The sequence below is a fragment of the Streptomyces sp. NPDC006879 genome (assembly GCF_042869595.1).
In the GTDB taxonomy this organism is placed as follows: Bacteria; Actinomycetota; Actinomycetes; order Streptomycetales; family Streptomycetaceae; genus Streptomyces.
Genome location: NZ_JBIAGC010000027.1, coordinates 1 through 41,640, shown reverse-complemented (window position 1 = coordinate 41,640; position 41,640 = coordinate 1). Strand labels below are relative to the sequence as shown.

Genomic DNA, 41,640 nt, shown 5'->3' with positions numbered 1-41,640 from the left:
ACCAAAAACACACCTCCCCCCCCCCCCCCCCCCACCCCCCCGGCGGCGCCCCCCCCCCCCGGGGGGGGGGGGGGCGCCCGGCGCCCCCCCCCCCCCGCTCCCCCTTGTAGGGGGCTCTGGGGCGGTGCGGTCGCGGGGGACGCAGGGCGAGCAGTTGTCTATTCCTGTGGATCATCGCGGGGAGATGCAAGTGGCCCGTAGCCATTGATCGAGGACCGCGAAGTCCTGGGTGGTCAGACCGCGGGACGACGTGATGCGGTGGAGAAGGGCCGGGGCGGGGTGTTGGGTGGACACCCAGTCTCGATCGGTGTCGGTGATCTCGTCGTCGACCCAGACGAACGGGTGTCCGTCCGCCCATGACACCAGAGTTCGGGTCTTCCAGTGGAGCCCGAACCACTTGTCCTCGCGTTCCCGCGCGTCGGAGTTCTCCGGCCAGGCCACGACCGGCAGGGGTGGCAGCCGGAGCCGCGGTGCGATGTCGGTGTTCGCTGCCTCCTCCCAGGTGGTGGCCCAGAGCAGTTGGCACGGCAGTGCCGCGAGGCGAGGCCCGACGCGCGGATCGAGCCGCGCCGGGTGCGAATCTGTCGCGGTGCCTGACGGCTCATGCTGCGGACCGTCGCCGAACGGCAGGAGAGGTCCGTCGACGTCCAGGAACAGCAGCGGGTGTTCGTTGCCATCGTTCATGCCGCGGCGTCCTGCTCACACTCGACCGGGACGCCGCGTTCGAAGCGGGCGCCGTTGAGGACGAGGGCCACGAGGTGGGGCGGGGCGATCGCGCGCCAGCAGGCCTGGGTGGACTCGGCGAGCCTGAACACCTTCTCCAAGGCCGCGGTCGGGCTGCCGGCGCCGCGGGTGACCTTGGTCCGCAACGTCACCGTGCTGATGGTCGACGCGATCGGGTTCGTCGTGGACCGGTGGACCCAGTGCCCGGCCGGGAAGTCGTAGAACGCCGGGAGTTTATCGACGCCGTCGGCACCGGTCGTCCCGATGCCCCGTCGCACGGCGCGACAGCGTATGCCGGCGGCCATCGGCCTTGGCCGCGGTGCGGGCTGCTCTCCCACCCCGCACCGCCTGTTCGAATAGCCGCAGGACATGGGCTAGTTCTCCACAGATCTGGGGGCTACTTGCCGTCCACACCCTGGGGACTGTCAAGTTGTCCAGAACGAGTCCACAGGGTCGATGCTTGATACTCCATCAGTGCAGCTCAGGAGCCTGTGTATTTGTTGGAAAAAGTTCTCCACAGCCTGTGGACACAGATCTGTCCACAGGGCGCCCCCGGAAGTTGTCCACCGGCTACCCACAGGACAGCGGTGCTTGTCCCCAAGATGGGCGGCCTTCTCCACATCCTTGTCCACTGTTCGGCAATGATTCGCCTCCTGTCACTGCACCGAGTGAAAGCGGTCACATCAAGGTGGACGGTTGGCCTGTGGGGAAGCTGGGTAAAGCTGGGGACACACCTGTGGAGTAACGGGCCCTTCCTGGGGACGGCCTGTGCAGAAGTTTTCTTTCTCCACAGAGGGCCCCGGTTGTCCACCGGCTCTGCCCACAGGGGCAGTGGATAAAAAATGCTGCCTGACCTGCGAAAAGGCAGTTATCCACGGTTTCCACAGGCCCTACTACTACTCCCACATAGAGATAGCTCGGAAGCTCCTTTGAAGTGGGTCCTGTGCACAACTCGCTCCGGAGTCGTTCGACACCCGTTCGCTCGACTTGACCCCGAGCCGCACCGACTGTCGGTGCCGTACGTCAGACTGGTCTCCGGCATTGAGCCGACGACGAAGGCCAGCAACAGCAGGAGGCGGTTCCGGTGAAGATCCGGGTGGAGCGCGATGTACTCGCGGAGGCGGTGGCGTGGGCGGCCCGTAGCCTCCCGGCCCGGCCGCCGGTGCCCGTGCTTGCGGGACTGCTGCTCAAGTCCGAGGAGGGCTCGCTGAGCCTGTCCGGCTTCGACTACGAGGTGTCCGCCCGGGTCTCCGTCGACGCGGACGTCGAGGAGGACGGCACCGTCCTCGTCTCCGGTCGCCTGCTGGCCGACATCTGCCGTGCCCTTCCGAACCGGCCCGTGGAGATCTCCACCGACGGTGTGCGCGCCACCGTGGTCTGTGGCTCCTCGCGCTTCACCCTTCACACCCTGCCGGTGGAGGAGTACCCGTCGCTGCCCCAGATGCCGACCGCCACCGGCACCGTGCCCGGTGAGGTCTTCGCCTCCGCCGCCGCCCAGGTGGCCATTGCCGCGGGCCGTGACGACACCCTCCCGGTGCTGACGGGCGTGCGCATCGAGATCGAGGGCGACCGGGTCACGCTGGCTTCCACCGACCGGTACCGCTTCGCGGTCCGTGAGTTCCTGTGGAAGCCGGAGAACCCGGAGGCCTCCGCGGTCGCGTTGGTCCCCGCCAAGACATTGCTCGACACCGCCAAGTCGCTGACCAGCGGTGACACCGTGACGCTGGCACTGTCCGGCTCCGGTGCGGGCGAGGGCCTGATCGGTTTCGAGGGCGCCGGCCGTCGGACCACCACCCGACTGCTGGAGGGCGACCTCCCGAAGTACCGCACGCTCTTCCCGACCGAGTTCAACTCCGTCGCCGTGATCGAGACCGCCCCCTTCGTCGAGGCCGTCAAGCGGGTGGCGCTGGTGGCCGAGCGGAACACTCCGGTGCGGTTGAGTTTCGAGCAGGGCGTGCTCATCCTGGAGGCTGGCTCCAGCGACGACGCACAGGCTGTGGAAAGGGTGGACGCCAAGCTGGAGGGCGACGACATCTCGATCGCCTTCAACCCGACCTTCCTGCTGGACGGGCTCAGCGCCATCGATTCCCCGGTCGCCCAGCTGTCCTTCACGACCTCGACGAAGCCGGCGCTGCTCAGCGGCCGTCCGGCCGTAGATGCCGAGGCCGATGAGGCCTACAAGTACCTGATCATGCCGGTGCGGCTGTCCGGCTGATCATCGGCCGGGTGATCCGGCTCCTTCGTCGTTCGCACCGTTCAGGCCCGGTTCCGCCAGGTGGCGGCCCGGGCCTGCGGCTGCCTGTGGGGCCGCTCCCGCCGCCCCGGCGTAGGCTCGGAGCCGGGTAACTATCGCTTCAATCCTTAAGGAACCACTGATGGAGCTCGGTCTCGTCGGCCTCGGCAAGATGGGCGGCAACATGCGTGAGCGCATCCGCCGCGCAGGCCACACCGTCATCGGATACGACCGCAATCCCGACGTCGCCGATGTCCACAGCCTGGGGGAGATGGTGCGCCAGCTCCAGGGTCCGCGGGTGGTGTGGGTCATGGTTCCCGCCGGCGCCGCGACCCAGTCGACCATCGACGAACTCGGCGAGCTGCTGTCGGTCGGTGACATCGTCGTGGACGGCGGCAACTCCCGCTGGACGGATGACGAGAAGCACGCGGCGGAGCTTGCAGCCAAGGGCATTGGCTTCGTGGACTGCGGTGTCTCCGGCGGGGTGTGGGGCCTGGAGAACGGCTACGCGCTGATGTACGGCGGCGAGAAGGACCACGTCTCCCGGGTCCAGCCGATCTTCGACGCCCTGAAGCCCGAGGGTGATTTCGGCGCCGTGCACGCGGGCAAGGTGGGTGCCGGACACTTCGCGAAGATGGTTCACAACGGCATCGAGTACGCCATGATGCAGGCCTACGCGGAGGGCTGGGAGCTCCTGGAGAAGGTGGACTCGGTCACTGACGTCCGCGAGGTGTTCCGGTCCTGGCAGGAGGGGACGGTCATCCGCTCCTGGCTGCTGGACCTCGCGGTGAACGCCCTCGACGAGGACGAGCACCTGGAGAAGCTGCGCGGGTTCGCGGCCGACTCGGGGGAGGGCCGCTGGACGGTGGAGGCGGCGATCGACAACGCGGTGCCGCTGCCCGCGATCACGGCCTCGCTCTTCGCCCGGTTCGCTTCGCGGCAGGACGATTCCCCGCAGATGAAGATGATCGCCGCGCTGCGCAACCAGTTCGGCGGCCACGCGGTTGAGACCAAGAAGTAGATCCTAGGAGCCGGGGAGGTCGGCACTCGTGCACGTTTCGCATCTGTCGCTGGCCGACTTCCGCTCGTACGCCCGGGCCGAGGTCCCCCTCGACCCGGGCGTGACCGCCTTCGTCGGGCCGAACGGTCAGGGCAAGACCAATCTGGTGGAGGCGGTCGGCTACCTTGCGGCGCTGGGGAGCCACCGGGTTTCCTCGGACGCCCCGCTGGTGCGCATCGGCGCCGAGCGTGCGGTGATCCGTGCGGCGGTGACCCAGGGGGAGCGCCAACAGCTGGTGGAGCTCGAACTGAACCCGGGCCGCGCCAACCGGGCCCGGATCAACCGTTCGTCGCAGGTCAGGCCGCGGGACGTGCTGGGGATCGTGCGGACGGTGCTCTTCGCCCCGGAAGACCTGGCGCTGGTCAAGGGTGACCCCGGTGAGCGGCGGCGCTTCCTCGACGAGTTGATCACGGCCCGCTCGCCGCGGATGGCTGCGGTCCGCTCGGACTACGACCGGGTGCTCAAGCAGCGCAACACCCTGCTGAAGTCGGCGGCGATGGCCCGAAGGCACGGCGGGCGGTCGATGGATCTGTCCACCCTGGACGTCTGGGACCAGCACCTGGCCCGTGCGGGAGCGGAACTGCTCGCCCAGCGCCTTGACCTCATCGCGACGCTGCAACCGCTGGCCGACAAGTCGTACGAGCAACTGGCTCCCGGAGGTGGCCCGTTGTCCCTGGGGTACCGCAGTTCGGCGGGAGAGCGGGTGGACTCGGGGGAGGTGAGCGCCCGCGAGGAGCTGTACGGGGTGCTGATCGAAGCGTTGGTCGAAGTGCGTCGGCAGGAGATCGAGCGGGGGGTGACGTTGGTCGGACCGCACCGCGACGAGCTGGTGCTGCGCCTGGGCGAGCTGCCGGCCAAGGGGTACGCCAGTCACGGCGAGTCCTGGTCGTACGCGCTGGCCCTGCGGTTGGCTTCGTACGATCTGCTGCGTTCGGAGGGCAATGAGCCGGTGCTGGTGCTCGACGACGTGTTCGCGGAGCTGGATGCGCGGCGCCGCGAGCGGCTGGCGGAGCTGGTGGCTCCGGGCGAGCAAGTGTTGGTGACGGCTGCGGTGGACGAGGACGTCCCGGGTGTGCTGGCGGGGGCGCGTTTCGGGGTGTCGGGTGGTGAGGTGACCCGGCTGTGAGCGGTGAGGCGGAGCGGGCGCAGGGACCGGAGGTCTCCGGTGTGGACCTGGCGCGGCAGGCCCTGGCCGCCGCGCGGGAACAGGCACGGGCTCGGGGAGCGGCGGCGCAGCAACGCAAGGCTTCGCGGCGCGGCGGGCTGCGGTCGGGAGCGCGGGCGGACGGTCGTGATCCGCTGCCGCTGGGCGCCGCCCTGGACCGGTTGAAGACGGAGCGTGGCTGGGAGATGCCGATGGCCGTCGGTGGGGTGATGGGGCGTTGGGCGGAGATCGTGGGGGCGGATCTGGCCAAGCACTGCGTGCCGGTCCGCTACGACGAGGCTCCCGAGGAGCGGGTGCTGACGGTCCAGTGTGATTCGACGGTGTGGGCGACGCAGCTGCGGCTGCTCGCCCCCCAGTTGGTGGCTCGGCTGAACGCCGACCTGGGGCAGGGCACGGTCCGGCTGATCAAGGTGTTGGGTCCGGGGTCCCCCAAGCCGTGGTACGGGCCGCTGCGGGCGCCGGGGAGCACCGGCCCGAGGGACACGTTCGGCTGATGGGGCGGGGGTGTCCCTCTGGGTAGTCGGGGGTTGACAGGCGGAAGCGCTGGACGCCCTCGTGAGCCTCTTGGAGGCCCTTCCTGAATATGGGGAGTCGGAAGGCAGAGGTTCAGGGCGGCACATGCGGACTCAGGCGCCAGCAAACCCCCATTCATGTCAGTGCTACCGGTAGACTGGTCTGTAATCCCGCCTGTCGGCGTGAGCGCACCGCGAGACTCCGGCAGACGCGGACAGACACGACACACATCGACAGACACCCATAGACACTGACAACGCAGATTGACGCAGCCAGCTCCTGCTTGCCCGGAGTCCGGTTTGCGCTGTGCCAGAAAGGGCGCTTCGTGGCCGATTCGGGCAACCCCAACGAGAACATTCCGTCCAGTGCTGGTGGCTCCGGCTCGTCCGCCGAGGTCACCGCTTCGTACGACGCGAGCGCGATCACCGTCCTCGAGGGCCTGGACGCGGTCCGCAAGCGCCCGGGCATGTACATCGGCTCGACTGGTGAGCGTGGTCTTCATCACCTGGTCTACGAGGTGGTCGACAACTCGGTCGACGAGGCGCTGGCCGGGCACGCGGACACCATCGACGTGACGATCCTCGCCGACGGAGGCGTCCGCGTGGTCGACAACGGCCGCGGCATCCCGGTGGACATCCACCCGGTGGAGAAGAAGCCCGCGGTCGAGGTGGTGCTGACCGTGCTGCACGCGGGCGGCAAGTTCGGCGGCGGCGGTTACGCCGTCTCCGGCGGTCTGCACGGTGTGGGCGTCTCCGTGGTCAACGCGCTGTCCTCCCGGGTCTCCGTGGACATCAAGCGGGACGGCCACCGGTGGACCCAGGACTACAAGCTGGGCGTGCCGACGGCTCCGCTGGCGCAGCACGAGGAGGTCTCCACCTCGGGCACCACGGTGACCTTCTGGGCGGACCCGGACGTGTTCGAGACCACCGAGTACTCCTTCGAGACGCTGTCGCGGCGCTTCCAGGAGATGGCCTTCCTCAACAAGGGCCTGACGCTGACGTTGACCGACGAGCGCGAGTCGGCCAAGGCCACGGTGGGCGCTGACGACCCGGACGCGGACGCGGCCGAGCCCACGGCGCGCACGGTGACGTACTACTACGAGGGCGGCATCGTCGACTTCGTGAAGTACCTCAACTCGCGCAAGGGCGAGTTGATCCACCCCACCGTGATCGACATCGAGGCCGAGGACCGGGAGCGGATGCTCTCGGTCGAGATCGCGATGCAGTGGAACTCCCAGTACACCGAGGGCGTGTACTCCTTCGCCAACACCATCCACACGCATGAGGGCGGTACGCACGAGGAGGGCTTCCGGGCGGCGCTGACCACCCTGGTCAACAAGTACGCGCGGGACCGCAAGTTGCTGCGGGAGAAGGACGACAACCTCACCGGTGACGACATCCGTGAGGGCCTGACGGCGATCATCTCGGTGAAGTTGGGCGAGCCGCAGTTCGAGGGGCAGACCAAGACCAAGCTGGGCAACACGGAGGCCAAGACCTTCGTGCAGAAGGTCGCCCACGAGCACCTGAACGACTGGTTCGACCGCAATCCGAACGAGGCCGCGGACATCGTCCGCAAGTCGATTCAGGCGGCCACGGCCCGGGTGGCGGCCCGCAAGGCCCGTGACCTGACCCGGCGCAAGGGGCTGCTGGAGAGCGCCTCGCTGCCGGGCAAGCTGAGTGACTGCCAGTCGAACGACCCGACGAAGTGCGAGATCTTCATCGTCGAGGGTGACTCCGCCGGTGGTTCGGCGAAGTCCGGCCGCAACCCCATGTACCAGGCCATCCTGCCGATCCGCGGCAAGATCCTGAACGTGGAGAAGGCGCGGATCGACAAGATCCTCCAGAACACCGAGGTGCAGGCGCTGATCTCGGCGTTCGGCACCGGTGTCCACGAGGACTTCGACATCGAGAAGCTCAGGTACCACAAGATCATCTTGATGGCGGACGCCGACGTCGACGGTCAGCACATCAACACGCTCCTGCTGACCTTCCTGTTCCGGTTCATGCGCCCGCTGGTCGAGGCCGGCCACGTGTACCTGTCCCGCCCGCCGCTCTACAAGATCAAGTGGGGTCGGGACGACTTCGAGTACGCCTACTCCGACCGTGAGCGTGACGCCCTGGTGGAGCTCGGCAAGCAGCAGGGCAAGCGGATCAAGGAGGACTCCATCCAGCGCTTCAAGGGTCTGGGCGAGATGAACGCCGAGGAACTGCGCGTCACGACCATGGACGTGGACCACCGGGTCCTCGGGCAGGTCACCCTCGACGACGCGGCGCAGGCCGACGACCTGTTCTCGGTGCTGATGGGCGAGGACGTCGAGGCCCGGCGCTCCTTCATCCAGCGCAACGCCAAGGACGTCCGTTTCCTCGACATCTGAGTCGGCCCGACGCTGACTGCCTGAAAGGACCTGAAGACCAGCAATGGCCGACGAGAACACTCCGACCACCACGGAGACCCCGGAAGAAGAACCGCAGCTTCGTATCGAGCCCGTCGGGCTCGAAACGGAGATGCAGCGCTCCTACCTCGACTACGCGATGTCCGTCATCGTCTCCCGCGCGCTGCCCGACGTCCGGGACGGGCTCAAGCCCGTTCACCGGCGGGTGCTGTACGCGATGTACGACGGCGGGTACCGGCCCGAGAAGGGCTTCTACAAGTGCGCCCGCGTCGTCGGTGACGTGATGGGTACCTACCACCCGCACGGCGACTCCTCGATCTACGACGCCCTGGTGCGCCTGGCCCAGCCGTGGTCGATGCGACTGCCGCTGGTGGACTCCAACGGCAACTTCGGTTCCCCCGGCAACGACCCGGCAGCCGCGATGCGGTACACCGAGTGCAAGATGATGCCGCTGTCGATGGAGATGGTCCGGGACATCGACGAGGAGACCGTCGACTTCCAGGACAACTACGACGGTCGTAACCAGGAACCGACGGTCCTTCCGGCCCGCATTCCGAACCTGCTGGTCAACGGCTCCGCCGGGATCGCGGTCGGCATGGCCACCAACATTCCGCCGCACAACCTGCGTGAGGTCGCCGAGGGTGCGCAGTGGTACCTGGCCCACCCGGAGGCCTCCCACGAGGAACTGCTCGATGCGCTGATCGAGCGGATCAAGGGCCCGGACTTCCCGACGGGCGCGCTGGTCGTGGGGCGCAAGGGCATCGAGGAGGCGTACCGGACCGGCCGGGGTTCGATCACCATGCGCGCGGTGGTCGAGGTCGAGGAGATCCAGAACCGCCAGTGCCTGGTGGTCACCGAGCTGCCCTATCAGACCAACCCAGACAATCTCGCGCAGAAGATTGCTGATCTGGTCAAGGACGGCAAGATCGGCGGCATCGCGGACGTCCGCGACGAGACCTCCTCCCGTACCGGCCAGCGCCTGGTGATCGTCCTCAAGCGGGATGCCGTCGCCAAGGTGGTGCTCAACAACCTCTACAAGCACACCGACCTCCAGACGAACTTCGGCGCGAACATGCTGGCGCTCGTCGACGGCGTGCCCCGCACGCTCTCACTGGACGCGTTCATCCGACACTGGGTGCAGCACCAGATCGAGGTCATCGTCCGGCGGACCAAGTTCCGGCTGCGCAAGGCCGAGGAGCGCGCCCATATCCTGCGCGGTCTGCTCAAGGCACTGGACGCGATCGACGAGGTCATCGCCCTGATCCGGCGCAGCGACACGGTTGAGGTGGCGCGCGAGGGCCTGATGGGCCTGCTTCAGATCGACGAGATCCAGGCGAACGCCATCCTGGAGATGCAGCTGCGCCGGCTGGCCGCCCTGGAACGCCAGAAGATCGTCGCGGAGCACGACGAGCTCCAGGCGAAGATCAACGAGTACAACGCGATCCTGGCCTCGCCCGAGAAGCAGCGCGCGATCGTCAGCGAGGAGCTGGCGGCCATCGTCGACAAGTTCGCCGATGACCGCCGGTCGAAGCTGGTTCCCTTCGACGGTGACATGTCCATCGAGGACCTGATCGCGGAAGAGGACATCGTCGTCACCATCACCAACGGTGGTTACGTCAAGCGCACCAAGACCGAGGACTACCGCTCGCAAAAGCGCGGCGGCAAGGGCGTGCGGGGCACGAAGCTGAAGCAGGACGACATCGTCGACCACTTCTTCGTCTCCACCACACACCACTGGCTGCTGTTCTTCACCAACAAGGGCCGGGTCTACCGGGCCAAGGCCTACGAACTGCCGGATGCCGGCCGGGACGCCCGCGGGCAGCACGTGGCGAACCTGCTGGCCTTCCAGCCGGACGAGCAGATCGCCCAGATCCTCGCCATCCGCGACTACGAGGCGGCCCCCTACCTGGTGCTGGCCACCAAGGCCGGCCTGGTGAAGAAGACGGCGCTGAAGGACTACGACTCCCCGCGGTCCGGCGGCGTCATCGCGATCAACCTCCGCGAGGCGGCGGACGGCAGCGACGACGAGTTGATCGGCGCTGAGCTGGTGTCCTCGCAGGACGATCTCCTGCTGATCAGCAGGAAGGCGCAGTCGATCCGGTTCACCGCGACCGATGACGCGCTGCGGCCGATGGGCCGGGCCACGTCGGGGGTGAAGGGCATGAGCTTCCGCGAAGGTGACGAGCTCCTGTCGATGAATGTCGTGCGGCCCGGTACGTTCGTCTTCACCGCCACCGACGGCGGTTACGCGAAGCGGACGAACGTCGACGAATACCGTGTCCAGGGCCGTGGCGGTTTGGGTATCAAGGCTGCCAAGATCGTGGAGGACCGCGGTTCGCTCGTCGGGGCGCTGGTCGTCGAGGAGACGGACGAGATTCTCGCCATCACCCTCGGCGGCGGTGTGATTCGCACGCGCGTCAACGAAGTCCGCGAGACGGGCCGTGACACCATGGGCGTCCAATTGATCAACCTGGGCAAGCGGGATGCCGTGGTGGGCATCGCGCGCAATGCCGAGGCGGGTCAGGAAGCCGATGAGGTCGCCGAGGCCTACGCATCCGATGAGCAGGCCGAGGGGCAGTCGACCGAGGTCGCCGAGGTCGCCGGGGGCACGGAGCCTTCGGCCGGGGAGCACGAGGAGTAGAGCGTGAGTGGAGCCACTGGCGCCGGACCCGCCACGACTGGAGGCAGCGGTGCCCGTGGCTCCGCCACGGACTCCAAGGGGGGAACCGTGACGACCGATCCGCGGGGGCCGCAGCCCCAGGCAGAGCCGTACCAGCCGCCGCAGGCGTATCCCGCGCCGGCCGGTGGGCCGACTGCCGTTTCCGGCCAGGGGGCTACCCGGGCCGACCAGCAGGACGGTGTTCGTCGTCCGCGTACGGGTGCGCGGACGACGCCGCGCACCCGTAAGGCTCGACTGCGGGTGGCCAAGGCCGACCCGTGGTCAGTGATGAAAGTCAGCTTCCTGCTGTCGATCGCGCTCGGCATCTGCACGATCGTGGCGGCCGTGGTGCTGTGGATGGTCATGGACGCCATGGGCGTCTTCTCGACCGTCGGGGGCACCATCAGCGAGGCGACCGGATCCAACGAGAGCAACGGGTTCGACCTCCAGTCGTTCCTTTCGTTGCCCCGAGTGTTGATCTTCACCTCGGTGATCGCCGTCATCGACGTGGTGCTGATGACGGCTCTGGCCACGCTGGGCGCGTTCATCTACAACCTCTCCGCGGGCTTCGTGGGCGGCATCGAGCTCACCCTGGCCGAGGACGAGTGACCAGTGGGGGCGGTCCCGGTGGCCGCCCCCAACCGATTTTGGAGCTACCGCCTCCGTGCGCTAATCTTCAGAGGTCAGCGCGCAGCGCGGAGGGGCTATAGCTCAGTTGGTTAGAGCGCATCCCTGATAAGGATGAGGCCACAGGTTCAAATCCTGTTAGCCCCACATGACGAAGACCCCCAGTCGGAAACGGCTGGGGGTTTTTCTGTGGTCCAACGGGCAGGTGAAGCGCCCGAGTGTGCTGCGGTGACGGGAGGGCGGGGTGCGCGGGGAGTCCGGGTGCGGCGTTCTGCCCCGAACCGGGTGGGTTCCGGGGCCGTCCTGAGGTACGTGCGCCAAGGGGTTTCCCAGGTGATGGGCAGCTCGGCGGATATCCCGTGCCGGGCCGTTGCCCCTAGGTGAGTTGGGTCGTTGTTGGTTGCGCTCCCAGGTAACCGATCGGTATCGACCGGTGTGTATAGTCGGGCGCCAGAGGTCCCCTACGTCAATGAAGGACGAGGTAGCGCGGTGAAGAAGCTTCTCCTGGTCGCACTGGCCGCCATCGGCGGGCTCCTCGTGTACCGCCAGATCCAGGCGGATCGCGCCGAGCAGGATCTGTGGACGGAGGCGACCGACTCCGTGCCCGCAGGTTCGGGTGTGTGAGTCCGGCTTTCCAGTCACGAGCCCCGGCTGCCCTTCGGTAGCCGGGGCTCCGTGCTGTTCACCTGAGCAAATTTTCTAGTTGCGTTCGCAAAACCGTCTGGCGCGGTCGAGTGAGGGGTGGGGACGTGGAGAGCCGACGCGGTGGCAGGGGCGTGGGCGTGTGCACGGCGGCCATGGCGTTGTGCACGCTGAGCCTGGGCGCGATGGCACCCAACAAGGCACGCGCCGATGCGGAGGTCGACCCTCTGCCCACCTACGCCTTCGCCGAGAACGCCCAACCGATCGAGGGCGGAGCCACCTCGGCGGACGGCCCCCAACTGAAGAGGGGAACCACCTACCGGGACTCCCTCGGTCCGGGCCAGGAACTCTTCTACTGGGTGGACCTCGACGACGCCTCCAGCGCGTACGTCTTCGCCACCGCGGTGCCCGATCCGGCGAGCACCGTCTCCCACGGCGACGGCATCGACGCGGTGTTGATGGACCGCGCCGGCAAGGAGTGCCATCGAGCGCAGACCACCAAGTTCGGCTTCAGACAAGCACATCCGGTGGCCGACGTCGCCGTCCGTCGGTTCCAGGAGGACGGCGAGTGCCAGAGGGCCGGAACCTACTACGTGAAGATCAGGCGGGTCGAAACCACGGGAGAGGAAGCCCACGACCGGGCTCCCTGGCCGATAGAGCTCCGCTACCTGCGGGAGCCCGCACCCAGCGGAGCCGTGGTGGGCTCGCCACCACCCTCGGCCGCCTGGCCCTCGGCCTCCCCCGCGCCACCCAGTGACAGGCCCCAACCCCGCACCGGCGGAACCGGGTTCAACGATGCCCGAGCCGTGGACACCGGGGTGTGGACGGACCGGCTGTTGCCCGGGCAGACCCGCTTCTACCGGATACCGCTGGACTGGGGCCGCCAGGTGAGCATCGATGCCGAACTGGCCAAGTCCACCATGACCAAGGACTACGGATACGCGCCCTACGGGCTGGCCGTCGAACTGTACAACCCGGCCCGGATACCGGTGGTCCGCAAGCACACCCGCTATGACGGTGAACAGGCCCTCGCCGCCTTCGGACCCACCGCGCCGGCCGACTACCAGAACCGTTTCGCCTTCGAGGACCCCGTGCGTGCGATGTGCCTGTCCGGTTGGTACTACCTCGCCGTCACCCTCGACAGGGAAGTCGGTGACTTCACCTCCGGAAGCGTCCCTCTGACCCTGCGGACAAGACTGAGCGGCGAGCGGACCAGCGGCCCCGGCTACCGGGAGGACGCGACCTCCGCGGGTTTCGGTCTGAGCGCACGGGACCGAAGCGCCGCACGAGAAGGACTGACCCCCGAACAGGCCGCGGACAGCTCCTCGATGAAGGTTCTCGCCACGAGCAGTTTCAGCGTGGGAACCCTGCTGTTGCTGGGCCTGGGCGCGTGGACCTGGGCGGCCCGCAGGGCTCGCCTCAGATCTGGCTGAGCGCCCAGAACCCGACGGCGAAGCACAGCAACGCCAAGAGCAGTACCGCGCCGGTCACCCGCGCGGGCGGCCCCGCGGGGCCGGTGGTCGGCGCCAGGTCGGACCGTCCCGCCCGAGGGCCCCGCGCCGTGTACGGGCGGGTCCTGCTGCTGGCCGGAGTGGGCAGGGAAGGAGGTGCGGTGGGCGGCGGTCCGGGGGCCCGGCTCGGGGGCGCGGGGTGAGCGAAGGAGCCGGCGCCCGCAGCGGCCACCGGAACCGGTGAGGAAGCGGGCCGGCGCACCTCGCCATGGCTCTGAAGGGGCGGTACGGGAGCGGGACCGTCCGCCGACGGGTCGACGGAACCGGCCTTCGGACCTGGCGGGTCGGTGAGTGGCTGCGGGGGCCAGGGGCCTTCCGAGGAGGCTCCTTGGGACCCGATCGGACCTTCCGGGCCGAAACCCGCGGGCAACGGTCCGAGTTGGTCGAACACCTCCACCGGGTCCTCCTGCGGCTCCGCGGCCGGCAGCAGCTCCATGGCGGCGGTGAGCGCCTTGCGCGCGCCGGTGGCGGTGCGAAAGCGCGCCTGAGGATCGGGCTGGATAAGACCCGCGACCACCTGCCACAGGGGCTCGGGGATGCCCTCGGGGGCGCCCGGGGTGCCCTGCGTGAGGAAGTACTCGACCAGGGCGTGGGAGTCAGGTTTGTGGCCCTGGAGCAGGTACAGGGCCACCATGCCGGCGGCGAACAGGTCCGCGGTGAAATCCGGCTCCGCTCCGAGTAACTGCTCGGGGGCGAAGTAGCCGGGGGTGCCCACCACGTAGTGGGTCTCGGTCAGCCGGGGCTCGTCCTTGCGCATCGAGATCCCGAAATCGGACAGCCGCAGATGCGGCTGCCCGGTTCCCGTGGCCTCCAACAGGATGTTGGCGGGCTTGATGTCGCGGTGTACGACACCCTCCGCGTGTACGGCGGTCAGTCCGGCCAGTAGTTGGTCGAGCAAGACACAGACGAAACGCGGCGGCAGTGGTCCGTAGTCACCGATGACATGCGCGAGGGACCCGCCGGCCACCAACTCCATGGTGAACAGCACCTGGTCGTCGTCCGCGGCCCAGGAGGCCGGGGCCAACACATGGGGGTGGTCGATGCGCAGCGCCTGCTCGCGCACGAAACGCAGCAAGGTGTGGGCGTCGGACTGTTGGAGCACCTTGGCCGCCACATAGCGGCGACGACGCCGGTCCCAGGCCCGCCAGACCGCTCCGGATCCGCCGCGGCCGATCGGATCGACGAGTTCGTACCGCCCGGCGAAGACCTCACCCATCGTGCTGCGCCCGCCCCCTGATCTTGGATCAGCCTTGGTGCGCCTCGTAGTGGGCCACCGCGTCCGCGGTCCGCCCGGCGCCGTACACCCGGAGGAACTCTGCCAGTTCCGGGTGGCTCGGGGCGAGGGAGTCGGCTGCTTCGATGATGTCGCCGGCCGCGGCGACCGACCGCAACAGCGACTGGATCTCGCGCACCACCCGGCGGACCGTGGGGGCGCCCGAACTGGAACTGCTCTGGGTGGTGTTGCTCAACACCGAACCCCCCTGGGTCCGCTTGATCTCGTCCATCCGCCCGGTGGCCTCGGCGGCGCTGATGCTGCCGTCGGCAACCTGGCTGGCGAGCTCCTGAAGGGCCTGGACGCGCTGGACCACGGCAGGATTTCCGATCTTGGCGCGCTGGCCGCTCATCAACTGCGACAGCATGGGAGCGGACAGGCCGAGCACCGCTGCCAGACGGGCCTGATTGAGCCCGAGATCATCTATGAGTCGGCGGAAGAGCGCTCCCAACGGTTCCCCGTACCAGCTGCGCTGAAGCTCTCTTGCTCTTGCCGAAGCCTCTTGCTGTACTGCGTCCACTACTACTCCCCTGCCTTCGCTGGTGCGAACCTCGCGAGCATCCTACGGAGCGTGGTCGCCCGCCGGGAGTCCCTATCATTTTGCGATATCCGGGGGGTGACCCGGTACTCTGTTCTGCGGAAGGGGCCACGACCTGGTGAGACCGGTCGCGTCCGCTTTTTCGGGGCCTTAGCTCAGTTGGTAGAGCGCTGTCTTTGCATGGCAGATGTCAGGGGTTCGACTCCCCTAGGCTCCACACGTATACACCCCTCTGACCTGCGGAAACGCGGTCAGGGGGGTGTTTTCGTCCCGATCGGCGCCTGCTCGCCCCCGCGCGTGAGCGTCGACGCCGGTACGGACAAGGCCGGGCGGGCTTGGTCCGGGGCTGGCACCATGAGGGCATGGATGTGCTTGGCAACCGGGAGATCCTGAAGACGATCGACGCCGGGCTCGGGGAGTGGCGCAAGCTCGCCCAGCCCCTCATGGCTCGCTACCGGGTTGCCGACGGCGTCAGGGGGGCCGAGTTCGCCGCGGCGGTCGCCCGTGAGGCGGTCGCTTGTGGGTACGAGGTCCCCGAGATCCGGCTGGGGCCAGGTTTCGTCGATGTCACGCTCTACACCGTGGATGCTCACAGTGGGCGCCGGCGTGTGACGGACTCGGACATCGATCGGGCCCGTTGCGTCTCCCGGCTCGCTGCGGAGCACGGACTGAGCGCCCACCCCGGTGAGGTCACACAGATCGAGTTGGTGCTCGACACTCCTTCAGCCGTCGAGATGGGCCCGTTCTGGTCGGCCCTGCTCACCGGGGATCGTGACAGAGCGCTGGTGCGCGACACGGTCTTCGACTCGACGAACCGGGTGCCCAGCACGTGGTTCCAGGCCACCGGGCAGCATCCGACTCCGCGGCAACGCTGGCACATCGACCTCTGGCTCGCGCCGGAGACGGCTGACGAGCGCATCGCCCGCGCGTTGGCCGCCGGAGGCACGGTGGTCGACGACACCCACGCTCCGTCCTTCACCGTGCTCGCCGATCCCGACGGAAACCGGGTCTGCGTCTGTACCGCTCTCGATCGGGTCTGAAAAGAGCTGGCCGGTAATCCCTGGTGTACCGGCGGGCGCCGCATACCGGCCTCCCTCCAACGGTCCCCAGTTGAGGGGACAGGAATTGATAGCCGGGGCTTCATAGCATGACGGACGACAAGGAACGCTGCGGAGGCTCTCGCGGCTGTTGTCGCGAAGGCTTGAAGGGCTTACTGCGGCAAGGAGTTGGCGTGTGACCGGTGTTCGGCCACCGGTCGGTGCGACTGCACGTCAGCGGCGCTCTCGGCGGAACTCCTGTGAGTCTCCGCCTCGGTGAATGACCCGGTGAATGAATTCACTCGGCTCTCCGCGTTCGCGTCAGGTCAGCCGAGAGCGTCGCGACGTATTCGCGTGCCTCCCCCAGCAACAGACGGACGCCGCTCTATTGCCAGCCGGGGGGGAACCGATGAATACGCACCCGACACGCCCTATCGCCCGACTGGGGGAGGAAAGGCCGTACCGGAAGGGGTACCGGCTGGCCCCGGATCTGCGCGCGGAGATCGCCGCCGCGCACCGCACCCGGCCCCTTCTCACGATGAGTTGTGCGGCCCTCGATGTGGTGGTCGCGGTGTCGGTGTCGGTGGCGTGCGGTTGGCTGCTGGCCGCCGTGAGCGTCTGGGTGGCGTTGCCCCTCGTCGTGCTCGGTTGCCTCGTCGTCGCTCGCCAGTTGCGGGCGCTGGAGAACCTCACGCACGAGGCCTCGCACTACAACTGGGCTCGCCACCAGCGTCGTTGGAACGACGCGCTGGGGTGGCTGCTTGCGGGGCTGCCCACCGGTGGCCGGCTGTCCGACTACCGCGAGAGCCACCTGAGGCACCACGGCAGGTTCGGAACTTCGCAGGACCCCGACCGGCGGCGCTACGCGGAACTCGACCTCGAAGGGATGCGACGCTCCTCTGCCGGGGCGTTCGCGGCCTCGGTGCTCGGGCGGGCGGTGCGATACCAGATCGGCTGGCTGCGCGAAGTCAGGTCTGACCTGTCGGTGACCACCGCGGCACTGCTGTGGAGCGTGGTGGTCGTGGCTGTTCCCACGGGTTTGTTCGCGGGCCCCTTTGCCGCGGTCCTGGCCGAGGGGTTCTGGATCGTCTCGGCCTTCGTGGTGCTTCCGGTGCTGAGGCTCGTCGCCGAGGCCGACGAGCACATCTACTCCGACTGCGACACCGTCTTCGAAGCCACCATCTCCAACATCGGGCTGGTGCAGCGCCTGCTCGTCCATCCGCACGCCGACGGCTACCACACCGTCCACCACCTGTGGCCGGGCATCCCGCATCACGCGCTGCGCCGCACCCATCTGGTGCTCATGAGCCGCGACCCCGAGTACGCCCGGCGGATACGCATCCGCCGGGGCGTACTCGACACTCCCCGGGCCGCGGGAGCTACTCCAACTCGCTGAGCAGGGCCTCCACGGCGGCTGCGTCCGCCTGTTCGGCCTGCAGGCGGACGATCAACTGGGCCAGGCTCTCGACCGTCGGAGACTCGAAGACCTGCCGCAGCGCCACTTCGAGCCGGAAGGTCTCCCTGATCCGGGAGACCAGCTGGGTCGCGAGCAGCGAGAAGCCGTTCAGCTCGAAGAAGGTGTTGTGGACGCCCACGCCCTTGACGCCGAGGAGTTCCTCGAAGATCTCGACGAGTTGGTGTTCCACCGGGGTGCGGGGTGCCACGTACGGGTCCCGTGCGTCGTCCCCAGCGGGATCGGGTAGGGCGAGAACGTCGTAGTCGCCGTCCGGGGTGAGCGGGAGCCGGTCAAGGAGTATGAGTTGTTGGGGCATCAGGTATTCCGGCAGCCTGAGGGTGAGGTGCTGGCGCAGTTCGGAGGCGTTCACCGTGCCCTCCTCAGCGGCGATGAAGGCGACGAGGCTGACCAGGCCGTCCGAGCCGGGAACCTCGGTCACCAGCGCGTCCCGTACCGCGGGAAGGTCCCGAAGGGCCGCAGCGACCTCCACCGGGTCACTCCGGGTGCCTGCGGCGACAGCGAACTCCACTGTTCCGTCAGGAAGCCGGCGCCCCAGGTCGGTGGTCGGCCGCCCTGCGAAACGGATCTCCGCGATCTCGCCCGGTGCCACCGGCTGGCCTCCCCGGTTCAGCAGTTCCAGGCGGGAGCCTCCCGCTTCGGTGCCGACGGGGACCCGGAGCGGAGCGGTCTGGGCTCGCCAGCCCTCCGGTAGGTCGAAGGCCGCCAGTGGACGGCCGGTCGTGCTCAGCCCGTAGAGGGCGACGACCCCGTTGGGCCTCGCCAGACTGTGTACGAGCTCCACGTCCTGGGACGTCAGCCGGCCGTCGTTCTCGAGGAAGACGTACCGCAGCGAGGGCAGTGGCCCCCCGTGCGCCGCCAGGCCCCGAAGCTGCGGGGCGGTCAGGTGGAGCACGGTCACCGAGGTGCGCCGCAGCCAGTCGTACAGGGCTCGGGGGTCCCCGGTGGTCGAGCGGTCGGGTACCACAAGGGTCGCGCCGGCCGCGCGAGAGGCGTTGAACGCCGACAGCACCGGTCCGGAGCCGCCGGAGAGTACGGCGAACCGGTCTTCGGGGCCGAGGTCGTACCGGCCGAGCGTCCAGTCGGCCTCCTCGGGCATCGGGCGGTCGGCCGCTCCGCCGTCGACCTGCGCGAGCAGGGCTCGGACGTCGACCGCGCTCTCGGGGGTGTCCTCGGACGGGTCCGGGTCGAGGACGGCACTGATGAACGGATGGTTGGCCAGGCCCCTCTCGGCTTCGGTGGCCGAGAAGGGGATGCCCGCCCGAGCACAGCCGAGCACCGCGAGGGCGAAGCCAGCCGTGTGCCGTTTGATCACGGCCACGTCCCCGTCGCCGTGATCGGCCACGGCCCGGGCCACCTCGTCGGCCGCCTCGTACAGCTGCGCGTACGTCCAGGAGTTGGCGCCGTCGGTCAGCGCGATCCTGTCCGGCGCGGGGCGCACAGGGTGCGGTGCCGCCGCCGGGGCGTCGTGGGGCGCGGCGGTTTCCGCGAGAGCGTGCAGGGGGTAGTCGAGGATGCCGAGTGCCGGGTCGGCCGCGGCGCCGACCAACAGGGCACGCACCTGTTCGAGCAGGGCGTCCATCATCGCGGAGTCGTACCGGTCCCGGTGGAAGACGAGTTCGAACTTTACGGCCGCCTCAGAGGTGTGGGCGGTCAACGCGAGGTCGAACTTGCTGGGTAGGGCGGGCGGGTCCACGTTCCGCACGGAGACGCCGCCGAGCTCCCAGTCCTGCGAGGTGCTCTCCACCATGTTCAAGATGACCTGGAAGAGCGGGGTTCGGGTGGGGTCGCGAGGAACCTGCAGTTCGCTCACGAGCACATCGAACGGGGTGTCTTCGTTGTGCGTGTACCCGTCGAGGGCGACCTTGCGGACCCGGCCGAGCAGTGTGTCGAAGGCCGGATCGCCGGAGAGGTCGATGCGGAGCGGGAGGGTGTTGACGAAGAACCCGATCAGGTCGTTGGTCGCGGCGTCGTTCCGGGTGGTGACGGGGGCCCCGATGACCAGGTCGTCCTGTCCGGACCAGCGGTGCAGCACCGTCGCCAGCAGGGTCAGCAGCAGCATGAAGGGGGTGACGCCGTGGGCACGGCACAGCTCGTGCAGGGTCCTCGTCTCCTCGGCGGAGAGCTCTGCCCACACTCGGCCGCCCTCGGTGCCCTGGGCCGGGGTGCGCCGCTGCGCGACCGGCAGGTCGAGGGCGGGCGGTGCGCCGTCGAGTTGTTGGCGCCAGTAGCCGACCTGTGCCTCCAACTTCTGTGGAGTCAGCCACTCCCGCTGCCAGGCCGCGTAGTCGCGGTACTGGACGGCGAGTGGTGCGAGGCCCGCCGCGTCGGGGTCACCGTTCGCTTCGTACAGCCGTGAGAGTTCCGTGAGGAAGAGCCGGATCGACCAGGCGTCCGAGACGATGTGGTGGATCGTGATGCTCAGCAGGTGTTCGCCGTCGGCGAGTTTGATCAGGAGGCACTGGAAGAGGGGGCCGTTCGCCAGGTCGAAGGCGGTGGTGGCCTGCTCGTCCGCGAGTTTCAGCGCGGCGCCCTCGCGGTCGCCGGCGAAGCCGCTCAGGTCCTCGGTGGCGAGGGTCCAGGTGTCGTCGGCGTCCGCCACCGACTGGATCGTGTGGCCATCGACCACGGGGAAGGTGGTGCGCAGCGTCTCGTGCCGGGCGATGATCGCCCGGATGCTGCGCTCCAGCGCCGCCACATCGAGTTCGCCGAGGAGCCGCTGCCTTCCGTGCACGTTGTAGGCGACGGAGGAACGTAGCTGGTCCTCCAGCCAGAGCCGCTGCTGGTCGTACGAGAGGACGGCTTCGGCGTCCGCTGCGCGTGGCTCGATCCCGGGACGACCCGGTGCCAGGGCGGCTGCGATGCGCTCGACCGTTCCGAGCTCGAAGACCTGTCGGACGGACACCTCGACGCCGAGCTCCTCGCGCAGCTTGCCGACCACCTTCGAGGCCTGGAGCGACTGCCCGCCCAGGTCGAAGAAGTTGTCCTGCCGACCGACCGTGGCGACCCCGAGCACCTCGCTGATGACGTCGGCGATGGCCTGCTCGGTGGGGGTGCGGGGCGGGGCGGAGGGGGCCGGCGCGTACCAGTCCGGTGGGGGCAGCTCGGTGCGGCTGATCTTCGCGGTTCGGGTGTAGGGCAGGCTCGCCATCGGAACGAGCACCCTGGGCACCATGTAGTGCGGCAGGATCGCGTACAACCGGGCCCTCAGGTCGCCCTGCTCGGCCGGTCCGGTGAAGTATCCGGCCAGCTGGAGCTGTCCGGCCGGGTCGGTGACGGGGACGACCGCGGCGTCGGTGACTCCGGGCAGGGCACGGAGTCGGGCCTCCACTTCGCCGGTCTCGACGCGGTGACCCCACAGCTTGACCTGGCCGTCGCGGCGGCCGACGAGTTCCAGGGAACCGTCGGGGAGCAGCCAGGCGAGATCTCCGGTGCGGTAGCTGCGACCCTCGGGGCCGTCGTGGAAGACGGCCGCCGTCTGGGCCGGGTCGAGGTAGCCCAGGGCCAGGGACGGCCCGGAGCAGATGATCTCACCGAAGAGCTCGGCGGGACGGCCGTCCGCGCCCCGCAGGTGGACGTCGACTCCGGGGATGGGGCGGCCGATGGACACCGATGCGCGGGGCAGCGCCTCGCCGGGTTCGATGACGTGCATCAGAGCGACGCTGCACTCGGTGAGCCCGTAGACATTGACGATCCGGCAGGCGGGGAGCTTGCGCTGGATGAAGGCGACGTCGTCGCCGGTGAGTTTCTCGCCGCCGTACGCAGTGGTGTGCAGGGTGTCGGGCCAGTCCGGGGCGCCGGCGGCGGTGGCGAGTTCACGGAACGCGGTCGGGGTGGAGTGGTAGATGGTCACGCCGGAGCGGGACAGGGTCTCGCGGACCGCTTCGGCCCCGTCCCGGCGCAGGTCCATGGGGCAGGCGGTGGCTCCGTGGACGAGTGCTGAGTAGAGGTCCTGGCCGGCGCCGTCGGCGGTGTAGGAGCAGACCATGCTGAGCCGGTCCGTCTCCGTCACCCCGAGGACGCTGGCGTAGGCGTACACGTGACGGGCCACGTTGTGGTGGCTCTGCAGGACCGCTTTGGGAAGGCCGGTGGAGCCGGAGGTGAACAGCACGTACGCGACGGCGTTCGGGTCGAGCGGGGTCCAGGTGTCCAGCGGCCGGGCGGTGGCGTCGTTCACGTCGAGCACGGGTCGGCCGCCAGCGATCTTCTCGGCCAGTGCCCGGTTGGCGCGGTCGGTGACGACGGCGTCGGCGTCGGTGAGTTCGATGAGCTGTGAAAGGCGCCCCTCGGGGGCGTTGGTGTCGAGCGGCATGTAGGCGTGGCCTGCCGCCATGATGCCGAGCATCGCGACGGGGACCTCGGTGCCCTGCCCACACAGGATGCCGACCCGGCCGTGCTCGGTCGTCACCTGCTCGCGCAGGGCGCCGCCGAGGAGGCGTGCACGGTGGTCGAGTTCGGCGTAGCTGAGCGTGGTGTCCGAAGTCCACAGGGCGGGCCGGTCGGGGTGCAGCGCCACCCGTTTCAGGAAGCCCGTGGCGACGGTGCCGCCTTCGGGCGCGACGGAGGGGGTGAGGGGTATGCCGGTGCCTCTGCTGAGGTGCAGGTCGCCGACGGGACGCTGGGGGTCCGCCGCGACCTGGCCGAGCAGTGTGACGTACCGGTCGAGTAGGGCCTCGGCGGTGTCCGCTTCGAACAGGTCCTGGCTGTAGCTGAGCAGCAGGTCGACGGAGCCGTCGGGCAGGTCCTCGACGTACAGCTCAAGGTCGTACTTGGCGGGCAACCGCTCGGTCGCCATCTGTTCGGCGGTCAGACCCGGGGCCGAGAAACGGGAGCCGGGCTGGTTGAGGTAGTTGAACATCACGTCGAACAGCGGGGTGCGGCTCGGGCCGCGGGCGGGCAGGTCGAGCTCGGCCAGGACCGCCTCGAACGGCGCGTTCTGGTGTTCGAGGGCGTCGAGCACGCTCTGCCGGACCTGTTGGAGCAGTGTGGTGAAGGAAGCGTCGTCGTGGACCTCGGCGCGTAGCACCACGGTGTGCAGGAAGAACCCGATCAGACGCTCGAACTCGCTGTGGCCGCGGCCCGCGACGGGCGAGCCGACCGCGATGTCCTCCTGCTCGCTATGCCGGTGCATCAGCACGAAGAACGCCGTGAGTAGCACCATGTAGGGGCTGGCCGAGTGCTGTGCGCCCTGGGCGTGCAGCCGTCCTGCGACCTCGGCGGAGACCCGGTGGCGTGCCAGGGCGCCGCGATAGCTCGGGCGGGCCGGACGCAGCCGGTCGGTCCGCAGTTCCAGCGGTGCCAGGTCCTTGAGCCGGCTTCGCCAGTAGGCCAGGTGGGCGTCGAGGGCGCCGCTGTCGAGGGCTGCTCGCTGCCAGGCGGCGTAGTCGGCGTACTGGACCGCGAGCTCCGGCAGATCGGCGTCGCGCTCTTCGCACAGCGCCGAGTAGGCCCGACCGAGCTCTTCGCCCAGGACGGCGAGGGACCAGCCGTCCGCGATGAGGTGGTGAACGGTGAGCAGCAGCGCGTGGTCCTGCTCGCCCCACTTCGCGAGGTGCACGCGCAGCAGCGGGCCCGTGCTCATGTCGAGCCCTCCGGCGGCCTCTTCGGCGAGTGCCGGTAGCTCTGACTCCGCGCCCAGGCAGACCTGTTCGAGGCCGGAGAGCGGCTCGGGATGGATGAGTTGCTCCAGCTGCCCGTCCGTTTCGCGGAACGTGGTGCGAAGGGCCTCGTGGCGTCCTATGACGGTGCGCAGCGCCTGGTCGAGGAGGTCGGGGCGGACGGTGCCGGTGAGGCGCAGCGCGCCCTGCATCAGCCAGGCGCGGTGGGCGGCGGGATCGATCCGGCACAGGAACCACAGCTGTTGTTGACCGGTCGTCGCGGCGGCCAGCGCGGTGCCGTCGGGTCCAGCTCGGCGGGGGGTGACGGTGGGCGCGGGCGAGGTGCCGGAGGTTTGCAGGGCCGCCGCCAGCTCGGACAGCACGGACCGTTCGAAGACCAGACGGACGGGGGCTTCCACACCGGCCCGCTCGCGCAGCCGGTTGAGGACCTGCCCGGCGAGCAGCGAGTGCCCGCCCAGGTCGAAGAAGTCGTCATCGCGCCCGATGTCCTGGACGCCGAGGAGTTCCCGCCAGATGCCGGCGACCACCTGTTCGGCTTCGCCCCGGGGTGCTTCGCCCCGGCTGCCCTTCTGTACGGGGGCGGGCAGAGCGCGTCGGTCGACCTTGCCGTTCGGGGTGCGCGGAATGGCGTCGAGTACCACGAAGGAGGACGGCACCATCGCGTCGGTCAGCGTCCGTCGCAGGTGGTCGCGGAGTTCGGCGTGGTCGATGTCGCCGGGAGCCGTGCCGGTGACGTATCCCACGAGCCGGTCCCCGTGCATCATGGCGACGGCGTCGCCCACCTCGGGGCGCCCGCGCAGGGCGGCTTCGATCTCGCCCAGTTCGATGCGCTGCCCGCGCACCTTGACCTGGAAGTCCTGGCGCCCGAGGTAGGACAGCTCGCCGTCCGGGCGGTACCGGACCAGGTCGCCGGTGCGGTACATCCGTCCGCCCGGGGTGAAGGGGTCGGGCACGAAGCGGGCGGCGGTCAGTGCGGGCCGCTTCAGATAGCCGCGGGCCAGGCCCCGGCCGCTGAGGTACAGCTCGCCGACGGCGCCCACCGGCACCGGGCGAAGCTCCGTGTCCAGGACGTATGCGCGCTCGTGCGGGACGGGCCGCCCGATCGGCGGCTGCTGTTCGCCCCGGGCCACGCGGGAGTAGGTGGAGTACGTGGTGTCCTCGCTGGGGCCGTACAGGTTGTACACGGCCTCGACGTACCCGGTGGCGTACAGGTCCTCGACGAGGGCGCCGGGCAGTGCCTCGCCACCCAACCCGATCACCTTCGGGGTGCCGCGCAGTCCGCCGCCGGCGACCAGTTCCCGGGCCGCGGACGGCACCGTGCAGATCAGGGTGACCTCGGGGGCGTCGGGTGCCAACAGCGCGAGCGGGTCGTCGACGACGACGACCGTGCCGCCCGCGCTCAGCGGACCGAAGAACTCGAAGACCGAGACGTCGAAGCAGACGGACGTGGAGGCCAGTACCCGTGACAGCTGGTGGGTGGTGTACTCGCCCAACCCCCAGCGCACCATTTCCACGGTGCTCGCGTGGGTGAGGGCGACGGCCTTCGGGGTGCCCGTGGAGCCCGAGGTGTAGAGGACGTAGGCGAGCGAGTCCGGGCGGGTGCCGATGTCGTCGGGGGGAGTCAGTGGTTGCCGGTCGAGGGCTTCGTGGTCGAGTTCGGTGAGGATCGTGCGGGCCCCGCTGTCCCGGCGCATGAACTCGATGCGCTCGGCCGGGTAGGCCGGGTCGAGCGGCAGGTAGGCGGCGCCGGCCTTGAGGATGCCGAGCATCGCGACGGCGAGGTCGACGGTGCGCGTCAGCTGGATGCCGACGATGTCCTCGGCGCCGGTTCCTCCGGCTCGCAGTTGGTGGGCGAGCTGGTTGGAGCGTTCGTCGAGCTGGCGGTAGGTGAGCTGCTGCCGGGCGTCGGTGACGGCGGGCGCGTCTGGTACCCGCGCGACCTGTTCGGCGAACAGGTCGGTGAGACGCGCGGACCGGTTGTCGGGTCGTGCTCCGGTGCCCCACCGGGCGAGGAACTCGCGGTCTTCGGGGGTGTGCGGGTCGAGGTCGGCGGCGACTCGGTCGGGGTCGGCGAGTGCCTCGGCCAGCAGTGCGTGCAGGCGCTCGGCGGTACGACCGGCCGTCGACGAGTCGAAGACCTCGGCGTTGTAGTCCCAGGTGCCCCACAGCTGTTCGCCGTCGCGCCACAGGTGGAGTTCGACGTCGTGCTGGGTGGCCGGCCGCGGAAGCTGGACCGGTTGCAGCGGGCTGTCGCCGAGACGGGGGGTGCTGAGCTCGCCGTGGAAGACGAAGTGGGTGCGGAACAGCGGCGAGCGGTCGGTGCTGCGGCCGGTCGCGAGCGCGGCGACGACGTCCTCGAAAGGGGCCTCGCGGTGTGCGAGCGCGGTCAGGGCGGTGTCCTTGGCGCGGCGGACCAATTCGCGGAAGCTGGGGCGTCCGGAAAGGTCGGTGCGCAGGACCAGCGGGTTGGTGATCAGTCCGACGACGCCGTGCGTACCGGGCCGGGCGCGGCCGGCCTCGGGCACGCCCACGCCGAAGTCGCTCTGCCCGGTGTGGCGGCCCAGGAGCAGCTGGTAGGCGGCGAGGAGGACCGTGAACAGGGTGGTGTTCTCCTCCTTCGCGAGCCCTTCGGCGGCGCTCACCAGATCGGCGGGCAGCGACAGCGGGACCGAACCGGCCCGGAAGCCGGAGTCCGCCGTTCGCGGATGGTCGGTGGGCAGATCGAGGACGGGTAGACCAGCGAGCTGCTCCTTCCAGTACGCGAGGGCCTTGGCGTCTACCCGAGGAGCGGGGACGTCCCAGGTGGGGGAAGTCAGCTCGGCTCCGCCGTAGAGGGTTTCGAGCTCGCCGAGCAGGATCCGTAGTGAGCCGCCGTCGCACACCAGGTGGTGGGTGACGAAGACCAGCAGGTGTTCTTCGTCGCGGAGCTGGAAGCCGTGTACCCGCACGAGTGGGGCGCGGCCGAGGTCGAACGGCGTGCCGGCCACCTGCTCGGCGAGCTTTTCGGCCGCTTCCGGGTCTTCGCGCAGGTCGGTCCAGGCGGTCACCGGCTCGGGATCGGTGAGCACCTCGCGGACCGGTCCCTCGGGCCCCGCACGGAAGCCGCTGCGCAGGGCCGGATGGCGGTCGACCAGGGCGGCGACCGCCGAGTCGAGACGCTCGTGGTCGAGCGCGCCCGTGTGGCGGGCGGCGAAGCTCAGGTTGAACACCGCGGTGCCCGGGTGGAGCCCCTCGAAGAGCCAGATGCCCTGCTGCGCGGGGCTGATGGAGGTGGGCCCGCTCGCAGTGCGCGCACTGCGCCAGCGTTCCACCAGGTTTCGTCCGGTCGTCAGGTCCATTACGCCGCCGCCTCGCCCTTGATCACCGAGTGGACGCGGTCGTGTACCGAGTCCGTGGCCCGCCCCTCAGCGAGCCATTGCGCCACCAGTCCTTCGGCCAGGTCCTGTGGGGTCGCGGCCGAGAACACCACCCGCAGGGGTACGGGCAGGTCCAGCGTGTCCTCCAGGACGGCCGCGGCCTCGGCGGCCAGCACCGAGTCGAGGCCCAGGTCGATCAGGCCGTCCGTCGGCCGGACTTCCGGGATGTTCCGGACCCCGGCGACGATCCCGCAGATCAGCGTGGTCAGCCCGGTCGTGGCCACTTCGGCCGATCCGTCCACCGCGGTGCGCGCGGCGGTCAGTTCGCCCAACTTCGTCTCGTCGTTGGCGACGGCGTCGTCGTACGCTCCCGCCAGGAACTCCTCGCGGCACCGGGACCGCCGGACCTTCCCGCTCGACGTGCGCGGCACCGCACGCGGCGGCACCAGGATCACCAGCCCCAGCGGGAGCCCGGTGCCGCCGAGCACCGCTGCGCGCACCTGCGCCGCGAGCTCCACGGTCCGCTCGCCGCGTACCTCCACGACCAGTGTGGGGCACGGCTCGGGACCGTCCACGAGGAAGGCGGCAGCGGTGCCGGCCCTTCTGCCGAGCAGTTCCAGCGCGGGCACTTCGACGTCCGAGGCGTGGTGGTTGGCGCCGCGGAACACGATGACGTCCTTGGCCCGCCCGGTGACGGTGAGTTCCCCGTCTTTCAGCCGGCCGAGATCTCCGGTCCTCAGGAACGTCTCGCCGTCGAGCTCGCCGAAGAGGTCGGAGCCGTCCGCGGACCAGTAGCCGGGCGTGATGTGCCGACCGGCGATCCAGATCTCCCCCTCCTGGCCGCCCGCGCTCGGCACGCCCAGGTCCGGGTCCACAACGGTGACGTGCTGGCCGGTCACGGGAGTTCCGCAGCTGACCGTCCCGTCGGGGGTCGGCCCCGACCAGTGGCCGGCGCTGACGATCAGCGTCGCCTCTGCGAGCCCGTAGCAGGGCACGAACGCCTTCGGGTCGAAGCCCACCGGGGCGAAACGTTCCGCAAAAGCCGTCATGGTCTGCTGCTTGACGGCCTCCCCACCACTGAACGCCACACGCCACGACGACAGGTCGAGTCCTTCGAGGGCGGCGTCGTTGTGCGCCCGGCGGACGCACAGGTCGTACGCGAAGTTCGGGCCACCAGTGACCGTGATGCGCTGTTCCGTGACCTGCCGCAGCCAGGACAGCGGTGACTTCAAGAAGTCCTCCGGCGGCACGACCCGGACCGGGATGCCCGAGGAAAGGGGGGCGAGTAGACCACCGATGAGCCCCATGTCGTGGTACGGGGGCAGCCATGTCAGTCCCCGCGAGGCGGAGTCCAGGCCGAACGCCTCGGCGATTGCCCTGGTGTTCGCCGCGACGCTCTCATGACGCACCAGGACGCCGCGGGGGCGCCCGGTGCTGCCGGAGGTGTACTGGATGATCGCTATGTCCTGGCCGGTGGCGCCCGGGGGGCGGAACCACGTGGTGTCGTCGGCCTCCGGCCCCGGGACGCTGAGGAAGGCCGCAGCCGGGATGTCGGGGTGCCGCTCGGGGGCGACGACGACCTTCGGGCGGGCGTCCTCGACGATCCCTGACAGCCTCCTGCGGTCGGGGACGGAGGACTGGCCGGGCGGGTAGGCGGGTATCACCGGACGGCCGGCGAGGAACCCGGCGAGGACCGCGACCACGTACTCCAGGCCGGCGGGGTAGAGCAGCAGCACCGGGCCGTCTTCGCAGTCGGCGAGCTGGCGGGCCAGCGCTGAGGCACGTCCGGCGAGTCGGCCGTAGCTCAATACGGTGGACCGGCCATCCCTGCCGGCGAGTTCGTAGGCGGTGGCGTCCGGCTCCCGGTCGGCCCGGGACTGGAGTATGTCGACCAGTAGGTCCGGGCGGTCGGTCAAGGAGGCCCTCCCGAGCATGCGGTTCCGGCGGCCCGGCCCAGGGGTTCGGGCGGGCCGTGTCCAGGCCCCGCATGCCGCGGGTGCACGGCTCGTGGCGCTGCCACGTCGGGGGACCTGAGGTGGAGTAATTGGTCGCCTGCGCCGTCTCGGCACGTCATCCCGCCCGATGTGCCGGCGAGGCGTCCTCTGGGCGGCAGCCCACACCATGCCGAGCAAGGTAATCGTCGTCCCCCAGAGGTGGGCGTCCCATAAAGGGGGGATGCACCCGGCGCGGCCCGATCCGTGAACATGGTCGTGTGCACGGTCCATTGGGCGCCGTACGCCTCTGACAGGGAAAGTCATCCCGCCCCGGCGCGGCGCATTCCCGAATCGACAAGAACCGTGGATGGGGCAGTCGTCAATGCGGAAGTTCATAGCAATCTGGGCGAGCAGCCTGGTGACGATGACCGGGACGGCGCTCACCGGTTTCGCCCTCGGCGTCTGGGTCTATCTCGAAACCGGGTCCACCACCCAGCTCGCCCTGACCTTCGTGCTCGCCTTCCTGCCCGGCATCTTGTTCTCTCCGCTGGCCGGTGCGTTGGTCGACCGCTGGAGCCGCCGGGCCATCCTGCTCACCAGCGACGCGGTGGGCATCGGCACCACCTTGACCCTGGGCCTGCTGTTTACGGCCGGGCAGCTCCAGCCGTGGCACATCTTCGTCACCACGGTGATCCGATCGACGTTGCGCGCCATGCAGGTTCCGGCGCTCAACTCGATGGTCGTCCTCCTCGCGCCCAAGGACCAGATCGGCCGGGCCAACGGTCTGATGGGTGTTGCGACGGCGGTCAGCCAGACGGTCGCCCCCGCGCTCGGCGGCGCGCTGATGTACGGCGTCGGGCTCAACTGGGTGTTGTTCATCGACTGTGCGACCTTCGTCGTCAACGTCGTCGTCCTCCTCCTCAACCGCATTCCCACCCCGCCGGCGTCGAAGGCGGGCACCGAGGGCAAGGGGTCGCTGCGCACTGAGATCGCGCAGGGCTGGCGGGTCATGGCCGGCAAGCGCGGACTGGTGGCGCTCGCCCTCTTCTACGCTGCGCTCGACTTGAGCGTCGGCTTCGTCGACGTGCTCATCACCCCGATCGTGGTCAGCTTCGCCTCGGTCTCCGCTCTGGGCGTGGTCATGACGGTCGGCGGCATCGGACTCGTGCTCGGCAGTGTCACCATGGCGTCCTGGGGAGGCCCCCGGCGCCGCATCCACGGACTTGCGGGGTTCGCCGTCCCGCTCGGCCTGTTCCTCTGCATCGGTTCGCTGCGCCCCAGCGTCGCCCTGGTGGCGGTCGCCGCGTTCGGCTTCATGTTCTGTTCGATGATCATCGACGGTACGTCCCGGAGCGTCATCGGCGTGGAGGTCGAACCCGACCTGCAAGGTCGTGTGTTCGCGAGCTTCAACATGGTGACCAACACGGTCCTGTGCACCAGCTATCTGCTCGCCGGCCCCGTCGCCGACCGTGTGTTCGAGCCGCTGCTCGTCGAGAACGGCGCACTCGCCGGGAGCGTGGGTGAGGTGGTGGGCGTCGGGCCCGGTCGTGGCATGGCCCTGCTGCTCGGGCTGCTCGGCCTGCTCGTGCTGGCCACGGCCGTCGCGGGTTATCTGACGCCGAGCCTGCGCGGGCTCGCGCACAAGGCGTCCAAGCCCGCGGAGACCGATGGATCCGATGCAGGGGAAGGCACCCAGGGCGTGGACGCAGCAGAGGCCGAGAGCCAGGAGACGGTGGCCGGCGGCGCGCGCCAGCCGGTCTCCGACCGATGACCACGAGCCTCGAAGAGCAAGGAAAACCTCCGATGACCAGGGAGAACCCCCTCGGCCCGGTCGGCACCGAACACCAGCACCGCACCCCGTTGGGAACGTCCGGCTGGGACGTGTGGGGTGACGCCGCGCTGCGCAGCGCGGGGTTTCCCGCCGAGCGCATCGCCGAGATCTGCGACGCCGAACTCGCAGCCGCCGCCGACCAGCTGGACGAGCGGGTGGCCGCCACCGGCGCGCACTACGCGAAGGTCTTCGCGGCTGCCTCCGACCGCCTGAGCGCGGCCGTCCGGCGCACCGCTGCCGACCCGCGGTTCCGCGAGGCGGTCACCTGGCAGAACCCGGCGTTGGTCCACAACTGCTTGGACAAAGCGGCGGCCGGGGAACCGAGGAACGTGCGCGGCAGGTACCACGAGCTCACGATCGTCACCTACCTCCAGCGCTACTGCCTGAAGAACGACACGGTCGGCTTCTTCGGCCCGGTCGGGTGGGCCCGGATCGACGCCGCCGACACCGGTCTGTCGACCGTCCCCGGACCCGTACTGCTCAAGCGCCGCGAAACCTACTTCGAGGGATGGGCCATCGAGGCCGTCGCCCGTTTGGTCGGTGACCGCCGCGAGGTGTGGCCCTGGCTGACCCCACGGGTCGTTCCCGCGGCCTCCCTCACCGGCTGGACGGTCCAGCTGCCCTTCCGCAAGCCGGTGGCCCTGACCGCTCAGGAGGTCCGTGTCCTGGGCCAGTGCGACGGCCGGCGCACCGTGGGCGAGATCGCCGGTACCCCGCTCGACATGGGCACCGTGCAGATCCTCCTGCGGCTGCGCGAACTTGAGGTCATCCGCATCGACTTGGCAGGGCAACTGGTCGCCCATCCGGAGCGGGACCTCGCGGACCGGATCGCCGAGATCGGCGATCGTGAGGTGCGCGAACGGGCCAGGGCTCCCCTTGACGAGATCAACGCCGCGCGTGACGAAGTCGCCGCCTCGGCGGGCGACCCCGACCGTCTGCTGCGGGCCACCCAGCGCCTCGCCGCAGAGTTCGAGCGGCTCACCCGGTCCTCGTCGACGCGCCGCGCGGGCAGCACCTACGCGGGACGGACCCTGGTGTACGAGGACACGGTTCGCGATGTCGACGTACACATCGGCGCCAAGCTGACCGGTCGGCTCGCCGCTCCGCTCGGGCTGCTCCTCGACAGCGCGCTCTGGTTGGCCAACACCGTCGGTGAGCGCTACCTCGTGCGGGCCCGCCAGGCCCTGGACCGGGAGCTTGAGCGGACGGGAGGCAACGCGATGCCGCTGCTTCAGATGCTCACCACGTTGCTCCCCGAGGTCGCGCAGCTCTCCACCGACAACCTCCAGTCGGAACTCGTCGACGAGGCGGTCACCGAGTTCCGCGAGCGCTGGCGTCGGGTCCTCGGCCTTCCGCTGGACGCCTTCGCCGGCACCAGCCACCACCAGGTCACCGCGGCCGAGATCACCGACCGGGTCGCCCGGGAGTTCGCCACCGGTGCGCCGTTGTGGAGTTCCGCCCGCTGGTATTCGCCCGACATCATGCTCATGGCGCAGAGCCCCGAAGCAGCCGCGCAGGGCGACGTGGACTTCGTGCTCGGCGAGATGCACTGCTCCATCAACACGCTGGAGAGCCAGCTCTTCGTCTCGCAGCACCCGGACGCGGACCGGCTGCGCGAGAGCGCGGTGGTCTCCGGGCTCGACGGCCGGATGGCCATCATCCCGCGGCTGGACGGCGCCCTCACCACGTCCCGGATGGCGCGCGCGGCCGAGCTGCGGCTTCCCACGTACACCTATCTGTCGATCGGCTCCGAATCCTTCGAAGCACCCCGACCGACGCCCACCCTCTCGGTCATGGATCTCGTGGTGGAGCCGAAGGGGGAGACCGAACTCGTCGTGCGGCACCGTAGCGAGGGGCGGGAGTACTCGTTCCTGGAGGCGATCGGCGAACCGTTGTCGCTCTTGGTCGCCAACGCCTTCAGCCCGTTCGGTGGGGCGAGCCACCGCCCCAGGGTCAGCATCGACCGGCTCGTAGTGGGCCGCGAGGCGTGGACCTTCGCAGCTGGTGACTGTTCCTGGGCCTTCGTCAAGGACGAGCAGCGGCGGTTCGCGGCTGCGCGTGCCTGGCGCGCCCAGCACGGTCTGCCCGAGCGGGGCTTCTACCGGGTACCGGTCGAACGCAAGCCGATGGCCGTGGACTTCCGCAGCTTGCCCCTGGTGAACCTGCTCGCCAAGTCGATCCGCCGGACCGCCGAGGCCGGCTCCGCTGGGTTCACGCTCTCCGAGATGCTCCCGGACACCGACAGGCTCTGGCTCCACGACCACGCCGGCGAGCGGTACACCGCCGAGCTGCGGATCGTGGCCGTCGACGCGACGGCCCGGCGTCCGCCCGCTCCCTGATCCATCCATCCCCGTCGTGAGGTACAACCGTGCAGGCCAAGACCACTCTGCGGAGACGGATCCCGGCCCTGGCCGCATTCCTGCTCCTGATGCTCACCGCCGTGGCGGCCACGCTGCCGCTGCGCACCCCGGGACCGCGTGAGGCGTCGGCAGCCGCGGGCGACTTCTCCGCGGACCGTGCGGTCGGCCGGCTCGACCGCATCGCGAAGGTCGCTCATCCGACGGGCTCAACGGCGCAACAGGAGGTCCGGGAGTACCTCCTGGCTGAGCTGCGGGCGTTGGGGCTGCAACCGGAGGTGCTGAGCGGGGTTGCCGCTCGCGAGTCCGAAGGCGGTCCGGCCACTGCGGGTGCCGTCCTCGACGTTCATGCCAAGATCCCCGGCAAGCGTCCCACGGGCAGAGTGCTCCTGGTCGCGCACTACGACTCGGTGCCGCTCGGGCCCGGTGCCGCGGACAACGGTGCCAACGTGGCCACGATCTTGGAAGCCGCCCGTGCCCTGAAGGCCGGACCGGAGCTCCGCAACGACGTCGAGATCCTCTTCACCGACGGTGAGGAGCACGGGCTGCTCGGCGCCCAGGCCTTCATCGACGCGTCCGCCGGTACCGGGCGGGTCGACCGCCAGCGGACCGTCGTGGTGAACCTGGAGGCCAGGGGCACGTCCGGGCCCGCGGTGATGTTCCAGATGGCCGGGACAGGGCTCAGCTCCGCCGTTCGCGACGCAGGTGCGTTCACCACCTCGTTCGCCGACGAGGTGTACGGCCTGCTGCCCCACGACACTGATCTGACGGTCTTCGACGAAGCCGGCATGCGGGGGCTCAACTTCGCCTTCCTGGGGGGCTCCACGCACTACCACACGACCCATGACGACATCGCACGACTCGATCACGGGTCGGTGCAGGACATGGGCGACAGCTCGCTCGCGGCGGTCCGCTCGCTCGCTGCGGCCGATCTGGCCCGCAGCGCTGCCGGTGCCACGTACTTCTCGCTGTTCGGCACGGTCGTGTCGTACCCGACGTCGTGGGTCCTCCCCTTGGCCGCGCTGACCCTTCTGGGCGTGCCGGTGCTCCTCTGGTTCGGTCGGCGCAGGGGGCTGGCCCCGCGCGGCGTCGGGCGGGCAGCCGCCACCTTCCCGCTGCCCCTGCTCGGCGCGGTCGCCATCGGCCTGGCCTGCTGGTGGGCACTTACTTTGGTCCGCCCGGACTTCGCGCTGACCGCAGGCACCGTGTACCACCTCGGCCGGTACGCGCTGGGGGAGGCGTTGCTGCTCCTGGTGCTGCTCGTGGCGTGGTACCGGTGGGCGCGCCGCAAGGCGTCGCCGGTGGACGTTGCGGTGGGCGCGCTCGGCTGGTTCGCCCTCCTCGCGGTGGTGTGCGCCGTGCTGCTGCCCGGCGCCGCCTATCTCTTCACCTGGCCCGCGGTGGCCGGTCTCGCCACGGTCGCCGTGATCTTGTGGCGTACGTCCGGGGACTCCCCGTGGCGGGCGGTTGCCGCGGCGGTCGCCGCCGTGCCGGCGGTTGCGCTCGTGCTTCCGATCGTGTTCCTGCTGCTGCCCACGCTGGGGCTGTCGGGCACCGCCGCCCCGCTGGTCCTCGTGACCTTCGTGGCAGCGGGGCTGTTGGGTGTCCTGGAGCCGCTGCCCCGGCCCCGGGTGGCCACCGCCGGGATGCTGGCGGTGACCCTGGTGGGCGCGGGAACCCTGGCAGTAGGCGCGGGTCTGGACGGGTACAGCGCCGAAGAGCCCGAGGCGGTCAGCCTCGGGTACGTGTTCGAGTCCGATGCGCGGCAGGCCACCTGGGTCAGCCTCGGGGGTTCCACCAAGCGGTTCGAGGAGCTCCTCACCGGCGAGCCGGTCCGCTATGACGACCGTGTTCCGCCGCTGGGCGGAGTCTCCCTGCGCAACGGTCGGGCCGGGACCGCCCGCCTGGACCTCCCGCGCACGGAGGGCGCTTCGGCCACCGAGGTGGACGGTGTGCGGACGGTCCGTGTCCGTCTGCGGGTTCCCGCGGACGCCTACAGCATCGCCGTCTTCGCCGGAACCGGCGCCCACGAGGTCCTCGACGCCACTGTCGCGGGCACGGGGCTGACCGGGGGCCGGAACAACGGGAACGGTGCATGGGGGTGGGGGTTCACCTTCGCCGCACCGCCCGCCGATGGCCTGGACATCGTCATCCGGGCCAGGGGCAAGGGCCCGTTGCCGCTCCGGGTGGTGACCAGCGCGGTCGGCCTCCCCGGTGGGGTCGGTGCGCCGGAGCTGTCCGCGGACCAGAGCTGGGCTGGCTGGCCCTCGGTTGCCGGACAGACCTTCACCGTGCGGACCTTCCGGCACTGACCGCGGTAGCGCCGAGGGCCCGGCGCGGGCGGCTCCTCTGGGGAGCACCGCCTGCGCCGGGCCCTCGGCATGGCCGCCCCGCCGGGGCGGTGAGCCGTTGCGCTCCGCGGCCGGCCCGTCTCACGGGGTGGGGCCGGGAACGGCCCCGAACGCGGAAAGTGCCCTCCGGCCGGACGACCGGAGCCCTCGGGAGGGTTTGAGGTCCCGCGTCAGGAAGGCACTCTCGTCTTCGCGCTCAGCTGGTCGGCGTGAGGTCCTTGTAGGCCTCGGCCATCGTCTGGATGGCCTTCTGCACCGTCTCGAACGGCCGGGCCAGGGAGATGCGGATGAAACGCAGTCCGCTTTCCGGGTCGGCCCAGTGGAACGGAGCGCAGGGCAGCACGTGCACACCGCGCTTGAGCATCTCCTTGTGCAGGACGGCCGAGTCGGGACCAGCCTCGGGGAGTTCAATCCGGGCCACGCTGATCTGCGAGTCCGGGTCGGCGAGCTTCAGCCCGACCTGCGCGAGGGTCTCCTTGACCACCGTGCGGTTCCGCTCGACGAGCTCGCGGGCTCGCTCGTAGCCGCCGTCCACCCAGTCCCCGGCCAGGTCGGTGATGAGCTGCAACACCACTGGGGAGGCGGCGAGCAGGGATTCGGAGAAGGCGTGCTCGATGGGCAGGTTGGTGCGTTCGCTGTAGGCGAGCAGGCCGATCTTGAGTTCGTGGGTCGGCCAGAGCTTGCCGGTGTCCTCGATGGTGATCCAGTCGGCACCCGCGGCGTCGAGTACCGCATAGGTGTCGTACTGGGCGTCCCGGACCTGACCGCGGAAGCTGGCGTCGATGATGACGATCTGGTTGTGCCGCACGGCGTGCTCCGCCAGCGACTTGAGGTGGCCCTCGGGGGTGATGAGCCCGGTCGGGTTGTTCGGCAGTGTCACCACGATCGCGTTGACCGGCGCGCCCGGCCACTGCTCGGCGAGGAGCTCTTCCTCGGTCAGTGGCACCAGCTCCAGTCCGCGCGTCTTGAGCAGGTCGGCGATGTTGTCGAACGTCGGGTGCAGCACGGCGACGGTCGCCCCCGCCGGCAGCGCTCGGGCCACGATGTCCGTGGCGAGCGTCGAGGAGTAGCAGCTGAGGATGCGGCCGGAACCGACCGGTGCGCTGTGCTGGCCGATCGCTTCGAAGAACGCCTTGTGCGCTGCGAGCTCGATTTCCGGGAAGGGGCGGCGAACGGCTTCCTCAAACATTCCCGGAATACGGGCGACGATGTCCGACTGCTGTGGAGTGAGGACGAGACGGGCGTGTCCGTCGGTGAGATTGAGCCCACCGTCGACATCAATCAGCGCGTCAACTTCCATCGTCGTCAGATTGACAACTTCGGTCATCCTCAGCCCTTCGATAAGTCCCCGGATGCCTTCTGCTGTCCGCACTGTCAAGCCGATTTCGGGCGTCACTAAAGTGCGATTCGGCTCCGCAGAATCTGTCACGTTGCCGAAAATATATGGAGCCGTGCCGTGTCCGCGCCTGTCCCCTCAAATGGGGACCGCGGGCCATTCCTGGTCGCCCTTAGACTCCGGTCCGTTCACGTCGGACCGCAGGCGGATACGCCCGTGGCAGGAAGGGGGAGGAAGAACGCTATGCACCACTTGGCGCTCACACCCGAGGACAACGCGGCGCTCACCCCGATGCTCACCGAGCTCACGGGGTTGTACGACACGGTCGAGAACCCCGACCTGATCCGTCGCGCCCCCGTTCTGGCGAAGGCGCTGCCTTCCCACCTCCTTTCGTTCCTGGAGGAGTTCCGGTTCGAGGAGCCCGCCGCCTTGTGCCTGGTGTCCGGCCTCGACGTGGACGAGGCTGTGCTCGGCCCGACGCCCGAGCACTGGCGGGACAGCCAGTACGACTCGCCGGCCTTCCGGCAGGAGATCTTCTTCCTGCTGTGCGCCGCGGCCCTCGGCGACGTCTTCGGGTGGGCGACCCAACAGGACGGGCGCATCATGCACGATGTCCTGCCGATCAGAGGTCACGAGAACTACGAGATCGGGTCCAACAGCCTCCAGCACCTCTCCTGGCACACCGAGGACGCCTTCCACCCGTGCCGTGGCGACTACGTGGCGCTGATGTGCCTGAAGAACCCCGACGCGGTGGAGACGGTCGTCTCCTCGGTACCGGACATGGACTGGTCGGACATCGACGTGGAGGCCCTGTTCGAGCCGGAGTTCACGGTCATGCCGGACAACTCCCACCAGCCGCAGCAGGGCGCGGCTCCCTCCGGGGACCCGCGCATCGACATGCTGCGCGAGCGAAGCTTCCGGCTCATCCAGGAATGGAACGACAACCCGCAAAAGCGCCCCCTGCTCTACGGCGACCGGCGGGACCCGTACATGGCGCTCGACCCGTACCACATGGACCCATCGACGTGGACGGACCGCGCCCAGCAGGCGTTCAAGCAGCTCTGCGACGAGATCGAGAGGCGGATGACGGATGTCGTGCTGCGCCCCGGAGACCTCGTGTTCGTCGACAACTTCCGTGCCGTGCACGGCCGCAAGTCCTTCCAGGCCCGGTACGACGGGACGGACCGCTGGTTGAAGCGGCTCAACGTCACCCGCAACCTGCGCGGCTCCCGGGCCTGGCGTCCTGCGGCCGGCGACCGCGTCATCTACTGAGCGTGCCGGGCCGTTCGGCCGGGCGGTTCAGCCGCCGGCCGCCGCGAGGCGGCCGGCGAAATCGGCCAGTGCCGCCTCGTCGACGTTGCTGATGCTGACGCGCAGGGTCCGCTGGTCCTCGGGGTGGAAGGCCGTCCCGGGAAGAACCAGTGCGTCCTGTTTCAGCAGGAGTTCGCGCACCACGTCGCCGGTCGCCCGGTCGGTGAACGGATGGCGCACCCACCCGAAGAAGCCGCCGATGGAGAGAAGTTCGAAGCCTCCGGGGCGGTCGGACATCGCCCGCGTGAACACGGCTCGCTTCGCCGCGATCTCGGCCGCCCGTTCCCGGCGCCAGATCCCTGCCCCGGTGAGACCGGCCCAGGCGGCTTCTTGGCCGACGCGCGGTGGGCAGATGGCGACGCAGTCGAGCAGCTTCATGATTTCCCGGTTCAGGGTGGGCGCGGCCACGATCGCGCCCACCCGGTATCCGGGTATCGCGAGGTCCTTGGAGAAGCTGTGCAGGCTGATGACCGCCTCCGGCCAGCCGGGGTCGGCGAACAGCGGGTGCGCGGGTTCCTCCGTGTCGCGGAACGAGCGGTAGGTCTCGTCGAGGATCAGGGCGATCCCGTGCCGCTCGGCGAGTCTCGCGAAAGCGGAGATCTCCTCTGGCGGGATGGTCGCGCCGCTCGGGTTGCCCGGAGTGACCAAGGCGATCGCGCGGGTGCGAGGGGTGATGAGTTCCTCGGCCGCTGCGGCGGTCGGCACCAGGTCCGGGCCCGGCTCCAGGTAGACGGGGGTGATGCCGTCCAACCGCAGCCACATGTCGTGGTTGAAGTAGTAAGGGAGCGGCAGGATCACCTCGTCGCCAGGCTCGGCGAGCGCCGAGGTCACCAGGCAGAAGGCCTGGTTGCAGCCAGCGGTGACGACGACGTGCTCCTCGCCGACCCGGCCCCGGTAGTCCCGTGACAACTCGGCGGCGAAGGCGGACCGCAACTTGGGCAGACCGGCCAGGTCGACGTAGTCCGCACCGTGGGCGTCCCGGGCGACGCTCACGACGTGCTCCACCACGGAGGCGGCGGCCGGGTAGGCGGGTGCAGCCTGTGCGAGGTCGAGCAGGCCCTCGCTGCCCCTGCCTTCACGCTCGTCGAGCAGCGCGTACGTCGCGCCGATCGGTGAATCGGTCTGTCGCAGGGTCCTGGGAGTCAGTCGCACGCCGGTTCTCCTTCGAGATGCTGGTCGCACCGAGCTTCCCGGGCGTCGAGCCGGCCCGCCATCCCCCTCTTCATGGGACGTTCCCCGGATGGCGGCACCTCGCAGAACGGCCCTTCTAGGACCTGAGCAGCTGTGCCCGCCAGCTGTCGGGGAGGGCGGTACCGTACTCGATCTCGTGTACTGCGCGGAAGGAGGCGAGATCCTCCAGTTGTTCGACCACGGCTCGGCGTAGCGTCGCCGTTGGCTTGACGTCGGGTTCGAGGAAGATGCCCTCGACCACCAGTCGGTCGCCCTTCCGCTCGACGCGCGGGGAGATCCGGCCGACGAGTCGGTCCTGGTGCACGATCGGCAACAGGTAGTAGCCGTACTCCCGTTTCGCCTTGGGCACGTACATCTCGTTGCGGAAGTCGAAGTCCCAAAGCCGCTGGGTCAGTCGCCGGTCGCTGACGAGGTTGTCGAACGGGGAGAGCAGGACCGTGCGACCCTGCCAGTCCCCCGCACGGACGGCCGCCAGTTCGGCCTGGGCGTCAGCGTGCACGTACCAGGTCTCGGACGGTCCCCCGCCCTCGACCCGAACCGGGATGACCCTGCCCTGCTCGGTGAGGGTGCGCAGTACGGCGGGCAGGCCGACGTACTGCCCGCGCAGGAAGTACTGCTTGATGTCCAGCGGCCGGGCGACCCCGAGCGCCCGCAGGGTGTGCTCAGTGGCGGTGGCGACCTTGTCCTCGGCCGGCATCGGGCTCAGGTCCGTGCCGGGGGGCAGGCATGCCTCTGGCAGGCTCCACAGGCGTTGGCCGGCTTCGCGGCCGGCCACCATGATCCGGCCCTGGAGCCACAGGAAGGTCAGCATGCGTTCGACGTTGCGCCCCGCGGTCCAGCCCGAGGACGGCCAGTCCATCGTCGCGAGGTCCTCGAAGGCGTCGGTCGGCAGCGGGCTGCCCTCGCCGAGGCGGGACAGCACGTGCTTGAGGAGCGCCTCGTTGGCGTCCATCCACACCTGCGTGAAGGACCGGTTGGGCGGCGGGTAGGCGTCCATCGTCACCCGGTGCAGCGGATAGTCCTCGGTGAGCACGACGGCCGCCGCGTGCGCCCAGTACTCGAAGAGCCACCGGTCCTGCCACCACAGTGTGGACAGGTGTGGCGCGGCTCTGGTGCCCAGGCGGCTCCAGACGACCAGTTCGTGGCTGGGGGCCACGACGCTCACCGGGTCGAGTTGGAGGTAGCGCAGCGAACGCAGCACCGTGCGCAGGCCGTCCGGGGTCGGGGCCGGTCGGGCAGCCGTCAGGTGTTGCCGTGTCAGGGCGAGTTGACGTGCCTCGGGCTTGCTGAGCGTCAGGTTCGCCTTGGGCGTGGTCATCTTGCTGCTCCTTGCTGGGCCAGTCGGCCACGGGAAGGACTCAGTTCGTGCTGTCGATCAGCGTTGCCCGGATTCCTGTTGCCCTGGACGGGGGCAGGGGCCAACCGCTTTCCGAGCAGCGCGACTCGGGTGAGCTCCGCCTTGTTGCCCACCCCCAGCTTCGCACGTATGCGTTTGACGTAGGTGTCGACGGTGTGGGGGCTGATGCCGAGTCGGGTGGCTATCTGGCCGTGGGTCAGACCGCGGGAGATCTGCCGCAGGACCTGGGTCTCGCGGTCGGAGAGGTTGCAGCCGGCGGCAGCGCTCCACTGCGGCGGGAGGGAGCCGGTGCACCCGCAAGGCGCCACGGGCTCGGCGCGCCCGCATGAGGTCACTTCGCTCCCGGCGGCGATCGCGCGAACGGCGCGCACGATGCACCTGGCCGATCCGTGCTTGTTGATGACGCCGGAGGCGCCAGCCAGGAGGTACGGGTCGGCACTCGCCGCCGGATCGTGGTTGACGACCAGGACGGGCGCCTGGGTGGTGAGCTCGGTAATGGAGTGGATGGTGGCGAAGGAGAGCACTTCGGAGTCGATAAGGAGGACGTCACTGTGCCCCGTGGGATCTTCTTGAGGCGAAGTACGCGCCGTTGTGGAGATTCCCGAGCTTTCCAGAATCTGGACGAGGCCGGCGAGGTATACCGGAGACGTTGTCACTACTTCGATTCGGATCACGACATCCCCGTGACTTGTGGCCGTGTAACTGGTCGTACTGCGTGCTTCGGTACCACGAAGCAAAGCTCCAGGCCGCCGGCGATTATGTCGCCGAGGGCCCGTCCCCCATACCCAAAGAATGCCTGCGGCTTCATTGCCGGACCTGCAATGGATTCATCGGATTGTTGGTACTCGGTTTAAGTCAGGACGCTATCATTGTCGGTTGCTGTCGAACGGGCCTGTCCCTATTTTAGGGGACACCGTGGGGGGTGGCGCCGGGTGGTGTGGCCTTCGGGCGGCGTTGGTGAATTGGCCGTCTGAAGTGATCTGCCGGACACGGGACGGCGGTTTCGGTGGCCGATGGTGTGTACCGGGGTGACTCGTGTGAGCCGGCCTTGCGGGGCCTAGTAGTGCTTGGTCAGGTTGGTGTGGTGCTTGGTATGTCGCGGTGGCAGGTGGGGCAGGCGCCGGTCCAGGTGGCGAGGAGGGTCTGTAGTT

The 41,640-nt window shown here is 69.4% G+C and carries 25 protein-coding genes and 2 tRNA genes; 17 read left to right on the top strand and 10 right to left on the bottom strand.

The genetic code is table 11. From position 1 onward, the window contains the following. Positions 1 to 171: 171 nt before the first annotated feature. Both ACFYMC_RS19940 and ACFYMC_RS19935 read right to left on the bottom strand, forming a co-directional pair. Positions 172 to 684 (bottom strand): HAD domain-containing protein, encoded by a 513-nt coding sequence (locus ACFYMC_RS19940; protein ID WP_388526832.1) that lies wholly within the window; start codon positions 682 to 684, stop codon positions 172 to 174. Next, positions 681 to 1,001, bottom strand: coding sequence for a hypothetical protein (locus ACFYMC_RS19935; protein WP_388526830.1), 321 nt, complete (start codon positions 999 to 1,001; stop codon positions 681 to 683). The genes ACFYMC_RS19940 and ACFYMC_RS19935 overlap by 4 nt, the downstream gene beginning before the upstream one ends. Before the next feature lie 806 nt (positions 1,002 to 1,807). Between ACFYMC_RS19935 and dnaN the strand changes: the two genes are divergently transcribed. The 10 genes from dnaN to ACFYMC_RS19885 all read left to right on the top strand — a co-directional run bounded on the left by dnaN (position 1,808) and on the right by ACFYMC_RS19885 (position 13,447). Beyond that, positions 1,808 to 2,938 (top strand): DNA polymerase III subunit beta, encoded by a 1,131-nt coding sequence (dnaN, locus tag ACFYMC_RS19930; protein ID WP_388526827.1) that lies wholly within the window; start codon positions 1,808 to 1,810, stop codon positions 2,936 to 2,938. Positions 2,939 to 3,098: 160 nt separating this feature from the next. Continuing rightward, positions 3,099 to 3,977, top strand: a complete 879-nt coding sequence (gene gnd / locus ACFYMC_RS19925) for a phosphogluconate dehydrogenase (NAD(+)-dependent, decarboxylating) (protein WP_388526825.1) — start codon at positions 3,099 to 3,101, stop codon at positions 3,975 to 3,977. A gap of 28 nt (positions 3,978 to 4,005) precedes the next feature. Next, positions 4,006 to 5,142, top strand: coding sequence for a DNA replication/repair protein RecF (recF, locus tag ACFYMC_RS19920; RefSeq protein WP_388526822.1), 1,137 nt, complete (start codon positions 4,006 to 4,008; stop codon positions 5,140 to 5,142). Then, complete coding sequence (locus ACFYMC_RS19915; protein ID WP_388526819.1) at positions 5,139 to 5,675, top strand: DUF721 domain-containing protein; 537 nt, start codon at positions 5,139 to 5,141, stop codon at positions 5,673 to 5,675. Before recF ends, ACFYMC_RS19915 begins: the two co-directional genes overlap by 4 nt. A gap of 323 nt (positions 5,676 to 5,998) precedes the next feature. After that, positions 5,999 to 8,068 carry a DNA topoisomerase (ATP-hydrolyzing) subunit B gene (gene gyrB / locus ACFYMC_RS19910; protein WP_388526909.1) on the top strand — a complete coding sequence of 690 codons (2,070 nt, stop codon included), beginning with the start codon at positions 5,999 to 6,001 and terminating at the stop codon, positions 8,066 to 8,068. Between the two features lie 43 nt (positions 8,069 to 8,111). Then, positions 8,112 to 10,727: a DNA gyrase subunit A gene (gene gyrA, locus ACFYMC_RS19905; RefSeq protein WP_388526816.1), complete on the top strand. Its 2,616-nt coding sequence runs from the start codon at positions 8,112 to 8,114 to the stop codon at positions 10,725 to 10,727. A gap of 3 nt (positions 10,728 to 10,730) precedes the next feature. After that, entirely contained in the window at positions 10,731 to 11,354 is a 624-nt protein-coding gene (locus ACFYMC_RS19900; protein WP_388526814.1) for a DUF3566 domain-containing protein, read from the top strand. Between the two features lie 91 nt (positions 11,355 to 11,445). After that, positions 11,446 to 11,519 (top strand) — tRNA-Ile (locus tag ACFYMC_RS19895). 342 nt (positions 11,520 to 11,861) lie between these two features. Beyond that, on the top strand, positions 11,862 to 11,996 hold the full coding sequence (locus tag ACFYMC_RS19890; protein ID WP_003958712.1) for a DLW-39 family protein: 135 nt from the start codon (positions 11,862 to 11,864) through the stop codon (positions 11,994 to 11,996). A gap of 125 nt (positions 11,997 to 12,121) precedes the next feature. Next, positions 12,122 to 13,447 carry a hypothetical protein gene (locus ACFYMC_RS19885; protein ID WP_388526811.1) on the top strand — a complete coding sequence of 442 codons (1,326 nt, stop codon included), beginning with the start codon at positions 12,122 to 12,124 and terminating at the stop codon, positions 13,445 to 13,447. Here the strand turns inward: ACFYMC_RS19885 and ACFYMC_RS19880 are convergent. Together ACFYMC_RS19880 and ACFYMC_RS19875 are read right to left on the bottom strand one after the other, a co-directional pair. Continuing rightward, a complete protein-coding gene (locus ACFYMC_RS19880; RefSeq protein WP_388526808.1) occupies positions 13,434 to 14,741 on the bottom strand; it encodes a protein kinase in 1,308 nt (435 codons plus the stop codon). The two genes, ACFYMC_RS19885 and ACFYMC_RS19880, sit on opposite strands and share 14 nt — an antisense overlap. Before the next feature lie 28 nt (positions 14,742 to 14,769). Further along, positions 14,770 to 15,318 carry a helix-turn-helix domain-containing protein gene (locus tag ACFYMC_RS19875; protein ID WP_388526805.1) on the bottom strand — a complete coding sequence of 183 codons (549 nt, stop codon included), beginning with the start codon at positions 15,316 to 15,318 and terminating at the stop codon, positions 14,770 to 14,772. Positions 15,319 to 15,480: 162 nt separating this feature from the next. On the opposite strand from ACFYMC_RS19875, the gene ACFYMC_RS19870 reads away from it, so the two are divergent. The 3 genes from ACFYMC_RS19870 to ACFYMC_RS19860 all read left to right on the top strand — a co-directional run bounded on the left by ACFYMC_RS19870 (position 15,481) and on the right by ACFYMC_RS19860 (position 17,769). After that, positions 15,481 to 15,553: transfer RNA gene (locus ACFYMC_RS19870), tRNA-Ala, on the top strand. A 145-nt stretch (positions 15,554 to 15,698) separates the two neighbouring features. Beyond that, a complete protein-coding gene (locus tag ACFYMC_RS19865) occupies positions 15,699 to 16,376 on the top strand; it encodes a VOC family protein (RefSeq protein WP_388526802.1) in 678 nt (225 codons plus the stop codon). 406 nt (positions 16,377 to 16,782) lie between these two features. Continuing rightward, positions 16,783 to 17,769, top strand: a complete 987-nt coding sequence (locus ACFYMC_RS19860) for a fatty acid desaturase family protein (protein WP_388526798.1) — start codon at positions 16,783 to 16,785, stop codon at positions 17,767 to 17,769. Here the strand turns inward: ACFYMC_RS19860 and ACFYMC_RS19855 are convergent. Beyond that, positions 17,753 to 26,803 (bottom strand): amino acid adenylation domain-containing protein, encoded by a 9,051-nt coding sequence (locus ACFYMC_RS19855; RefSeq protein WP_388526795.1) that lies wholly within the window; start codon positions 26,801 to 26,803, stop codon positions 17,753 to 17,755. The two genes, ACFYMC_RS19860 and ACFYMC_RS19855, sit on opposite strands and share 17 nt — an antisense overlap. Beyond that, entirely contained in the window at positions 26,803 to 28,737 is a 1,935-nt protein-coding gene (locus tag ACFYMC_RS19850; RefSeq protein WP_388526792.1) for an AMP-binding protein, read from the bottom strand. The genes ACFYMC_RS19855 and ACFYMC_RS19850 overlap by 1 nt, the downstream gene beginning before the upstream one ends. Before the next feature lie 385 nt (positions 28,738 to 29,122). Between ACFYMC_RS19850 and ACFYMC_RS19845 the strand changes: the two genes are divergently transcribed. The 3 genes from ACFYMC_RS19845 to ACFYMC_RS19835 are packed head-to-tail and all read left to right on the top strand — an operon-like array spanning position 29,123 to position 35,255. Next, positions 29,123 to 30,526, top strand: a complete 1,404-nt coding sequence (locus ACFYMC_RS19845; protein ID WP_388526790.1) for an MFS transporter — start codon at positions 29,123 to 29,125, stop codon at positions 30,524 to 30,526. Between the two features lie 32 nt (positions 30,527 to 30,558). Next, positions 30,559 to 32,925, top strand: coding sequence for a lantibiotic dehydratase (locus ACFYMC_RS19840; RefSeq protein ID WP_388526787.1), 2,367 nt, complete (start codon positions 30,559 to 30,561; stop codon positions 32,923 to 32,925). A 29-nt stretch (positions 32,926 to 32,954) separates the two neighbouring features. Next, entirely contained in the window at positions 32,955 to 35,255 is a 2,301-nt protein-coding gene (locus tag ACFYMC_RS19835; protein WP_388526784.1) for a M20/M25/M40 family metallo-hydrolase, read from the top strand. 235 nt (positions 35,256 to 35,490) lie between these two features. Here the strand turns inward: ACFYMC_RS19835 and ACFYMC_RS19830 are convergent, their stop codons facing one another. Beyond that, the gene (locus tag ACFYMC_RS19830) at positions 35,491 to 36,621 is read right to left on the bottom strand and encodes an aminotransferase class I/II-fold pyridoxal phosphate-dependent enzyme (protein ID WP_388526781.1); all 1,131 of its coding nucleotides are present in this window, start codon (positions 36,619 to 36,621) and stop codon (positions 35,491 to 35,493) included. 252 nt (positions 36,622 to 36,873) lie between these two features. Here ACFYMC_RS19830 and vioC point away from each other — a divergent pair, with 252 nt between their 5' ends. Then, complete coding sequence (gene vioC / locus ACFYMC_RS19825) at positions 36,874 to 37,902, top strand: arginine beta-hydroxylase, Fe(II)/alpha-ketoglutarate-dependent (protein WP_388526778.1); 1,029 nt, start codon at positions 36,874 to 36,876, stop codon at positions 37,900 to 37,902. Between the two features lie 27 nt (positions 37,903 to 37,929). Here vioC and ACFYMC_RS19820 read toward each other — a convergent pair whose 3' ends face one another. The 3 genes from ACFYMC_RS19820 to ACFYMC_RS19810 form a co-directional block, all read right to left on the bottom strand. After that, a complete protein-coding gene (locus ACFYMC_RS19820) occupies positions 37,930 to 39,093 on the bottom strand; it encodes an aminotransferase (RefSeq protein ID WP_388526776.1) in 1,164 nt (387 codons plus the stop codon). Positions 39,094 to 39,208: 115 nt separating this feature from the next. Beyond that, the gene (locus ACFYMC_RS19815) at positions 39,209 to 40,450 is read right to left on the bottom strand and encodes a winged helix-turn-helix domain-containing protein (protein ID WP_388526773.1); all 1,242 of its coding nucleotides are present in this window, start codon (positions 40,448 to 40,450) and stop codon (positions 39,209 to 39,211) included. Further along, positions 40,447 to 41,013 (bottom strand): DNA-binding response regulator, encoded by a 567-nt coding sequence (locus tag ACFYMC_RS19810; protein WP_388526771.1) that lies wholly within the window; start codon positions 41,011 to 41,013, stop codon positions 40,447 to 40,449. Before ACFYMC_RS19810 ends, ACFYMC_RS19815 begins: the two co-directional genes overlap by 4 nt. Between the last annotated feature and the right edge of the window lie 627 nt (positions 41,014 to 41,640).

What these genes read in the sequence shown, in the direction of transcription:
- ACFYMC_RS19940 (WP_388526832.1), bottom strand. Translation starts at nt 684, where the DNA reads ATGAACGATGGCAACGAACACCCGCTGCTGTTCCTGGACGTCGACGGA.
- gnd (WP_388526825.1), top strand. Translation starts at nt 3,099, where the DNA reads ATGGAGCTCGGTCTCGTCGGCCTCGGCAAGATGGGCGGCAACATGCGT.
- gyrA (WP_388526816.1), top strand. Translation starts at nt 8,112, where the DNA reads ATGGCCGACGAGAACACTCCGACCACCACGGAGACCCCGGAAGAAGAA.
- ACFYMC_RS19880 (WP_388526808.1), bottom strand. Translation starts at nt 14,741, where the DNA reads ATGGGTGAGGTCTTCGCCGGGCGGTACGAACTCGTCGATCCGATCGGC.
- ACFYMC_RS19865 (WP_388526802.1), top strand. Translation starts at nt 15,699, where the DNA reads ATGGATGTGCTTGGCAACCGGGAGATCCTGAAGACGATCGACGCCGGG.
- ACFYMC_RS19860 (WP_388526798.1), top strand. Translation starts at nt 16,783, where the DNA reads ATGAATACGCACCCGACACGCCCTATCGCCCGACTGGGGGAGGAAAGG.
- ACFYMC_RS19855 (WP_388526795.1), bottom strand. Translation starts at nt 26,803, where the DNA reads ATGGACCTGACGACCGGACGAAACCTGGTGGAACGCTGGCGCAGTGCG.
- ACFYMC_RS19845 (WP_388526790.1), top strand. Translation starts at nt 29,123, where the DNA reads ATGGGGCAGTCGTCAATGCGGAAGTTCATAGCAATCTGGGCGAGCAGC.
- ACFYMC_RS19840 (WP_388526787.1), top strand. Translation starts at nt 30,559, where the DNA reads ATGACCAGGGAGAACCCCCTCGGCCCGGTCGGCACCGAACACCAGCAC.
- ACFYMC_RS19830 (WP_388526781.1), bottom strand. Translation starts at nt 36,621, where the DNA reads ATGACCGAAGTTGTCAATCTGACGACGATGGAAGTTGACGCGCTGATT.
- vioC (WP_388526778.1), top strand. Translation starts at nt 36,874, where the DNA reads ATGCACCACTTGGCGCTCACACCCGAGGACAACGCGGCGCTCACCCCG.
- ACFYMC_RS19815 (WP_388526773.1), bottom strand. Translation starts at nt 40,450, where the DNA reads ATGACCACGCCCAAGGCGAACCTGACGCTCAGCAAGCCCGAGGCACGT.